The sequence below is a fragment of the Paenibacillus tritici genome (genome assembly GCF_013204885.1).
Classification (GTDB): domain Bacteria; phylum Bacillota; class Bacilli; order Paenibacillales; family Paenibacillaceae; genus Paenibacillus_AQ; species Paenibacillus_AQ tritici.
The window spans coordinates 1-57671 of sequence record NZ_JABMKX010000028.1 but is presented as its reverse complement, the minus strand read 5'-3'; the positions used below and the strand labels follow the sequence as shown (position 1 = coordinate 57671).

Genomic DNA, 57671 nt, shown 5'->3' with positions numbered 1-57671 from the left:
CACCCCGGCCGGATATGCTTTTTCTATCTGGTCCCTGATCTATCTGCTGCTGGCCGGGTTCATTATTTATCAGTTCCGCAGCGATACCGGAGGCAGGGACTCTGTACAGCGGATAGGCATCTGGTTCATGCTGAGCTGTATTTTCAATATGGGCTGGCTGCTGCTCTGGCATTACCTGTATATCGAGCTGTCCCTGGTCGTCATGCTGCTTTTGCTGATCTCCCTGATTGTCATCTACCGCCGCACCCGCAGTATTGCAGATCCAACTACAGGCGAGACATGGCTGGTTAAGCTGCCCTTCAGCATTTACCTCGGCTGGATCTCTGTAGCCACCATCGTCAATGTCAGCGTCGTGCTGGTGAAGAACAACTGGGACGGCTTCGGACTCAGCGCCTCGCTATGGGCTGTCATCATGCTCTGCGTCGGCACCGTACTGGCAGTTCTGGTCAGCTATCCGTACCGGGACAGCATCTATCCGCTCGTCTTCGTCTGGGCGTATATCGCCATTGCGCTCGAACACAAGGATACAGAATCTATATTCTTCACCGGGCTGATTGCCGCCGGACTTCTCCTGCTCTACAGCATCTGGCTGCTGCTCACCCCGCGCCGTACCAGAAGCAGTTACTAATCTTGAGCATTTATCAAGCAGAAACGGCTTCGCCGTCCTCTTAAAGGACGGCGTTCGTTTCAGCGAGAAATAGAAGGATAAGTTATCGTGTGCAACATATAATTTCTTATAGTTGAATATTTGAACAAAAAATCCCCCGCACTCGAACTTCAGGTGCGGGGGATTTCGCTATGCCGGATGAATCCGGCCTGAATCTTATTTCTTGCGTGCTACCGCTTCGATCTCAACGAGCGCATCCTTGGGCAGACGGGCAACCTCGACGGCACTGCGGGCCGGGTAAGGCTCTTTAAAGAAGGTGCTGTACACCTCGTTGACCGCCGCGAAGTCGTTCATGTCCTTCAGATACACAGTGGTCTTGACCACATGATCAAGCGTGGCTCCAGCCTCTTCCAGAATAGCCTTCACATTGCTGAGTGACTGGCGTGCCTGCTCCTGCACACTGCCGGGCAGCACCGCTGTCTCCGGGTCCATTCCGAGCTGGCCTGAGGTGTAGACCCAGTTGCCGGCAATAATTGCCTGGCTGTAGGGGCCGATTGCCCCCGGGGCTTTGTTTGTAGCTACCTGTTTTTTACTCATATCTGACTCCTCCTGCCTGCTGTACGCGGCCTGTGGACCGCATGTACATTCTAATGGTATGTCTAATTGTAAGTCCTGAGGTCTGTGTATTGCAAACCCTGGTTGTCACCTTAATGCTTGCCGATCACATGAATGACTTCATTGGTATAGATATGAACGCCGCCTGTATCGGCGAGAGCAATATTCATCATCGCCCGGGCGACCCTGGCAGCCGGAATCGCCCGGTACTTCGCCGCTTGGCCGACCATGGCGAAATCCAGCCCCTTCATCAGCACGGCAGCCACACGTTCACCCAGCCGGAATTCCTCCCGGTCACCGAGCAGCAGGGAGGGCCGGAACAGATGCAGACCGTGGAATCCGGCGGCAATCAGGCCTTCCTCGATCCGCCCCTTGGTGCGGCTGTAGAAGCTTCTCGATTTGGTGCTGGCGCCCATAGAGGACACCGCGAGGAACTGCTTCACATTCTGGGCTCTGGCCAGCGCCGCAGCGGCAAGCGGATACTCCAGATCCACCCGCTCGAACTGCTTCTGTGAGCCTGCCTGCTTAATTGTCGTCCCCAGACAGCAGAACACTGCATAGACGCCAGAGAATTGCCCGCTATATTGCTCCAGCCGGTCCCAATCGACCTGGATTTGTCTCAGCTTAGGGTGCGTAAGCGCAAGCGGGCGGCGGACCAGTACACGAACCTCATCCCATTTCCCCTCGCTTAGCAGATCCTCTGTCAGCGCACGGCCAACCAGACCAGTAGCTCCCAGTACCAGCGCAATTCTTGTCACCGGATCGCCTCCTTATATTCCTCCCGCAATTCTATTCATCCCGCAGAATACGGCGTCCCAGCAGCAAGGCCAAGGTAATCATAAGCATACCTACTACAAGCTGCATACCGTAGATCTGCATCCAGCCGGGCCAATCCTTAATCCATTCGTAGATACGGCCCCCCAGCAGCGGACCGAAGAAGGCCGCAAGACCGGTGAGCGCCGCATACATAGCCATATACATCGGCCGTTCCCGCTTCGGCGTATCCCCGATAATGAAGTTGAAGGCGAGCTGGTTGAAGCCGCCCACACCCACGCCAAAAACAATATGAGCCGCGAACAATACCGGCAGCATCGGCAGCACGGACAACAGACCCCACATCAGGGAAGAGACCGCGATAATCGGCAATGTCCAGAGCAGCAGCTTCTTGTTGCTGTGCCTTGCATTCAGGTTCCCCCATATATAGAAGCTGCCCATCATGAACACCGTCTGCGAGACATTCAGCAAAGACAGCTTCTCGTAATTGATATGCAGGAGCTGCAGCATGACATAGGAATACAGCGGCACGGTCAGATTCTGCAGCAGCAGCCACGCGGACAGGAACAGCGTAGACTTCATGAACAGCCTGTCCTGAAGCGGCTTCCTGAGCATCGGCAGGAAGTCTTTCTCTTCAGATTTCTCGAACGGCACATCAGGGTAGAAGAAGAACACCACGATATTAGAGACGGAGAAAATCCATACGACAATATATAAAATAAGGAACCCGTGTCCGCCCGGATAACGGTCCAGAATAATCCCGCCCCCGTACATCACCAGGCTTCCCAGCGCGTTCAGAAACGTATTGCGGATGCCGAAATAACGGCCTCTGACCCGTGCAGGCACCAGATCACTGATGACCGAGTTCCACAGCACACCGCCAGCGGTGTTGGCAATGAAGGCAATGGTATACATAACGATGAAGGCGGTAACCCAGTGCTCTTGCGGAAAAACAAACGGGACCAGCCCCGTAGACCCCCAGAGCAGTCTATGCAGGCCGATGAAAGTAACCATCGCCCACTTGCGGCTCGGCAGCTTCTGGATCAGGAACGCTACACCAATCTGTGCGACATTCACCAGCGTAGTGAGCGCCAGAACGAACCCGATCTGACTGGAGCTGGCACCCAGGTATAACAGAAAGCCTGTAAGAAACTGGCCTTGCAGCAGCACCTGGAATATAGTGGACGGTATCCCCTCAAAGGTTGCGATCTGCAGATTCTTGCGGTGTACAGAGGCCTTGCGCAGATCCTTGGGACGGTTCCGCAGCGGCCTGCTTCTCATGATGTTCATGGGGTGGTGACTCTCCTTTGATGCGGCTTTTGCTTCATTCTACTCCGCACCAGATTCCTGTCAATACACCGAAATCACAAATAAAGTTGGAGCCGCCGGTTTATACCGAAACCCCTGAATCCAGCGGCAAATGTAGGGCAAATACACTTCCCTGGCCTTCCCGGCTATGCAAGGTGATGAAGCCCCCGAGCAGCCTGGCCAGATCGTTGCTGATGGATAAGCCCAGCCCCGTACCGCCGTACTTGCGGCTGACATTCGTATCCGCCTGTTCAAAGGCTTCAAAGATCAGATCATGCTTCTCCGGAGGAATACCAATCCCGGTATCCTGCACCTCAAAGGCAATCCACCTCCGTGAAGCAGGCCCCTCCTGCCGTTCCACCACGCAGATATTCATGGAGACGCTGCCGGCCATTGTGAACTTGAAGGCATTCGAGAGCAGATTGCGGAGGATTTGCTGTACCCGCTGGGGATCTGTGTGTATCACCGCCGGGACCTCTTCATCCATGGAGACGCTGAAGGTAAGCTGCTTCTGTTTGGCTACTACGCTGAAGTGCTGAAGGAGCAGATCCGGCACCTCGCTGACATTCAAGTCCTCCATAATGACATCCAGCTTCCCGGCCTCCACCTTGGACAGATCCAGAATATCGTTGATCAGCGACAGCAGGTCTTCACCCGAGCGGTGAATAATCCCGCCGTATTCGGACAGCTCCTCCACACTCCGTGATTCATCGCTTTCTTCAATTAATTGGGACAGGTTGATGATGCTGTTCAGCGGCGTTCTTAATTCATGAGACATATTAGCCAGGAATTCGGACTTGAACTGGGAGGCGAGCATCAGCTGCTTGGCTCTCTCCTCCAGCACGATTTTATTCTTATGCAGCTCCTCCGTCTGTTCAGATAACAGCTCATTGGCTCTTACAATCTGTCCGGTACGCATCAGATCCAGATGGAAGTCGCGGATGATCAGCGCAAACAGGGCACTTAGAACCAGGCCTGCGGGAAAGGTAACCGGCATAATTTTCATTATGTATTCCTGTGCGGGAATGACCCCAAATACAGCGATGTTCAGCACATTCACTACATTTACAACCAGGATCGTAATCAGTCCCTTATACATCATCGAGGCAGCCGAACGCTGTACCCAGAGGCTCAGACCGGCACATATGAAGCCCAGGATTGATAAGTTCAGCACTCCTACCAGCGCCGCTTCAGTAACTCCGAAGGTCAGCCTGGTCAGCCCGGTCAAGACACCGATAATAATCAGAACCAGCGGCTGCGGGTAGGCCAGTGTCGAGATAATCAGCGGCACAAACCGCAGGTCAAAAATCACATGCTCATCCAGCCGGTAGCCGAAAAAGGTGCTGATCCAACCGGCGAAGATCGCAAGCAGGACCCAGCTCACTTTTTTCACAGGCTCAGAAGCATAGGTTACGGTATATTTGTATATTAAATTTGCCAGATAGGACAGTGTGATCAGTAAGGCGGTATTCACAAAAAAGATTTTGACATATTCCATGGCTTCACTCCTGCAGCGAAAATAAGATAACACCGATATCATTTATAGTATCATATATAGAGGAATGAAAACATGAAGCCACGGAGCTATTGCATATGTATATGTTATGTATATGTATGGGATAGTCTTCGACATGCCGGCAGACAGAAGAAGAGCGCAAATCACTGGGATTTACGCTCTTCCTGTAGGGCAGGAGTCCGGGGTGTCCGGCCCTGCCACGCCTTTTGCTTCTCTTCTATTTAGCTGCGGTGGGACTGCTCCCATTTATGGTATTCCGCTTCGGCTTCATCCTTGGAATGGCCGTAACGTTCCTGCAGTTTGCCTACCAGCTTGTCTTTTTCACCGTCAATAACATCCAGATCGTCGTCCGTCAGCTTGCCCCATTGCTTCTTGGCCTCACCTTTGAACTGCAGCCACTTGCCTTTGATTACATTGTTATCCATTACAAGATCATCTCCTTAGTTGTCTGATTATAGTCTGGCAGATGCTTATAATTCTTAGTGAACTATTACCCTCATGACTTTTCCCTGAATCGTGTGACCGGGAGCAGGCCTTCCGATAGCCAGACCCCTATCCCGAGCAACGGATGCACAAAAAGTCATACTTTGTCACATAATAGTCTTTTAAAACAGCTATTCAACTCTTTTCAAATTTGATATAATTCAGAGGTAAATTTATTTATCATTTAAGTGATTATTTTCACATGTGTATTGCCCGGCTTGTGCTAAAATGCCATCGAACAACAAACGTGATGATTAAATTTTTTCTTATTGTCTGCCGATATATGTCGTATGCCTGCTACAATAAGGGACTTAAGACCGAGTTGAGTGTGACATTCATCATTTATAAAGTGATTTTTATCACTTCCATAGCTATTAAAATGTTTTACATTTTAATATATATATTTTAAACTATTTTCTTGGAGGTCATATCAAAATGAAAAAAGCTTCTGTAATCTTGTCGAGCGCCCTGGTACTTGGCACCTTGCTTGCAGGCTGCGGCAACAACAACTCGGGCAATGCTGCTCCAACTACCGCACCTGCTGCTGCAACCACTGCTCCTGCCGCTGAGGCAACTGCTGCTCCTGCAGCTGAGACAGGCAAATACCAGGACGGAACTTACTACGGAACAGTGGATGCTGACCCGGAAACCGGCTGGCAGACATTCACATTGTTGACTGTAGAAGGCGGCAAAATCACCAAAGCTGACTGGAATGCTTTCAATGTAAAAAAAGCTGGCGATTTGAAGAAAAAAGTGTCCGAAGACGGCAACTACGGTTTGGTTAAAATCGGCGGTGCGAAGTCCGAATGGCATGAACAGGCAGCTAAAGCTGAAGCTTTCCTGATTGAAAAACAAGATCCTGCAGCCCTTACAGTAGATGCTGAAGGCAAAACAGATGCGATCTCCGGCGTATCCGTACACGTTAGTGATTTCGTTGGCGCTGCACAGGCTGCACTTGCTGCCGGTCCTGCTGAAGCTGGTCAATACAAAGACGGCGGATATACTGCAGAAGGCGAAATGGATGCGAAATCCGGCTGGAAGTCCACTGTAGCTCTTACTGTGGCTAACGGTAATGTTGTCGCTGTTAATTTCAGCGGTGTGAATGCTGCAGGCGATGATAAGAAACAATATTCTGTAGACGGCAAATACGGAATGAAAGCCGGCGGTGCTGCTGCTGAATGGCACGAAGAAATTGCACTGGCCGAGAAGTATTTCCTTGAGAATAAAGGCGTAGCTCCTACCCTGGATGCTGAAGGCAAAACAGATGCTATCTCCGGCGTATCTATCCACGTTGGTGAATATTTCACACTTGCACAAAAAGCGCTCGAAGGCGCGAAATAATTATTCGCTACCTTTTGCAGCTAATCAGATGAATGAGGTGAGTTTCTCTTGAAGAAAATAGTCATTTTGGGCGGCGGCTACGGCGGCGTACTCACGGCTAAGAAACTGGCAAAGAAATTTAAGAACGACAAAGATGTAGAAATTAAACTGATCGACCGAAATCCATACCACACTCTTTTGACTGAGCTGCATGAGGTTTCTGCGAATCGCGCACCAGAGGATTCGATCAAAATTGACTTGAAGAAAATTTTTGCCGGCCTGAAGGTAGATGTTGTTCTGGACGAAATCAGCAACATTGATTTCAAGAACAAGAAGCTGAAGTCCGACAAAGCCACCTATGCTTACGATTACCTGGTAATCGGCACAGGAAGCAAGCCAACCTTCTTCGGAATCCCGGGAGCTGAAGAGAACACCTTCTCCTTCTGGTCTTATGATGATGCAGTGGCCCTGAAGCGTCAGATCCGCGACATGTACACCAAAGCTGCGAAGGAAAAGAATGCGGCAGTCCGCCGTTCCATGCTGACCTTCGTAATCATCGGTGCCGGCTTCACCGGCGTCGAGCTCGTAGGTGAAATGGCTGAGCAACGCGAGGAGCTGTGCAAGGAATTCTTCATTGATCCTTCTGAAGTAAGACTGATTGTGGCTGATATGGCGCCGAAGATTCTGCCGATCCTTCCGGAGAAGCTGATCCAGAAAGCCGAAGCCCGCCTGCGCAAGATGAATGTAGAAATTGTTACAGGCGCCAAAATCACCGAAGTAGGCACAGGTTCTGTAGCCCTCGGCGAGAAAAACATCGTGGATGCTCAGACGATCGTCTGGACAGCCGGTGTTGAAGGCTCCGAAATCGTTGGCAGTCTTGATGTTCAACAGCAAGGCCGCAAACGTATTGTTACCAATGAACACCTTGAGAGTGTTGACCATAAGAACGTATACGTTGTAGGGGATAACATCTTCTTCATCCCTGAAGGCGAAGAGCGTCCTGTTCCACAAATGGTTGAGAATGCTGAACAGGCGGCTCCGGTTATCGCGGGCAATATTACTGCCGATATCAAAGGTACGCCCAAAAAAGCATACAAACCAGGATTCCACGGCACCATGGTTTCGATCGGCAGCCGCTACGGTGTAGCGAACGTTGGTCTTCCGGGCAAGTTCTTCATGCTGACCGGCTTCATGGCTATGTTGTCCAAACATTTCATCAATATGTTCTATCTGTCCCAGGTTGTAGGCTTCAACAAAGTCTGGACTTACATGATGCACGAGTTCTTCCATGTTGAGAACCGCAAGAGCTTCGTGGGCGGATACTTCTCCAAGCGCTCGCCGAACTTCTGGCTCGTCCCTCTCCGTATGCTTCTGGGGGGAATGTGGTTATATGAAGGTATAGAAAAGATCCGCAAGATCTGGGTCGATCCGAATAAGATTTTCCTGATTCCTGCTGCTCCTTATGCAGACGCCACTTCAGCTGCCAGTGTAGCTGTTGATGCCGTCAAAACAACCGTAGATGCCCAATCTGCCGCTTCCGCAGTATCCACTGCCAAAGAAGCTGTATCGGCTCTCCCGGTTCCAGGCTTCATTTACGATATTTCCAACTGGTTCATGGATCTTATGTTCTACAACCCGGATGGTTCTTACACCTTCCTGGCGAAATGGTTCCAAATCGGCATGGTATGTGCCGAAATTCTCTTCGGTGTTATGCTGATCGTTGGTTTGTTCACAGCAATCTCTGCCCTGGCTACTATAGGAATGGCAGTCATGATCTGGACTACCAAGATGGCAGCAACAGAAATGCTCTGGTATGTTGCGGCAGCTATTGCCTGCATCGGCGGCTCCGGCAGCGTGTTCGGTCTGGACTACTATGTTCTTCCTTGGCTCAAGAAGCAGTGGAAGAAGATCCCACTCGTCCGGCGCTGGTATCTGTATACCGACTGAGGAAACGGGTATCTTGTGTATAAGAAGTAACTTTATTAATAACAGCGGCGTATGCTCATGCTGCGCTGCTGCAAGCTGAATAGGATATTCTTAAGAGTAATGTGTCCCTAGGACACATTACTCTCCTTGTTTAACAAGGTGAAAGTACAGTTGTGTGCGGATTTTCAACAAAATGGTTTTGTAGGGATAATCAGGGCTATGGTTGCTTCCGGCAAAACCGACAGAAGGAGAGAAGCTTGTGAACCAAAAACTCATGGAAGATACGTTCCGGTTGCTTCAGGCTGAAATGTCCCAGATCGCCGGAATTCAGTTGTCTCTCTCTCCGGCAGAATGCGAGCAGTTGCTCTCGGTAGTGGAACGCCATGATCTGGAATATGACCGCAAAGTCCATTTGCTAGGTATTTATACCATTCTTACCGTGGCCGCACAGCGCCATATGGAATGTGTCCCACATCATCCTGACCTGACCCGCAACATTTTGGATGGAGATTATCTATACAGCTTCTATTTGCAGTTTGCAGTGAAATGCCGGGAGCTGGATCTGGTGGCGTATATGGCACCCTCGATCAAAAAAATGCAGATAGCACGTTCAAATGGAGAGTTCACGGAACATAATCCGGCCCGGGAGTTTGATGAATTCCTCATTCAGGAGCGCAGACAACGAAGCCGTACCAGCAAAGCCATTTGACAGGTGGGAACACAAACGATGAAGCTGCATGAATCCTTGAATATTGACCTGAATGAAATTAACCATGAAATTAAGAATCTGGTGACCCGCGATAAGGATGTGCCCAAGAAATCGCAGCTGGCGCAGAGTATTCTCGAGCTGACAGGCTCCGGCGGCAAGCGCCTTCGCCCGCTGATGGTCATTGTAGGGAGCCGCTTCGGGCGTAAGCCTGCCGGGCGCAGAACACTGCAATTATCGGCTGCGGCTGAATTTATCCACGTTGCCTCATTGATTCATGATGATATTATTGACAACGCCGAGCTGCGGCGGGGCGAGCCTGCACTGCACACCAAGACCGGCATTCAATCTGCTGTGCATATCGGCAATTATATGTCCGCCCGCGTAATTGAGCTGCTTAGCAAGTATTCGGGGGATAAGGACCGTTATGTTCACGACCTGTCCTCTGTGGCCACGGCCCAGCTATGCCTGGGTGAATATCAGCAAATGGAGCATGTCTTCGACTATGACCTTACGCTGGAGCAATATCTGGAGAAGTCCCGTAACAAAACAGCTCTGCTCATGGCTACCTGTCTGAAGGTAGGCGCTCTATCGGCAGAGAGCACCGATGAGATCGCCCAGCTCCTCTACGATTTCGGTGAGGCGCTGGGGATGTCATTCCAGATTCAGGATGACATTCTTGACTTCACTCAATCGGCGGATGTGTTGGGCAAGCCGGCTGGCAGTGATCTGCGCCAGGGGCAGGTTACCTTGCCTGTACTTATTGCTCTGAAGGACGCCGAGCTTGCTCCGGTCATCCGCAGGATAGGCCCAGCCTCTTCTGCTGGGGATGTAGCGCATGTGTTGGAGCTGATCAAAGGCAGCGATGCCCTGGCCCGCTCTGAGGCCGTCAGCCAGGACTATCTGGCCCAGGCTGATGCCATCGTGCAGCAGCTCTCCAGCTTCCCGGCGCACGCCGATCTGGAGACCCTGCTGCGATACTTCGCCGGCCGCGACCACTGAGCCGCCGGGCTGAGGGGGTTACGGGCAGCGATACTACGGCCAGAGATAATAGGCCAGCGATACACTGCCCTGCGCTGAGGCCGTCAGTGGGGCTGCCTGGCTCAGTCTGCTGCTGCCGCCATCGTGAAGCCATTCTCCAGCTTCCGTGCAAAGGTCTGTGCAGCTTCATTGGTTCAGTTAACTAACCCTGCTGTATCATGATGCTGCACGCATGACGCTGCTGTATTAGTGCATACAGGTACGCTCCACACTGCTGTATTAGCGCATACGGTACACTCCATCCTCCACGTTATATGTATTCACACATTTTAAGTAAACGAGCCTGAGTAGGGCTCGTTTTTTTGTTCCCTGAACTTATTTACCTCATTGGCCGACTAACTGTATTTCCTACAACTAAAGTCGTCCATAACTATGCAGCAATTGTTATAACTGCACTCTGTACACCTATTTAGGCTGGAATGCCCACAAAAGCTACTTTTCAGCATTTTTAGTTGTACAGAATGCATGTATCATACGAAATCTGCCTTCTGGCCGCCTTTTAGTTGTACGAAATACACTTATCCGCTCACATCGCCACTCATATCGCATCTACCCACTATATAAGCGAACGCAGCGCAGCGAACGTGAGTGAGTTTACAATAAAGTAGCTATTTTACTGAGTTTTTCCGTTCCTTGAATGTATTCTGTACATTAGAATTCGCATAATCTCGAGCTACAACCCATTCTATTGCATTTCATACAGTTGATTTCAGAACTTCGGCCCAAAATACCCTCTTCGAGCAAATTCTACTGCACAGAATACAATAGATGTGCTTTTCGGGGGAATTACACCAGCTTCTACTGCACAAAGTGAAATAGCTTAAACTTTAGTTGGTGGTAGCCCCGCTAAACAAGCGAACGTGAGTATGTTTAGCAATGGGGGGTCGGGATCAGGTCGCTCTGGGGTTGGGGTTGGGGTTGGGGTTGGGGTTGGGGTTGGGGTTGGGGTTGGGGTTGGGGTTGGGGTTGGGGTTGGGGGTTGCTCGTAGTTTGCATTTGCCCCGCTTTTGGGTTTGCTTTTGGGTTTGCTTTTGGATTTACTCTTGAGGAGTCGCCCTTTAGGGGCGCTCTTAAGGTCTGCCCTTGCTCGAAGCCATGAAGAAAAGCGCGAAGCCTAAGCTTATCGCGCTTTTTGCCGCCCGCCCCGCTGGGCAGGCCTGTTGTCTTTTTTTGAAGTTAATCTTGCCTGGGGGGGGGTTAGGACGGAACGGAGAGGAATTTTGGAACTGGAGGAGCGTCAGCGTTCGCCTTTAACTTCGGATTCCTACCGCGGCCTGCGGTTCTAATCAGGGAATCCGAAGTTAACAGCGACCGGAAGTCCAAACATTCCGCGCAGTGCAGCTTCCCAACCTCCTTCCCCCCACCACCTAATTAACGTAAAAATAATCAATCAGCGTACACAGCAATATCACCATACTGATCACCTGATTCAAATTATAAGAAGCCACCTTCATCATCTTGCGGTTAGCAGGCTTAATAATCTTGTGTTCCGTCATGAGCAGGACGGTGGCCAGCCCGATGCCGACCAGATACATCCAGCCCAGATCACGCCAGAGGTACAGGAACAGCAGCAGCATAATCATAATGAAATGCAGCCCCTTGGAGATCCGTAGCGCATTCTCCAGACCGAAGAAGCTCGGAATGGACCATAGACCGTTTTTCCGGTCAAACTCAATGTCCTGGGTCCCGTAGATGATGTCGAAGCCGGCAATCCAGAGCATCACCACGGTTCCGATCACGAATGGGGTGAAGGCGATGTTCCCCGTGACTGCAAACCAGGCGCCGATAGGGGCCGAAGCAATCACAAACCCCAGGTACAGATGGCTGAGGAAGGTGAAGCGCTTCGTATAGGAGTAGGATGAGATCAGGACGATAGCTACCGGCGACAGCAGCAGGCAGAGCAGGTTCAGCATCCCGGAAGCCACAATAAACAGCGCATAGTTAATGATGATGAACAGGATGACTTCCTTCTCGGCGAGCAGACGCTGCGGCAGATGCCGGTGGGCGGTACGCGGATTGTTGCCGTCAAAGGTGCGGTCCACCAGACGGTTGAAGGCATTGGCTCCGTTGCGTGCACCGATGAGTGCAATCAGTCCCCATAACATCATATGGCCCGAAGGCCAGCCTCCTGCCGCCCACACCATCGAGATGATGGCAAAAGGGAGCGAAAAAAGCGTATGGGAGAACATCACAAGCTCGCTGAACATTTTCAATTTAAGTGCCGTATGCTTAAAAGCATTAATGAGTACCATAATGTTATGCCTCTTTCTTCAGTGGATCGCTTGCAGCACTTCGTTCAGGGCAGCAAGCATGGCGTCGATATTCTCAGCAGTCACAACGAGCGGCGGCTGGAAGGCGAGCACGTTGCGGCCTATGCCGTTTTTGCCGATCAGGTATCCGCGGTCCTTCATCTCTTCCAGCACATGGTCTGTCCGCACAGCAGCATCCTCTGTCTCTGAGCCGGCCAGCTCGGCACCCAGCATGAATCCGGTTCCCCGTACATCGGTGATCACAGCCGGATAACGCTCATGAAGCAGCAGCAGACCCGCCTTCAGCCGTCCGCCCAGCTCAGCCGCACGCTCCGGCAGCCGCTCATCACGGATATAATCCAGCACAGCCAGCGCCGTAGCCGCAGAGACAGGGTTCCCTCCGAACGTCGAGGCCGAAGGCTTATTAAGCGAAGCCGCAATCTCATCCGTAGTGGAAAATGCAGCGACAGGCACTCCGTTACCCAGCGCTTTCGCCATGCTGATAATGTCCGGAACTATGCCATAATGCTCCATCGCAAACATAGCTCCGGTACGGCCATAGCCGGTCTGAATCTCATCGTCGATCAGCAGGATGCCATACGGCTCAAGCAGCGCCTTCACCTCACGGAAATAAGACAGTGCAGGCATAATCATCCCGCCATTCCCCTGAATCGGCTCCACGATCATCGCGGCGATGGTATCCCCCTTCTCGGCGAGAACAGCCTTCAGACTCTCGATCGACTGCGCAGCGGCCTCCTCCAGCGTCATCTCCGGATGATACGGGCGCTGAATGAACGTCACATCTTCATCCAGATAGGCATCGGTTCTCCACATTTGCAGACCGGTCACGCTCATGGTGAGATTGGTCCGGCCATGCAGGCCCGCTTCCAGGGCAATGAAGCCTTTGCGTCCGGTGTGCATCCGGGCCAGCAGCAACGCCCCTTCATTCGCCTCCGAGCCGCTGTTGACGAAGAACGTCCGGCGCAGAGCGCCCGGCAGCAGACCCTCCAGGCGTTCCGCCAGCTCTACATTCGGCTGAGTCAGATAGACCGTTGAGGTGTGCTGCAGCTGTTGTAGCTGCTCTATCGTGCGGGAAGTAATCGCCGGATTACAGTGACCGCAGGCGACAACCGATACCCCGGCGAAGAAATCCGTATATTCTTTACCGTTCTCGTCGTAGACGTATTGCATACTGCCGCGTACCAATTGCGGAGCATCCCGGTAAAAATGTGCGGTACACGGGTAGAAGTACTGCTTTCTTTTGGCGGCTACCGCTTCTCTTCCAATGATATTGCTCTGTTCCATGAAGGTTCCCTCGCTTTCCATTGCCGGTCATCCAAGATGCGAATCCACAAATCGGATACTCTCTACTAATTAATTCATAGGTTTGTGAAAAAAATAACTTATAATTGCACAATATGACCTTATTATAACCTGTCACCGCATTATTTTAAAATTGAATTATGTTCAGTTAAATTGCAGTGAGCCCAGGGTGTATCCCGCATATAACGGCTTCAGTCCGCCCAGCAGATCATCCTCCAGCTTCGTTCCGTGAATCGCCGCCTGGTAAGCAGCAATGATCGTACGCAGCTCTTCCGTGCTGTATGTGGCCCCTTCAATACGGAAGCTGGCAATACCCAGTCCCATCATCTCCCCAAGCATCGGCAGATAACACAGCTCTTTGGCAAACAGCAGGTGGCAGCGGCCGTATTGGTCACGGTAGACCGGGTTCTCGCCCTTATCCGTTTTGAGCACCAGCACACTATTGCGGACAAACTGGTTGTCTTCTTCCCCGATCGGCTCCATCACCTCGGTGTTCTCATACAGATCATGCTCCATATACATCAGCGCCGGCGTTCCGTGCACCACAACCTCCAGCGGCAGCTCACTGCGCGAGGTGAAGGAGGCGAAATGCTCCAGAGTCATCTCCGGTGAGACCGTAAGCTTCGTAAGTCCGAGTCCGGCATACAATCCGGCAGACAAGTGGTTGTACACATTCAAGCTGGCATCGCCAATCATCGGATAACCGGTTCCGCGGTAGCGGCGGATCGCGCCCAGGTTGGTAATCATCAGGCCGTCAATCGGCAGCCTCTCCCCGTTCAGCAAATGATCATATTGGTCAAAATGCAGCTCCGTCATCATGCGCGGCATGCCCAGATACAGCTTGGTCAGGCCTTTTATTGCTCCAAGCTCCTTAATATCCTGCTTCGTAAAAGGACGGTCCGGCTCAAACACATCACCCGGCAGATACAAGCTATCTACCCCCATCTCCAGGACGAGACGCGCCTGCTGCATATTATTCACGCGCACGGCCAGCTCAGGCTTGATCTGCTTACTGCGCTTATCTTCAGCCAGACGCTTGCGCAGCTCCATTACCCGTTCCCCGGACAGCTCACGTTCTGCAGTCGGCGTACTGAACACTTTGCCGGTGCTATAGAACTTGCCTGTCCCTTCATAGCGGCGGTTAATATTGGTCAACCCCGGTCTGCCAAAAGCATAAGCGGTCGAGAAATCACGTTTGCGGTTGTTGTACAGCTCTTTGGAATCCAAGGTACGGTCAAAGCCCAGCGGATCATCAATATAACGGTCAATCGCATCGCCGTAGCTGTTGGACAGCATCACCATGAATTCTTTATCGCGCATCCGGCCTTCGATTTTGAAGGAGGTAATGCCCGATTCGATCAGCTCCGGAAGATGCTCATACATGAACATATCCTTCACCGCCAGCGGATATTCCGCAGGGAAGATGTAGCCGTCACGCTTGATCCGGTAATCCCAGCGGCAAGGCTTCATGCATTTGCCCCGGTTGCTGCTCATCCCGAACACCTGGGAGCTGAAATAGCAGTTCGCCCCGTGCACCGAACACATATCACCATGGATGAAATATTCCAGCTCCATTCCGCTCTGGCGTCCAAGCAGCTTCGCTGTCTGCAGATCCATCTCACGCGAGGTAACGACCCGGCTGACGCCAAGCTCCTTCAGTGCGTGGATCATCTCCAGATTATGCACATTCATCATAACCGAAGCGTGAACCGGAACACTCAGCTCCATCCCGCGGATCAGCTCCAGCACCGCCATATCCTGCACGATCAGCGCATCCGGACGGGCGCCGTCCAGAAACTGCAGGTACTCTCTGGCCTCTTCCACATCTTCTTCGCTGAACAGATTGTTTACGGTAACGTATACTTTTTTATCCAGCTTGTGGGCGATAGATACAGCCTCGATAATCTCCTCATGACTCAGGTTGTAGCCCTTGCGCATCATTCTCATATTCAGCACCGGACCGCCGAAATACACCGCATCACACTTCGATTCTATAACCGCCTTGAAGATCTCGAAGGTTCCCGCAGGCGCCAATAATTCAACCTCTTTACCATTAAAATAACGTGCCATTTCCGTATCCTCCTAAATGTCTTACAATAATGCTACTGCAATTCCGAGAGCAATGAACATAGCAACAAAAAGCGTATCCGCCGCGCCCCACCTGAGGCGGTGATACCGGCTGCGCGGCGCATCCATGCGGAAGCCCCGGGCTTCCATGGAATACACAAGGTCCTGGGCCCGCCGGAAAGCGCTGGCGATGACCGGAACCAGCAGCGAGACAAGCATCCGCGCCTTCTCCTTCAGGGGCAGTTCCTTCAGATCGGCGCCCCGCGAGGCCTGCGCCTTCAGGATAATCTGCGCCTCATCCAGGATCGTCGGGATGAATCTCAGCGCAATGCTGATCATCAGCGTGATCCGGTCCGGGGACAGCCCCAGCTTCTTGAACGGAGCGAGTACCCCTTCGAGTCCCTGGTTCAGCTTGCCCGGGGTCGTGGTGAAGGTCAGCAGAGCCGTGAAGGTCAGCAGGAACAACATGCGGATCACCGAAAATGCCCCGAGCCGCAAGCCCCCCTCATACAGTGAGAAGGAGCCCAGCGACCACAGCACATCCCCGCTCTTCACGGACAGTGCTTGGACGATGAAGATGAATAACATCAGATAACGCAGAGGCTTCGCAGCCTTAATGAAATATTTAAGCGGGATGCGGGTCGTCGCCATCACAAGGAGGGAGAACACTGCGAGCAGCCCCATCGCCATCCAGGAAGTAGATAGCAGGATGATAGCTACGTAGAGCAGCATCCCGGTGATTTTGGACCGGGGGTCCAGCTTATGGACCCAGGAGCCCGTATCAATGCTGCGTCCCAGCAGCAGACGCTCATTCATGGCCACTCCCCATTTCTTCCGTTCCGGCGGCATTCTTACGCTCTTCGAGCACGGCAGCGATCCGTTCCGCAAGGGCCTCTGCCGTCAGGAGCGGCTTCTCTGTGCCCAGGCCGAAGCGCGTCGAGACGGCCTGCCAGTACCGGAGAGACTGCGGAATGGTCAGTCCGCAGCGCTCCAGAATCGCCGGATCAGCGGCCAGCTCTTGGCCGCTGCCCTGGAAGGCGAGCTCGCCTCCCTTGAGCAGGGCCCAGCTGTCGGCATACGGCAGCAGCTCATCCATCCGGTGCGTCACGATGATGATCGTCCGGCCCTGCTCGCGGCACAGCCGCTCCAGCAGCGCGATCAGCTCCGCGCGGCTGACCGGGTCCAGCGTCGCTGTGGGCTCATCCAGCACAACGATGTCCGGGTCCATCGCCAGCACCGAAGCAATGGCGGCCTTGCGCATCTGCCCTCCGCTAAGGCGGAAGGGATTCCGCTCCAGCAGGGCAAGATCCAGCCCCATGTCGGTCATCGCTTTCCGTGCCCGCTCCTTGGCCTCCTCCAGCGTGAAGCCGAAGTTAAGCGGCCCGAAGCAGATATCCTTCTCCACCGTATCCTCGAACATCTGCTGCTCCGGGAATTGGAAGACCAGGCCCACCCTCCGGCGCAGCGGAAGCAGCTTCGGGGATTTCTCCCCTGCTGTTATGGTTACATCCAGCACCTGCACCGTGCCTTCCGTCGGCTTGAGGATGCCGTTGAACAGCTGGAGCAGGGTAGATTTGCCGGAGCCCGTTGCTCCGGCAATCCCCGTCAGCGACCCCTTGGCAATATTCAGATTAATCCCGTGCAGCGCCGTCTGCCTCCACATGCTGCGGTCGGCATACGTGTAGCTTACTTGCTGTAGTTGTATGGCCATAGTGTGTCTATAAGCTCCTTTTCGCTGGCGGGTACGTCCACCGTAATTCCCCGGCTCTGCAGTTCGCGGGCAAGACGCCAGGTGTAGGGCTCCCGCAAATGGCATCGTTCCAGCAGCTCAGCATCCCGGAACAGCTCCGCAGGCGATACATCCGCCGCTATGCTTCCGCCATGCAGGGCCAGCACACGGTCCGATGCCAGAATCTCATCGGCATCATGGGTAATCAGCAGAATCGTATAGCTTCCCTCTGCCTGCATATCCCGCAGAATACCCATAAGCTCGTCGCGGCTGCCTTCGTCCAACATGGAAGAGGCCTCGTCGAAGATGACGATGCCTGGCTTCATAGCAAGGATCGAGGCGATGGCTACACGCTGCTTCTGTCCGCCCGACAGCTCCCCGGGATGCTTGGACAGCAGATGGTCGATGCCGAGCTTCCCGGTATAGTAATCCAGCCGCTCCTTCATCTCTTCATAGGGCAGGCACAGGCCTTCCAGGCCGAAGAGGATGTCTTCCTCTACCGTCTGCCCGATGAACTGGTTATCGGGATTCTGAAATACCATCCCGATGCATTGCCGGATGGACTGGATTGTCTCTTCCTGCAGTGTATGTCCGCAGACAGAGATGAGGCCGGCACTCTTCGGGAGCAGCGCATTCAGAAGCTTAACCAGTGTCGATTTCCCGCAGCCGTTGGGCCCTACAATACTCAACCACTGGCCCTGCGGGATAGACACGTTGATATCATGGAGAATCGGATGCTCCGGATCATAGCCGAAGGATACTCCCTCAAGTACAATCACTGCCGGTTCCGTACCGGACTTTGTCTCTATGTTCGCTTGATTCATGTTACTCATCCTTCCGCAGCTAATGACCCGGTCCGTTCAGGAACTCTTCAAACAAGGAGATTTTGGATAACGAGTCTACCACGTACCGGACAGCGAAGCCGACAGCAATCCCCGTAACAATCCCGGTAATCAGCAGAATCGGCAGATAATAGAAGATACTGGTTGAATTGAACACGAATGAGGCCGCCAGCAGCTGGCCCGTATTGTGGGCCAGGCCGCCGGCAATGCTGACGCCGATGACACTGAATTTTTTGCGGCCCAGCTTCACCAGCGCGTACATAACGATGAAGCTGAACAGTGAGCCGAACAGGCTGAACAGCAGGCTGGACAGCGTCCCGAGCAGGAAGGCGGTCAGCAGCGTCTTCAGGATAACCAGTACAAACACATCGCGTGCGCGCAAAAAGTAAATGCAGGTCAAAATCATAATATTGGCAAAGCCCAGCTTCGCCCCGGGCATCAGTCCCACTCCTGCGAGCGGGATCTGCGCCTCCACAATACTCAGCACCACGGCAACCGCGGCAAATATGGCAATAATGACGGTCCGCTTCAGCGCTGTGGCCGATTCACTACTGGACATAGGCATCTACTTCATCCTCCCCGGCCGCACTTGCGATCTCCACTAACACCCGGTGCGGAAGGCAGACAATGGTCTGCTTGGGCAGAGTGATGAATCCGAAGCCAAGGCACACCTTATCGGGGCAATCCGCATCGAACATCTCAACCCCGTAATCATACACCTTCAGAATGTTATAGCCCCGCTCCGTACGGACTTCAATAGTCTGCTCTTCTTTGGTAAGTGTTATCGTTTTGAATAACTTTCCATCTACTGTTATATTGGCCGTGAGTTCCTTGCCCGGCCCACCCTTATCTGCATCATTAGACAGCCATCTCGGCACCAGAAAAGCGAGCGCAGCAATCAGAACAATAGAAATCAGCAGCACATCTGCGCGTTTCATAGAAATCTCCCTTATTTTTTAATTAAAATCCAGACTTAATAATTATAACGGTCCGTCTTCAATCCTTCAATGAATGTGGTCGTTAATTGTCGTATTTCAACGGCAGTTCACAAAATAGGCACGGGAAAGCGAAGCGAACCTCCATAAACTGGATAGCGGCCGCTTTGCTGACAACCCATTTATTAAGATTACCGCTGTCCCGGCACCTTTATCCTATTTAAGCGGGATAACCGTCTTTGCGGGATTCCGGCTTCCGTCCGAAGTAAGCAAGGAATAATCCGGCGAATTCAGGGTCCCATTGACTGCCCCTGCCCTGCTCCAGTATGCTCAGCGCCCGTTCATGATCCATCCCTTTACGGTAAGGCCGGTCGGACGTCATCGCATCATATGCATCCGCCACAGCGATAATCCGGCCGTGCAACGGAATATTCGTACCGGCAAGACCGTCCGGGTAGCCCCGGCCGTCATAACGCTCATGGTGAGAGCGGACCCCGCCCAGATAGGGTGCCATCTTCTCTGCCGGTTCAATCTGCCGCAGAATATTCTCCCCCAGCATAGTATGACTCTGAATCTGGAGGAATTCCTCATCCGTAAGGGCTTCTTCCTTGAACAGGATACTGTCTCTCACCCCGATCTTGCCAATATCATGCAGCAGGGCAGACTTCCGCAGATCATCAAGTTCCTGACCCCTCAGTCCGGCCAGCTGTCCAATAATAACCGAATACTCAGCTACCCGGAGCGAGTGTCCGGCCGTATAAGAGTCCCGGGCATCCAGTGCCACTGCGAGGGTGGAGAAGTAGCTGTCCAGCAGCTGCCGGCTCTGTTGCTCCCGGGCCTGCAGCCCGCGGACCATCATATTGAAGCCTGCTACCAGCTTGGAGAATTCATCAGAATACTCATCCTGCACCTGAACAAGGTGTCCGTCCTTCACCTGGTTCATCGCTTGATACAGCTCATTAATCGGATGCTGAACACTTTTGGTGAGCAGCCATGCCGCGATGGAGGAGAACAACGTACCGATCAGCAGCACCATCCCCGCCCAGGCCCAGTAGCTCTGAAGTCCGACTACGACTATAGAATCCCCATCGCCGTTCAGGCGGATGTGTGTGGCCATAATAAACAGAAACAGCGGGAAGGTGCCGATCAGCATACAGCTGACCAGAAATTTGGGACGAATGGGCACAAACACATGGCCCTCCAGGGAAAAATCCACGCCATACCGCTCCAGTGCAAGGTTTCTGAATTCTTTGATCAGCGGAATAATGGCGGTGCAGGTCAGGAAGAATTCAATCAGCGCGTGCATACATGCTACAAGCACCGCACAACAGGTAGCCAGCACCAGATAGACATACGGGAACGTAACCCAGCCATTGTAAATCATCCAGAACGTCAGGAGGAGCGCCGGCAGAGATAATCCGAGCAGATGCGGCCCCATAATCCGCTGAATGGCCCGTTTGGGCAGCTGGTGCGTATGCAGATAGGCTTCTTCGAGCATGGATAGTGTAATGTTCTCTTCATACAATGCGGTCCTTATGGGCCTGATCTGTTTAAGAAAGACAGTAATCTCTATAGCTGCCATGATCATAAAGGAAACAACAAGCACAAGCAGCAGTCGCAAAAACTCCACGCGGCTGATCTCCAGGGAAGATAACATAAGCAAACTCCCTACTGCCAGCACAGCTACTGTAGAGCCGAATATATAGTTCCGGATCTGATTCCTCAAAAAGCTTCTGTATAGTCTCATCTGTCCCCTCATTTCCGTCCCGGTCTCAGCCCAATATTCATTTGCATTTATATAAAGTCCATGCTATAATAAAATAATATTTGTTTTCGAGTATGTTTATCCCCATCAAGAAGATGTCAGGCCGATGAATCACTTGTCTATATTATCGGCGGTTTGGACACAATATCTTACGTTTTCTTGCAGTACTTATCCCTTTTATGAGATTAAATTCGAACATAGCATTCCGATTCACACTGGCGCGGCCACGGAGCCGCAAGGACAAAAGAGAGGTAGGGCTTTTGTCGTATTGGAAGGATTATTCTCGCCACACGGCTGCTGGAAATAACAAGGAATAACGACACCCGTCTTGCTCACAGACGGCGGGGGATTAATATACCGATAAGACATGGCGTGCTGCTTCCCTGTTCTGGGGAAAGGCTCCATGTGTGGAACATAATTAGCGCCCGATAACCGTTACTTACGGATATCGGGCGCGTCTACGTTCTGGGGCTTGTATCAGATGAATTCAGCCGCTACCGGGCTGTGTACATAACGTTCCACGAATTCGCCTACTGTGCGGATGTATGTGCTTTTATCCGTATCATAGGCAAGACCATGCCCCGCTCCATGCACCACCAGCTTCTCCTTCGGGCTCTGGCAGGCCTCATACAGCTCATTCATCATAGCAAAAGGCACAAAGGTATCCGCATCTCCGTGGATGAACAGAATCGGCACCCGGGCCTTGCGTACCTGATTCAGCGCAGACGCTTCACCGAAGGAATAACCGGCCTTCATCCGGGTCACCAGACTGGCACTCGGCACAAACGGGAAGCTTGGCAGATGATACATCCGCCGCAATTGGTAGGACAACTGTGCCTCAACCGAGGTATAACCACAATCGGCGACAACGGCCTTGACCTGCGGAGGAAGCTCCTCACCGGCAGTCATCAGCACCGTGGCTCCACCCATAGATACGCCATGCAGCACAATCTGCGCGGCCGGACCGGTCTCCTGCAGGACAAATTCAATCCACTTCAGATAATCACGGCGCTCCGGCCACCCGAAGCCGATGTAATCCCCTTCACTATCCCCATGTCCCCTGGCATCAGGCAGCAGTACGTTGTATCCCAGATTGTCATAATAGTTTTTGGCGGAGGCCCCCATGTCCTTGGCTTTACCGGAATATCCATGGGCTATAATTACAGTCCGGCCTGCTGCCCGCTCAGATCCGAGGTAATATCCCCGCAGCTTCAGGCCATCCTCCGAAACCAGCTCCACCGTGCGGAAGCTCTGCCGTGACACCCACTCCGCCCCTTCACCCCACGAAGCACCGGCTACCGGCGGATCGACCTTCAGATCGGGAGTCTTCGCCAGGAATTCCTTGGGCGCGCGCTTAATGGCTACTCCATAAAAATAATAACCGGCATATCCCACGCCTCCGGCAGCCACAATCAGCACCGCGAGCAGGTAAAGCATCCACATAAACGTTCCCCCTTCAGTAAGCAAACACTCCATTTCAGGAATGTGATCTCTTGCTTATGATTAATTTGAGCCTAGTATAGCACGGGATGAAGTTAACTAAAAATACAGCCCGCAGCCCCCGTAAGCCTTCCCTCTCCGCATACTCAGCAAATCCCCCTTACTCTATAAGGCTCCTCAAGGCTCTTCAAGACTCTTCACGACTCTTCAAAGCTCTTCCGACAAGCAAGTGGACAAACGTACTTTAATTCATCCATTTCTGACGGTTACAGGCAAGCAAGTGGAAAAACAGCATCTGCTGTTGTTAGTTTGGCCCATTTTTACTGACTTGAGATGATTTAAGTGCTGTTTATCCATCTGCTGTCCCGCCGGGATTAATTTATTCATCAGCAGTTGGACAAAATCCACCTATTAGCTGCTGGCCGCTCCCTATAGCAGGCTGGCTTTTCTCTGTATCCTATTGGATTCGGTTTTTCACATACATTTGCCTACTCACCTTCTCGCCAGCATGTTGTGTTCGGTTTTTCTGTGAAAATACGTCTGGCACTGCGATAAACGCACGGCCTAGGCAGCGCTACCAGTCCAATTGTGTTCGGTTTTTCGATTACATTCGGCTTACTTGGCGCTCACAGTCCAATTGTATTCGGTTTTTCGATTACATTCGGCCTACGCGGCGCTCACAGTCCAATTGTGTTCGGTTTTCCGATTACATTCGGCCTACGCGGCGTATCCAATCCAATTGTGTTCGGTTTTCCGTTAAAATTTGTTAAATAGATGAACAGACGACGTTCTGTTTTTAGGCGCGCTGCACATTTTCATGCTGGAGTTGTGCCTTGAAACATGTTTGTTTTCGCACACAGACGAAAATTAAAATCTCCTAAACAACAGCAAAGAGCTGCTTCCAGGAGAACGTCCTCTCCGAAAGCAGCTCTTGTCAAAATACTGGGTCATTGCTTTGTATTAATCTCAGTTCGGGTCACTCACTTGCGTTTGCCGTTTCTGGCAGTTCTTCTAAGAATCAAGCCCAGACCAGCAAGAGCTAAACCGGCAAAATAATATGGCGCAGGGCTGGATTCACCCGTCTTCGGCAGAACTCCATCCGCAGGCACACCGCCTAGAGGAACTTCCTCATCAACAATGATTACATCCGTCGGTACCGCTGAAGGAGTTGGCTCCGGTGTCGCGGCTACTGGAGCAACCGCTACAGCCGGTGTCGGCGCTGGTGTTGGTGCCAGCGTTGCTGCTGGAGTTGCTACAGGTCCTAGCGGCAGCGGATCTTCATCAATAGCCACCTCATCAATAGCCACATCATTGCTTACGATGAATCCGATAATCGGAGTCGGCGTTGGCACTGGAGGGAAACTAAATGGCGGCGATGTAGGTACTGGTGTCGATGCCGGTGTTGGATCTGGTGTCGGCGTTGGCGTCGATGTTGGATCTGGTGTCGGCGTTGGTGTCGATGTTGGATCTGGTGTCGGCGTTGGCGTCGACGTTGGATCTGGTGTCGGCGTTGGCGTCGACGTTGGATCTGGTGTCGGCGTTGGCGTCGATGTTGGATCTGGTGTCGGCGTTGGCGTCGACGTTGGATCTGGTGTCGGCGTTGGCGTCGATGTTGGATCTGGTGTCGGCGTTGGCGTCGATGTTGGATCTGGTGTCGGCGTTGGCGTCGATGTTGGATCTGGTGTCGGCGTTGGCGTCGATGTTGGATCTGGTGTCGGCGTTGGCGTCGACGTTGGGTCTGGTGTCGGCGTTGGCGTCGATGTTGGATCTGGTGTCGGCGTTGGCTCTGTCGTTGGCGTCGGTGTTGGCTCTACCGTCGGTGTTGGTGTCGGTACTGCCGTCGGCGTTGGCTCTACCGTTGGCGTTGGTGTTGGTACTGCCGTTGGCGTCGGTGTTGGCTCTGCCGTTGGTGTTGGCTCTACCGTCGGCGTTGGTGTCGGTGCTGCCGTCGGTGTTGGTGTCGGCTCTGGTGTCGGTGCTGCCGTTGGTGTTGGTGTCGGCTCTGCCGTCGGCGTCGGTGTCGGTGCTGCCGTTGGCGTTGGTGTCGGCTCTGCCGTCGGCGTCGGTGTTGGTGTCGGCGCTGCCGTCGACGTCGGTGTTGGCTCTGCCGTCGGTGTTGGCGTTGGTGCTGCCGTCGGCGTTGGTGTTGGCTCTACCGTCGGCGTTGGTGTCGGCTCTGGTGTTGGTACTGCCGTCGGCGTCGGTGTCGGTGCTGCAGTTGGTGTCGGTGTTGGCTCTACCGTCGGTGTTGGTGTCGGCGTTAGTGTTGGCTCTGCCGTTGGCGTTGGTGTTGGTACTGCCGTCGGTGTTGGTGTCGGTACTGCCGTTGGCGTCGGTGTCGGCTCGGCAGTCGGCGTTGGTGTTGGCTCTACCGTCGGCGTTGGCGTCGGCTCTGGTGTTGGTACTGCCGTCGGCGTCGGTGTTGGTACTGCCGTTGGTGTTGGTGTTGACACTGCCGTCGGTGTCGGTGTTGGCTCTACCGTCGGTGTCGGTGTCGGCTCTACCGTTGGTGTTGGCGTTGGTGTCGGCTCTGCCGTCGGCGTCGGTGTCGGTACTGCCGTCGGCGTTGGTGTTGGCTCTTCCGTCGGCGTTGGCGTCGGCGTCGGTGTTGGTACTGCCGTCGGCGTCGGTGTCGGCGCTTCCGTTGGTGTCGGTGTTGGCTCTACCGTCGGTGTTGGTGTCGGCTCGGCAGTTGGCGTTGGTGTTGGTACTGCCGTCGGTGTTGGTGTCGGTACTGCCGTTGGCGTTGGTGTTGGTACTGCCGTCGGTGTTGGTGTCGGTACTGCCGTTGGCGTAGGTGTTGGTACTGCCGTCGGTGTTGGCGTCGGCTTCACCGTCGGTGTTGGCGTTGGCTTCACCGTCGGTGTTGGCGTCGGCTTCACTGTTGGTGTTGGCGTTGGCTTCACTGTCGGTGTTGGTGTTGGGGTGCACTTAGGTGTCGGTGACGGTTTTACCGTCGGCGTAGGCTTCACTGTTGGTGTCGGTGTTACCGTCGGCGTAGGCTTCACTGTTGGTGTCGGTGTTACCGTCGGCGTAGGTTTCACTGTTGGTGTCGGTTTTACCGTCGGCGTAGGCTTCACTGTCGGTGTCGGTGTTACCGTCGGCGTAGGTTTCACTGTTGGTGTCGGTGTTACCGTCGGTGTCGGCTTCACTGTCGGTGTTGGTGTTACCGTCGGTGTTGGGCTAGGCGTTGGCGTTACTGTCGGCGTTGGACTAGGCGGTGGTCCCTCTCCCTGGTACATTCCAAGGTGCATCTCTACTCCGCCGCTAAAAGATTGTGCAATTAGAGTCCCGTACAGCTCCGCTCCGGAATAATGGACATCCGCGTTAGGCGCGAGTATCGTCCCGAAAAAGGATGTATACGCGATATTCACCTTAGTCGCTTCGTAGAAATTGAACAATACCTGGCTTGCTCTGCCGTTATTCATTGCAAAGCTTGGTACATTGACTGTAGATCCGCTTATATTAATAATCAATGTGGCATTCCCGGCAATGTTAAATTGAATATGATTTGTAGTTGCCAGCGTAGCAGCATCCAGATGAACCACATTGAAGCGGTCCGGTGCAATGATGGTAAGTCCTCCGTAATGGTTATTACCAACCTCATTGGTACTGGACAATGCCCCGTATTCTGCGGAACGCGAGATCAGATACTGCCTCTCTGCTGCAAAATCAATCGGGCTGCCCTGCTTCTTCGTGCCCTTGATGTTAACGCTAGGCTCATTGGCTGAAATGCTGTCCCCATAGACCACGTTCCCGTAGATTTCTCCACTGCCCGAATGTATAAATTTCCTGCCGGCGACGAGAACATCCGTAGGTGTTGAATTCCTGTATGCCCTGGCCACTCCGTACCCACCGGAGAGAGTAATATCCCCCGCTGCTGCTAGGCGGCCTTCAATCTGATCATTACCTTGTGCGAAATCTCCGAATAGAAAAGCATTAAAATTGCCTGCAACTCCCAAAACCGCTGTAGGGTTATAAGGCACACCCGAAGCTGCCCTTACCTCTGTCCCCCAAGAAAAGGCGCTAGATAAGGTCATGATACCCGCCAGAAAGACAGCGGCTGTTCTCCGCACTCTAGTTCTCAATAGTCCACACCTCCTATTTAACTATTAACTATTCTATGAATCTGCCGCATAACTATAACAAAAAAAGACCGCCAAGAAGGGTTAGCTTCACGGCGGCCGGACGACCTTAGCCTCAACTTAAGGGGCGGTAGATTCCTGACTTTGCGTCCCGCTCTTTCGATACGGTTTGCGTTTGTACATGATTTCGATATGAAATTGAGAGTTGCTTATGTATTATCGTTGTTGAGTCTATGACATTTGTTACTTTTGTACTAATTTCAGTTTATCCGGTCTCCAGTCCTATTGTCAATCCTTTTCCAATATATTTTTTAGCTACTCCCTCGAAAATAATTCTCTACAACCCCTTGTCCCCCAAGGGTTAAGGCCTCACTACCCTTTTCTGAGCCTGCCGAAAAAATCCAAGAAATCAAACCCTAACCGCTGCACTTTCAGCTTATCCTCTATAATTATATTAATTTTTATTATTAAAATTTGATACATATGTCCTATTTATCATTCTATTTGTATATTTAATTACAGTCTATTCCTTTCGGTATGTAATATTACCTATTTATGGATTACTATAAACCAAAAAAACAGGTGTCACCCAATTATGGACAACACTCGTTTAAGCAACCCCCAGCAGCTGAACCCAGCCAATGATCGACACCCAGAGCGGAACACTTAGAATGAACCCGAATACCAAACCGCGGCGGAGACTTCCTTCATGACTCATGGCCATTCTCCTTTGAACTGATTTTTTTTAATCTTTATTATTTCAATTTTAATATAAAATAATTCTGTATATTTTATTGTGAATTATATCACATAATTAGCCTGAGTTTATAAATTTCGTTGATTATTCTTTGCACTTTGAGTTACAATGCGAATATATGTTCTTGCCAAGGGGTTGAGAGGGATGCAGAGAGCAGAGAGCCAGGACAACCTGCTGGTCAAATCCTATATTTTGCTGCCGCTTATTATATCCGCCTTTGAACGTGATGCTTCCGTGATGTCATCGGAGCTGCGCACGCCCGCGCCTTATCTGTTGGTGATTCAGAGTGCCGTCCATGCTGCAACTGCCGATCTGCGGGAGGTCCGTGCCGGGATGCGGGCCCGTGGTCTGAGGGTCTATGAACAGCAGCGGCTGGAGATTGGGGTGGAAGCCAAATTCGTCTGCAGGGGTTATCATGAGCGGATGCTGCTGCTGGATGATGTGATTGCCGCCCAAGCCACCCTGCATATGCGCAGCTACCTGGGGATGGAGAAGAGGATTGCAATTTGGTAACCAAAGAAGTCCTGCCGCAAGCGGCAGGACTTTTGAATCGAGCGAACCCCGGATGCCAATTACATTAACACCGTCCAGTAACCTAACGTACCACAAATAACCGCAAAAGCTACAGGATACAGAATCCTACGACTTACCTGATCCTTAAACACAATAAACAAACAAAGCATACAAAGCCATGCAATAAGAAGGCTACCCATCTATTATGCATACGCTCCTTCCCGGCATTTCTGCTCCGGCTTCAGCGGCTTACCGCCACAGAGCCCGCTATCCTTATATATAGGAAGATTTCCCGCCGAATATCCCAATTATACCAGCTAACCACGGATTTTGATGAAAATTATTATTCCCTGTGACACGGGGCGGAGTCAATCCTCCTCTTCAAGAACAGGATACTCCCAGAACCCTAAGCGTCCTTTGGCAGGTATAGGATGTACCAGCGGAACAACCTCCTCCAGCTTCCAGGCGAACCTGCCTTCTGTATAATTGCCGAATATATATTCATTTCCGCCCGGCCAGCCCTGCTGTACCTGCTGAAGCGTAACCTCACAGCAATCCGCAAGACGGCTGGTCGCCACAATTCTTCCAACCGGCAGGTTGTCGGCAGTGAACCCGTGACGGGCGAGCAAGGACTGATAAGGCTCTGTCCTGCAAATGGCCTTATTCACCTGCATCCCGGCATGAATGGCCAATGTCCCCCGGTAGGACGTCCGCCAGGAGCGGGTTTCAATTTGCTTTTCACCCAGCGCAATCAGGGTTGCCCACGGCTGTCGAATGGTCAGACATTTCATAATATAGCTTGCCTCCTCTGATGCATTACTATAGCCTCCCAAGGAAAGAATAAGGGTTATGAAGGAGGACTGATGAAGGATGGGTAACGGGTTCAATCGTGGTTACGGCGTATTAAAATGCAAACTATCCAATGAAGAAACTATATATAAGCTAGGTGACAAAAACAATCATATTGAGGTACTGGCTGAAGATGACTTCATCCAAAAGTATAGATTAGCGATCAACATCCAATCCAGCGAGAAAGCAAAGCATTTACCGGAAGACACAGCCAATCAGGTGCTTTATTATGTAGGGGAAGATTTCAAGTCAGATGAAACGGCGCGTTGGCTCACACTTGAATCCGGCTTCACGGAGATAACCAGGGACAACCGGAATCTTGCCCTTGATTATATCCGGGGGAACCTGGTGATCCCTAACAAGATGGTAGCTCTGCCTAATACGAACCCGAATGAAACCGAAGACAGCGACCCCCACAACAATCTGTATGACAAAATCACCTCTTATCTCAAGGAGGCACAGGAACAGGATGCAACCCTGTACGTATTCGGCGAGCCTTGGGGGCCGGAAGAGGAGAAGCCCGATAAGTATTTCGGCTTCACTCCCGGACGCGGAGTTCATAATATTCATATGAATCAAGGCAACGCCGGCGGGTACGCTAGAGAAAATGGCGCATGGCAAGACGGCGGCGTCCTCATTCATTTTGAGAATGAACGCAGATGGGTCGCTATCTTCTTGGCCTTCCAGTCTCAGTCCTGGTGTACTAACGACCAGGGCGATGCGACCAAGCCAGTCAGTGAATGTAATCATACGAATGTTTTGTCATGAGCCAGCACCATCGCGTTAACCGCTGATACGATATCCTTGGCATCCAGCTGTTCATCCAGCTTCAAATGAATTGGTAAGGTAGAGACTGGTGAATGGTTAGCAGAGATGATGAGCTCAACCACATGAGATGAAAGCACCGTCGCTTGCAGGATTTGCAGCCAAGGGATAAGATCCGGTAACGCTTTATCCTCCGAAGGACCGGTCTCCATGCCATCCACCCCAATAGGGGAATGCCCAGCGAAATACTCAATCCTGAGCACAGCATCAGAAGGGGGACTGTTCCTCTTCAAGGTCCCAGCCGCTTCGAGCTGATGACGGGAGGTTTGTTTACGACCGTTAATTATATTCCACCAAACGATACACAGAGAGGGGATGAAGAAGCAGAGCACCGCCAACCAACCACTGGAGGTCTTGATATAGACGGTAAAAAAGAGGGCTGCGGATAGAATCGCAAGCAACCAGATGTAGAGCTCCTGCCGCCATTTGGACTGGCGCTTCCCGGATGCCGGAGGAACGGACTGTGCTGGCTGAATATCCGCAGCTTGCTCCGGTTGAGCTGCCGCACGTTCTCTCCATGGCAAATGCTCCCCATTCAGCATATAGAAGTTATCGGCTGCTCCCTGCCAGACCTTCTCCTGCGAGGGATGCGGCGACTGCCAGAGGGTAACGTACTCTTGAATGTCTCTCAGATACAGGGCGGGATCGCCCGTGAACGAGAAATATTGCGAAAGCTCCAGATGAATAACGGCAGATGAATAACGCTGTACATGGGTCGATAAGGTCTCCAGCCACTCCTGTACAGGAGTGGCAAGCGAGGGGAAACGGGCCAGCGTGCCGGGTACACTCAGGCGTAACTGCTCCGCAGCATCCGCCCATGGAATCTGCCATTGGAAGGCCTCGGAGAACTGCTTCCACTCCGGCAAATCCTCCACATCCGGTTGGTCCATATGGGGTTGAATCTTGCTCCAAGCTTGCATAAGCTGCCTGCTATAGCGCTGGAACTGGTCTTGGCTGACCAGACAAAACCATACTGGAGCGAGAAAATTATTCGTCTCGAAAGCTGTATTCTCATAATCAATCCAATCTGTATCGGCACTGGTAACACTCAGGAATGTCCGGTTTCCCATATAAGACTCTCGCCTCCTAGCATCCAACCATATGCTTAACACTATACTATATTGGAATGTTTGTTATAAAGTTTGAAGAATATTAGACTTTGTTGCCTGTATAGAAAAAAAAGGCGCAGTTCCAAAAAACCGGAACCTGCGCCACTATCGGCTTTAAAAGAATGCTGGTGAAGGGAATTGAACCCCCGGCCTACGCATTACGAGTGCGTTGCTCTACCCCTGAGCTACACCAGCTTACAGACATTTGCATCTGCCAAACAAAAAATATTATAACTCTTCCAGCGGAAAACGCAAGCCCTTTTCCGCTGAAAGCTGTTGCATTATATTAACCCTTCATCAGCCCCAGCCCGCGGAAATAATCCAGCGCGAGCTTAGCGCTTGCAAGTGAAGATACCTCGTAGGCCTCCTGCTCTACAATATAGTAGAGAATTCCGCTCTGCTCCGCGATCTCGAAGACGCTCTGGAAATCAACCTGGCCTTTGCCGAGATCTGTCTCCTCATGGTCTGCTCCGAAGTCCTTAATATGGACCAGCTGAACACGTCCGGCGTACCGTGAGACATAATCAACAGGCCGGGCTCCGCCTCTGTATACCCACCCCAGATCAAACTCTGCCAGCATATGCTCCGCAGGAATCTGCTCCAGCCAGATATCAATGACTGCCTTGCCGTCTACCTCTGCGAATTCATAATCATGGTTGTGATAGCCGTATTGCATTCCTGCTGCCCGGACCATCTCGGAGGCCTTCTCCAGGAATGGAATGACCCTCGTTACATCCTCCATAGTAGGGTTCGGAGGAAGCGGTGCCGACGGGGTGATTATATATTGCAGTCCAAGCTCAACCGCATATTCAATCTCTTTGGCTAAGGCCTGTTCCATCTTATCCAGACTGCTGAAGTCCAGGCCTACATGCGCCGAAGGGGCGGCCAGGCCAAGTTCATCCAGCTTACGGCGCAGTTCCGCTGCAGATACACCGAAATAACCGGCGAATTCCACGGCCTGGTACCCCATCTCTGCAACCTTGGCCAGTGTGCCGAGGAAATCGTGCTCCGTCTGGTCGCGCAGTGTATACATTTGAATTCCGATCTGCTGTGCTGCTTCTGTCATGAAGAATCCGCTCCTTATCGGTGATTCTGATTAGATACTATATGGGTTACTCTCCTTGCAGCTTGCGTTCCACCGCTTCCAGCTTGCTGCGGCTCGTGGAAGGCTTGTCACGGCGGTCATCCATCTTAAGGGATGTGGAGACTCTCTGTGCTCCTGAGGTAAAGGGCGATTCATGCAGCGCTTCTACCGCAGCCAGAATCCGCCCGACCGGCCCTTCAATAATCGTCCCCATGGAAGTAAGCTCATAGGTAATTCCCTCCACCGTCTGCAGCACACGCTGCATGTCGGCCACATAGCTGCTGAGACTGGTGCTGCCTGTGCCGATTGGAATAACGGTCACTTCGCCAATTGCCATTGTGACATCCCTCCTGAATATGTGGTATGCCTAACCTGATCATCGCATGCTGGCCTTCCCTCCTATTGTACCCCTTCACCGGCCCGCCCACAAATCGCCAATCCCCCTTTCTTCTATTCTATCTTTCCAGACGAATTGCGAGGATTAGACGCACTCTATTTATGGATTCTTTGTGGCGTATTTTCGGAGATTTTATGAATCATTTCGGCCGAATTAATAGGAAAGTTGTGGATTACCTGTGGACTAACTGTGGATCAGCTGTGAGTAAAAGCGCGGAACCCGCTCCCCGTGCGGGATTACAAAAAAACATTTACAAACACAATATATTGAGTTACGTTTATTAAACAGTAACAAAATATAGTAGAAACAGGTGTTTCACTCTCTCAATGGAGAGGAGACTTAATAGGGAAACGCGGTGCAAAACCGCTGCGGTCCCGCCACTGTAACCGGCTGCTCCAAGGTGCCCTGCGCTCCTGGAGCTACACCCTCCGGCCAACTGCCACTAAGGAGCGGAATATGCTCCCCGGGAAGGCGCCTGAGGCTATGCCGGAAGCCAGGAGACCTGCCTGTTTCGGTGGCACCGCTACGACTCCTGCGAGGAACAGGCGAGGTGTCCGTATGCGGCCAAGCACGGGCAGAGTTAGCCTCCCGTTATCCGGGCCAGAGGCTGCCGATACCTGAGGACGATACGTTTATCGTCTTCAGGTATCGGCTCTGCGTTACGCATTCGGGCATTTCCCGCCTTTCCGGCCGGAGATGCTTTTTTTACTGACGTCCTGACAGACTACAGATAGAGATTGACGCTTACAATACGAGAGGAGAGAGCTATATAATGACGCTGCTGGAGAAACGTTATAACGAAGGACAAGCTGCACAGGAGGTTCTTTTGGAAGAGGTCATTCATCTGGGACGGGATATTATCGACAGCCGGGATCTGGATCTGCTGCGCGAGAACGCCAATTTGAACGGGGAGAGCTTCTCCGGCAAAATGAGCAAATTCGGCAGTGAATATTCCAAGTGGTATGCCCGCAACTTCACCATGCCGCCGCAGCTCGTGCAGGCTTCTCTTGATAATGTCGTTTATGTACACGACCTGGATCAATATGCCATCGGAACCACGAACTGCATCTTCATTCCGTTCGAACGGCTTCTGCGCGAAGGCTTCAATACCGGCAACGGCAGCGTGCGTCCTCCCAACTCGATTATGACGGCGATGTCGCTGGTGGCGATTATTTTCCAGTCCCAGCAGAATGCCCAGTACGGCGGCGTATCTGCCAACAAGCTGGACTATGACCTGGCCCCTTATGTCACCAAGTCCTTCGCGAAGCTGTTCCGCAAGGGCGTGGAATATTTCGAGGAAAAGGCAGTAGTAGCGGAGCTTGGCGAGATCACAATGAGCCGCACCGATCTGGCAGAGCAGTATCCGCGCGCCTTCCGTTTCGCCCTGAAGGAGACGGAGAGCGAGACACTCCAGGCAGCAGAGAGTATGGTACATAACCTGAATACAATGTCCAGCCGCTCCGGCGGCCAGATTCCATTCACCAGCATCAACTACGGGACCTGCACCTCACCGGAGGGCCAGCTTGTGATCAGCTCCCTGCTGACGGCCACGATGAACGGACTTGGCAGCGGGGAGACGCCGGTGTTCCCGATTCAGATTTTCAAATGTAAGCAAGGCGTCAACCAGCAGCCGGGCGATCCCAACTATGAGCTGTTCCTGAAGGCCGCAGAGTGCTCTGCACGCAGATTGTATCCGAACTTCGCCAATCTGGACGCTCCGCTGAACATGCAATACTATGATCCGGCGGACCCGGATACCGAATTTGCTACAATGGGCTGCCGGACCCGCGTTCTCGGCGACCGCTTCGGACGCAACCATTGCTCCGGCAAAGGTAATCTGTCCTTCAATACGATCAACCTTGTGCGCCTGGGTCTTACTTACGGAACCGTGACCGGCCGGCGCCTGGCCGCTGATGAAGAAGGATTTATCGGAGACCTGAATCACTATATGGATGTGGCGCTGGAAGGCCTGCTGCACCGTTTCCGTATTCAGGCTGCGCAGAAGGCCAAAGCCTCCGATTTCATGATGCGCGAAGGCGTCTGGGAAGGCGGCGAGCAGCTTGCCCCCGATGACAGTGTCGGTGAACTGCTGAAGCATGGCAGCCTGTCGCTGGGCTTCATCGGGATGGCGGAATGCATGAAGGCCATGTACGGCAAGCATCATGGCGAAGATATGGAGATCCATGCCAAGGCTGTAGCCATCGTCCGCCACATGCGTGAATATTGCGACCGCAAGAGCGAGGAGCTTAATCTGAACATTACCTTGTTCGCCACCCCGGCCGAAGGGCTCTCCGGCAAGTTCACCAAGATTGACCGCAAGGTTCTTGGCTCGATCCCGGGTGTAACCAACCGTGAATACTATACGAACTCTTTTCATATCCCGGTCTATCATGAACTGAGCGCAGCCAAGAAGATTAGCCTGGAAGCCCCTTTCCATGAATATTGCAACGCCGGAGCGATCTCTTATGTAGAGCTGAACGGTAATGCCCGGAGCAACCCTGCAGCCTTCGTCAAAATCATCAAATACGCGCTGGAGCAGGACATCAGCTACTTCAGCATCAACCACCCGATCGACCGCTGCTCCGGCTGCGGCTATGAAGGTGTAATCGGTACGAATTGCCCTACCTGCAATGCGCATGAGGATACTACACATATCCGCCGTCTGCGCCGGGTAACCGGATATTTGACCGGCGACTATCAGACCCGCTTCAACGCTGCCAAGCAAGCCGAAGTCCGGGACCGCGTTAAGCATCTATGAACATCTGCGGATATTACCCGGAGTCGATCAATGAGGGGGAAGGCCTGCGGGCCGTCCTCTTCTTCAGCGGGTGCCGCCACCGCTGCCCAGGCTGCTTCAATCCGAAGACCTGGAACTTTAACTACGGAGAGGTCTTCACCCCGGAGCGGCAGCAGGAGATTATAGAAGAGATCGCGGGCAATCCGCTGCTGGACGGGTTGACGCTCGCGGGCGGGGACCCTTTTTTCTCGGCAGAGGAAGCGGCAGCGTTCATTCACGAGCTGCGGGCCAAGCTGCCGGGCTTCCCGGTCTGGATCTACACCGGCTATACGTACGAGGAGCTTACCGCTTCCCCCGGTTCAGCGGAATGGAAGCTGCTGGCCTTATGCCAGGTGGTGATCGACGGCCGGTTTGTCGAAGAACTCAAAGACCTCACCCTCTCCTACCGGGGAAGCAGCAACCAGCGGATTATTGATATTCCGGCGAGCCTGGCGGGCGATATGGTTGTACTGTGGGAGCCGGAGCTGTGCTTTCAAGGGGTATAACATTCACATACAAAAAGGCACTACACTCCCGCATTCGGGTAGTGTAGTGCCTTTTGATTGTACCGGGCAGATGGAGGCAGCAGCCTAACGTTATTCTACGGCTGTTGATTGCCCTGCCTTACGTGCCACCTTATGCTCGGTCTCTTCCGCCAGCTCCTCCAGCACGCTGTTCAGGCGCAGCTTAAGTTCTTCCGCCAGCTCGACCACTCCCTGGTCGTTACGGACAGCCTGGGAGTCTACCGCATAGACTCCGCCAAGAATATAGCGGGCGCCCAGCACGGATAGTACCGGCTTCAGCGCATAGTCAATGGCGAGCAGATGCGCGAGGCTTCCGCCCATGAAGAGCGGCAGAACGATTTTGCCGGCCAGCCCTTTTTGCGGAACCAGATCCAGGAAGGTCTTCAGCACTCCGGTATAGGACGCTTTGTACACCGGACTGACTACGATTACCGCATCGGCTTCGGCTACGAGACCGTTCGCCTTGACGATGGCTTCGCTCTCAAATTTGGTGTGGATCAGATCCTCCGCCGGAAGCTCCGCTACATTAATACGCTCCACTTCAAACCCGCGCTCCCGCAGACCATTCTCTGCATATTCAATCACGGCATTGATCCGGGACACCAGGGATGGCGTTCCGTTGATTACTACTATTTTGGCCATTTCCGCACCTCTTCCGTCCGCTATTATAGGATATGCCGGGCTGCTGCACCGGACACTGATACTTCAAATTAGTAATAATCCTAGCAGAGTACAAGGAATTTTGTCAAACCTCAATTATACTTGCAACCCGGCGCTGCTCTGGTTATAATAAACGGCAAACCTATATCCCGACCAGGCCAATGAACGGCATCCAACCGCGAGGCGTCTGCGACCGGAGCAGCTCCCTGTTCCCTAAGTTTACCGGGTTTCGCCCGTTACCGCGAAGACCAAAGAGGGCCTTATTCCGTGCATTAGAGTTGCTTAACGTGAATGAGGTCAACCTGGGTGGCACCGCGAGCTGACGCTCCTCGTCCCATGGATGAGGGCGTTTTTTGCATTTTTTTAACCCCAAGAAGGAGCGGATGCGGCATGCTGGACATGAATTGGATCAGGGAGAATGAGGACATTGTACGGAAGACGGCAGAGTGGAAAAGGCTGGAGTTCCCGCTTGCGGAGCTGCTGGCATGGGATGACCGGCGGCGGCTGGCCCGCCGGGAGACCGAACAGCGCCGGGCGGAGCGGAACGCGCTGACCAAAGAGGTCGAGCGGCGGCTGCGCCAGGGCGACGCCGAAGGCGGAGAACAGGCCAAGGCGCAGGTGCGGACGCTTAATGGCGAGTTGACGAAGCTTGAGGCCGAGCTGCTGGAGGCGGAGCGCCGCTGCGGGGAGCTGCTGCTGCTCGCGCCGAATCCTGTATCGGCCGATACGCCGATCGGGCCGGATGATAGCGCGAACGTGGAGCTGCGGCGGTACGGCACGCCGCCGGTATTCGGCTTCCGCGCGCGGGACCATGTCGAGCTCGGAGAGCTGCACGACATCCTCGACCTTCCGCGCGGCGTCAAGGCCGGCGGCCCCCGCAGCTATGTGCTGAAGGGAGCCGGTCTGCTGCTGCACCTCGCTGTGCAGCGGCTGGCCCTGGATGTGCTGATGCAGCGCGGCTTCACCGTCATGGATGTGCCGGTGATCGTCCGGCCGGAGGCCTTGGAGCGGACCGGATTCTTCCCCGGCGGCATGGATCAGACCTACGAGCTGACGGGAGAGAAGCGCTGGCTGGCCGGCACCTCGGAGGTGTCGCTGGTCTCGCTCTACAGCGATGAGACGCTGGAGCTTGAGCAGCCGCTGCGGCTGGCCGGGATGTCGGCTTGCTTCCGCCGCGAGGTAGGCTCGGCCGGCCGCGATGTGCGCGGGCTGTACCGGGTACACCAGTTCTCGAAGATTGAACAGGTGGTAATGTGCCGCAACGACCCCGCTGAGTCGGAGCAGATGCTCCAGGAGATTCTCGGCAATGCAGAGCATATTCTGCAGCTGCTGGAGCTGCCTTACCGGGTAGTCGCTGTCTGTAGCGGCGACATGGCGATGAAGACCCATAAGCAGTATGACATCGAGACCTGGATGCCCAGCAGAGAAGCTTATGGGGAGACGCATTCGGCTTCCAACCTGCTCGACTTCCAGGCCCGCCGCTCAGGCATCCGTTACCGCGATGAAGACGGGCGGCTGCAATATTGCCATACCCTTAACAACACTGCGGTGGCCACTCCCCGCATTCTGATTCCGCTGCTGGAGAACCACCAGCAGGAGGACGGAACGCTCTATATCCCGCAGGCGCTGCGGCCTTATATGGGCGGGGCTGAGTGGATCGAACACAAGTAATCTCACCTTAACACCACCGGCTACTCATCCGCCCACTTTTGGGGCACCAGGCGAATTAAGGGGCATTAGTGCCCCTTTTGTTCACTTCGGGCTTCATCCAGCCCACACACCTTCCCGCCTCCACAACACCCAATGTGTTCGGTTTTTCACCTACATTTTCGTTCACGTGCCTCCACACCACCCAATGTGTTCGGTTTTTCGCCTACACTTCACTCACGTGCCTCCACACCACCCAATGCTCATTTTCATGCGGGAGTTGTGCCTTCAAAAACATGTTTGCGCATACAATTCAGGCTCGTCAATCCGGTGATTCAAAGACTGCCGCTTAACCTCAACTCTATGCGCAAACAACAAATAAGCGGCCCAGCCCCCAATTAGGAGGGGAAGCGCCGTTTATTAGCATATAAATAACATGTAGTTTACATGTTTTTCAGAAAACATAATAAATTTCGTGTAAAACATATTAAACATTTATATATTTCATTACTTTTCACTATTTTTTTATGCGCACTTAACAAATTTTTCCGAAAAATTGCGCTAGATTCATATTATCTCTATTATAATAGAGTACGAATGATATTTTATGGGGAGGTATACTCACATGAAACTTTCTTCACAATGCAGGAAGCCGCTCAGTCTATTCTTGGCGGCAGCATTGCTATTATCCGGGATATTCCCGGGATTATCAGCAGGCTCAGGCCTGGCCTCGGCAGAGCCGGTTATAGCAGCAGACACCGCGATCACTCAGGCACCCCCGGTTACCGCGTCGCCTGCTTCGGGCACCAAGATCGGCACAGGATCTACTATTACTTTAAGTACCCCCGTAACGGCAAGCGTATACTACAGCGTCTACGCCAACAAGAGCACTAGCGCAGAAGTGACAGACCAATTATATAATACCCCCATTACTGTGAATTCCGGTTATACCTCTCTTACTATTACAGCCTACTCCTCATTACCCGGTTTGGAGAAAGGTCCAACATCCACTTTTGAATACAGTGTTGTCCCTGCACAGACAGGTCTGAAGATTAATCAGATTCAGGGTGCAGGACACACCTCACCTTACGTTGACACTATGGTCGTGAATGTCAAAGGTATTGTTACCTATATCAAGGATGCGGACAGCTTCTATATACAATCCGCAGCTGCTGATATGGATACGGATATCAAGACCTCCGAAGCTATCCAAATCTATCACAAAGGAAGAAGCCGCGCCGTTAAACCAGGCGATGCGGTCACGATAGACGGTGTAGTGAAGGAATTCGGCCGCTCCGGGCAATTGTCCACCACTCAGATTACTGCCAGCCAAACCACGGTTGTCAGCAGCGGTAATCCGCTTCCGGCTCCCACCCTGCTCGGCACCGGGGGACGCCTCATTCCAACGGCTGTGATTGACGATGATGGTATGAATCCGGCCAAGTTCGAGCCGGCCTCCGATGCCATCGACTTCTATGAGAGTCTGGAAGGCATGCGGCTGGAGATTGCTAAGCCGACAACCGTTGGCCCTGCAGTCTACTATGCTTCCAGCAGTACCTTTGAGATTCCGGTAGTAACCGTCAATGGTACAGGCAACGCGACTGAAGTGAGTTCCGCTGCCGGCGGACTGGTACTGACGGGTGCTGACTTTAACCCGCAGCGCCTGATTCTCTCGGTGAAGACTGCTCCGGTACTCACTACAGGCCAGCAGTTCACCGGCAATATCACCGGTATTCTGACCTATGATTTCGGCAAATTCCTTGTTTCTACAGAAACAGGCGGCCTGCCGGATGTCTCCCCAAGCAAGCTGAAGAGGGAAGTCACCTCCCTTTCTTCCGGAGAACCGGACAAGCTGAACATTGCTTCTTTTAACATTGAGAACTTCTCCCAGCATAATGATTCTGCCAAAATCGCCAACGTAGCCAAGGACATTGTGGTCAATCTCAAGACACCGGACATTATTGGCCTGACGGAAGTACAGGATAATGATGGAACCGGCAAAGGCGGAACGGATGCCAGCGAGAACTACAACGTGCTGATTGCTGCCATTAGGGCTATTGACGGCGGTGCATCTGACTATGCTTACACGGACATCGCACCGCAGAACAATCAGGACGGCGGCGTTCCAGACGGCAATATCCGCTCGGGCTTCCTGTACAACAAGAACCGTGTCTCACTGAAGCCAGGCACACCCGGTACAGCCACGGATTCTGTAAGCTATAGTCCCGGTTCCGGCCTCAGCCTGAACCCTGGGCGCATTGATCCGGGAAATGAAGCCTTCAAGGAGTCGCGCAAGCCGCTGGCTGCCGAATTCATCTTCGAGGGTAAAGAGATTATCGTCATTGCCAATCACTTCAATTCCAAGAGCAGCGACAACTATCTGTTCGGTTCCGTTCAGCCTCCGGCCTTCACCACTGAAGTGCAGCGGGCCAAGATCGCCCAGGTAGTTGGCAGCTTCGCTAAGGATGTGCTCCAGAAGAATCCGGATGCTAATCTGGTCGTACTCGGCGATCTGAATGACTTCCAGTTCTCAGACACGCTGAATATCCTTAAGGGCAGTGCGCTTACGAATCTCGTAAATACCCTGCCGCTGAATGAACGTTACTCCTATGTATTCCAGGGCAACTCCCAGACGCTGGATCACATCCTCGTTAACCACAAGCTGGCCACTGCCAGCAAGCTCGATATCGTGCATATTAACGCCGATTTCGCAGATCCGGGAGATTATCCGAAGGATACAGTATTTGATCCAGAAGGTATCCGCATAAGTGACCATGATCCGCTGCTCGCTCAAATTGACTTCGGTACTACAGATTTCAATCTGCGGGTCCTGCATACCAATGATACACACAGCCATCTGGAGAATGTAACCAAGCGGACCTCGGCTATCAGCAGCGAGCGGACAGGCAATACGGTGCTGCTGGATGCTGGTGACGTCTTCTCCGGCACCCTGTATTTCAACCAGTTCAAGGGTCAGGCAGACATCAAGTTCATGAATAACATCGGTTATGACGCCATGACCTTCGGCAACCATGAGTTCGACATGAATAAGGAGAATCCGGAGATTCTGCGGAATTTCGTTACGGCTGCCAAATTCCCGTTCGCCAGCTCCAATATCGACTTCACTACGAAGAATAGCGAGCTTGCCGATCTCTATCATGAGATGACCGGTATCCTTGAGACAGATGAGTCCAAGAGTACAGCCAAGGACGGCAATATTTATCCTTCGGTCATTAAGGACGTATATGGCGAGAAGATCGGGATTTTCGGCTTAACTACTGAAGATACCGTCGGTCTCGCGTCACCGGGCGACAAAATTATTTTCAAAGATCATGTAGAAAGCGCGAAGCGGACAGTTGAGGCACTGGAAGCCCAGGGCATTAACAAGATTATCGCCGTCACCCATCTGGGCTACACTGTGGATCAGGAGCTGGCCAAGGCCGTTCCGGGTATCGACATTATTGTCGGCGGACATTCCCATACGAAGGTGGACAACCCGCCAACCCCAATTGTAAATGCGGGTACAGACAAGAAGGTCCTGATTGTGCAGACTGGTGAATACAGCCAGTTTCTGGGTGAGCTTGACGTTACCTTCGACAAGAATGGTGAGATTAAGACATACCAGGGAAAATTGCTGGATGTGAACCTGTTCGGTGAAGATGCCGCAGCCAAAAAAATCCTGGCCCCGATTGATGCCGAACTGGCAACGGTCCGGAATACGGTTGTAGGCTACTCTAATGTGGATCTCTACACTCACCTTAACTCGCAGCGTGTGGTCCGTAAGCAGGAAACACCGATCGGTAATATGATTGCCGACAGTATCGCGGAGAAAGTCACGGAGCTGATGCCAGGCTTTGTCTCCGCCTCTGACCTTGCTTCTATCAAGGGCGTTGTTGCCATCCAGAACGGCGGCGGTATCCGCGAAGCCATCAATGTAGGCGACATCACCATGGGTGAAGTGCTGACCACACTGCCGTTCGGCAACGGACTTGCAGCACTTAAAGTCACAGGTGCGGAGATTATCTCTTCCCTGGAGAACTCGGTCAGCGGCCTTGCCTCCGACCAGGGCCGGTTCGCCCATGTCTCCGGGATGAAATATACCTATGACTCTACCAAAAAGCCGGAGGTTATTGATTCATTAACCGGTAAGGTCACTCAGACCGGGGAACGGATTATCTCCGTAGAGATCAAACAGCCTGACGGTTCCTACCTACCAATTGATCCTAAGGCCTATTACCTCCTGTCCACGAACTCCTTCATGGCAGGCGGCGGGGACTTCTACCGCGCACTGGCCTCGGCCAAGGCAGACGGGCGTTATTATGAGCTGGGGCTGCCCGATTTTGAAGTCCTGCTGGCCTATCTGAAAAAGCATAAGCCGGTGACTTCCAGCATCGAGGGCCGGATTACCGATCTGAAGGGTGCAACGCCAACGCCAACGCCGACTCCAACGCCGGCACCAAGCGCTGATCCGGGTGGAAATCCGGGAACAACGCTGCCATCGGGAACCGCAGCACCGACGGCGGTCCCGACAGCTACCGCACCAGCGGGTCCGCTGGTAACGACGATTACTGCAGCCGATCTGACTGCACGGCTCGCCGCAATGCCTGCTGGCACCAGTGAGCTGATTATTCCGCTTACAGCTTCAGCAGGCGGTGCCCAGGTTGTGCTGCCAGGCAGCGTACTGGTTCAGCAGACTGCAGCCAACCGGAACACAGTAATTACGTTCACCTCTACCGGCGGAGCATCATACTCGCTCCCGCTGAGCCTGATTAACGGAACTGCGCTGGCTGCACAGCTAGGCACCAGCGACTTCACCGTTACCGTATCGCTGCTTCAAGCAGATACCGCTACACTGGATGGTCTGAAGAAGGCTATTGCAGCACTGAACGGTACTGTCACAATAGCCGCACCTGTCATTGAGTTCAGCATCACCGCCCAGGCGGGCGGCAAGAGTGTACCGCTGAACCACTTCGGCAGCACCTATGTGAAGCGCACGCTAACTGCAACCGGGGCGCTGAATTCCCAAAGTGCAACGGGTATATCCTATGACCCGGCCACCGGCAAGCTATCCTTCGTACCTTCTGTCTTCGGGGTCCCGGCAGACGGAAATACGGTAGTAACGCTTAAGCGCAACAGCAACAGCTATTACACGGTGGTACAATCCGCTAAGAGCTTCAGTGACACCACGGGACACTGGGCACAATCTTCCATTAACCTGCTGGCCTCCAAGCTGATTATTACCGGCACCAGCAACACCGCGTTCTCGCCTGCGCAGTCGATTACCCGGGCAGAATTCGCAGCGCTGATGACCCGCTCGCTTGGGCTTGCCCCGGCAAGCAGCGGAACCACCTTCAGTGATGTGAAGGCAGGCGCATGGTATGCTGATGCTGTTCAGACGGCAGCCGCAGCAGGCCTAATAACCGGATATACAGACGGCAGCTTCAAGCCAGGCAGCCCGATCACCCGCCAGGAGATGGCGGCGGTACTGTCCAAAGCCATGAAGTTCACCGGCCAGACCCTGACGGCCGATCCGGCCGTACTGGCTAAATTCCGCGATGCCTCAAGCATCCCGGCCTGGTCCAGGGCAGCGGTAGCAGAAATAGCCTCCGCAGGCATCATTCAGGGAACCCCTGACGGTGCGTTTGCTCCGGCGAAGCTGGCTACCCGTGCGGAAGCAGCTACGATGCTGGAGAAGACCCTGAAGTCTCTTCAATTCATTAACTAACATTTCATTAACAAACATTGCAGCGTTATAGAATGAGCAAGTTTCATCTTCAATGAAAAGGCGGTTCCCACGGCGCGTAATGCGCTGCGGGAACCGCCTTTTTTTGCGAATATTAGATCAGAATCATAGGACTTCGCACGATAACTTCCGCAATAAGACCGGCTTCCTCACTTCTTCGGCATTGGCACTGGAAGTGACACCGATACAGGCACTACTACTGCAAATTCGGGGACATACTCCTTCTCCCTGTTTCCCTCCTGGTCAATAGACAAGGTCCGGAAGGGCTTGACCGTAATATGGCTGCTCTGATGCTCCAGCGGTTCAAACAGGGCCGCCGCAACCATGATATTTCCCCCTGCTGCATTCCAGCCGGTTCCTCCGTTGATCTCCCGCAATACGTTGCCCTGATCATCCACAAGATCATAGCCCAAGTAATCCTTACCGGATTGGACAGGCTGATCCGCAGGATTTTCAACCCGGGTGGTGATCCGCGTCGTAATCGGCGTAAGCTCCAGGGTCTCCAGCGAGAAGGTCATACCTGAGCTGCTGCGGATGATCGGCTCTGCGATAATATTATGGTAGGTCTTCTTGACCACAGGCAGCTTCATCACAAAAGGCTCCCGTATCCCCTGTACACCTACAGTCAGCGTAAGCTCAAAAGCATCCGGGAAGGCCCGTCCCCCCTGATTCTGCAAATCCGTAAATTGAATGATTCGGGAATCCGTATCCTTGCCGCGCAGTATGAACGGGCCGAATGAACCGCCCCCGCCGCTGCCAAGCGGACCATAGCTATTGATGTCTTCACCGTTAATCGACAGCTTTATATCTGTCATGAGATCACTAATATCTCCTTGCCGGAACTTCTCCACACCCGTATGGCGCTCAATCCCCAGGGATACACGAATTCCGTCATACAGCACTTCAGGCACAGTGAGCGTCAGCCCGTCATGGGTATCGCTTAGCTCAGGTACTGCCGCCAGTCCCTGCTCGCCCGCATTCCGCAGCCCCAAATCCCCGGCAAGTCTGAAGATGGAATCCATCCCCGGAATCTGCTTAATGGAAGCCGCCAGCGTAGGCGAAATCCATTCTGTACTCGTAATCAGCAGGAACAGCAGCAGCACAGCCGCCGCAATACCCGTGCTTTTCCGCAGCACCCTGCCTGTTCTGGTTAGTCTTGGAGCTTCTGCCTTTGTTCCTGACGGTTGCCCGCCATTCGCCAAGCTCATGATGCGTTCTTCCAAATCTACCCGAACCGGGGTCTCCCGGATCATCCGGCCGATCCGCTCCAATTCAGCTTCCTCCTGCTTAGTTTGGTTCATGGGCGATTATCCCTCCATTGTTTTGGCGGCGTCCGAGCTTTTTGCGCAGCCGTTCATATTTTTTGCGGACGGTCCCGGTATTCATATCCATAATGATCCCTATCTCCTCAAAGCTATGCTCCTCCAGCGCCCGCAACAGCAGAATCTGCCGCTCCTCCATGCTCAGCCTCTCCAGCAGGCCGTGAACAACCTCTGTATATCGTGAACCTTCGGCCGGCTCCGCCTGCTGCTGATGCTTCCGGTAGATGGAGAGCAGCCTGAAGCCCTTACTCCTGAGTTTGATCTGGTCCATACAATGGTTGCGTGCGATGGTGTACAGCCAAGCTGAGAATGAGACTTTTGCCGAATACTGCTCCAGCCGCTCCAGTGCCCTGATGAAAATATCCTGCGCCGCATCCTCCGCTTCCTCCCGGTTGCCCAGCAGGTAATAGCAGTACAGATAGATCGGCCGCTGAAAATGTCTGATGATTACGGTGTATGCCTGCACATCACCCTGCTGGACCTGCAAGACCGTCTGCTCCACCGCCAGCTCCTTCGCCTGTTCTGATTCGGGGCGGGTATTCATCCGGCTGACTTCTGCTTTATCCACAGCTTCCTCTCCTCTCTCTGCTTGGTATAACTGAAAAATGCTGTGTTTTGTGACAGGCCCATCAAAAAATAGTGGAGTCAAGAATCTTCGCTATTGATAATGCAATTTAGTTCGTTTATTATAAAACATATATTAAGTTCTATAACTATAGAACAAAAATCATTTTCTTCAGAAAGCAGGAAACCCTATGGATTACAAAGTGACCTTAGACTTCGCGCCAATCTATGAGTGCCTCACCAGCCTAAATGCTTTTATCGGCAAGCAGAACCATAATGCCATGGACGCCGGGACTCCCTGGGTCCGCCAGGTGCAGACCCGGTTCGCCCCTGTAATGCTCCAGCGAATGAAAGAAGTCTTGAAGCTCACTGATAATTTCAGTCTGTCTCCTTACATCTGGAGTTGTCCCGGAGACCGCACGGCAGGGGGATTCCTGAACTGGTTCGAGTCGCTGTCTGCGGGAGAGCTGTATGACATTTCCGGCCGTTTCGGACAGAGCGTTCCCTCGAATCTTGCCGGGCTGCGGGACTCCGCCGCTGAAGTGATCCGGGCATGGAATGACGGGTATTTCAGCAGCATAGACCCGGCTATTATAGAAGGGCTGGAGCAGGAGGCCAAGGGAAGAGCGGCGCTGCTGGATGGCACGAATGATATGGAGATTTATGAGCAAGCCACCGAAGGGATGCGGCTCTATCCGTCGGAGACCCTGAAGCAGGTCATTCTTACGCCTCAGTATCATGCACGCCCTTTGGTTATTTCGTCTCTCTATAATGAATTCATGTTCACCAGCTATTCCTGCGATGCGCTTCCTCCGGAAGAAGGACGGCCTGCTGCTGCGCTGCTGCGGCTAACCCGGGCGTTATCGGACGAGACCCGGTTGTTCATTCTCCGGCAGCTTACCGGCAGCCAGCTCAATTTCACGGAGATTGTGAAGGCGGTAGGCTTGTCCAAAAGCACCATCCACTACCATCTGATCGCGCTGCGGGCAGCGGGTCTGGTCATCGTTCATAGCAGCGGCAAAAGCACCTCCTACAGTCTGCGCCTGGAGGCACTGAATGCTTTGCCGGGACAAATTGGAGACTACCTGAAGGGGTGAGGGTCATGCATAAACGCAGCTATTACGGATTGTTGTCTACCGTTTCACTGAGCGCTTTCGGCGATGCTTTTGGGCTGCTGGCGATGGAATGGCTGGTCTATGAGCTGACCGGCTCCAAGCTGGCGATGGGCGCTCTTGCCCTCAGCTCCATGCTTCCTGAGCAGGTGCTTCGCCTCCTCGGCTCCCCGCTGTCTGACCGGCTGCCCCGTGTGCGGTTCATGGCCTGCCTGGCAGCCCTGCGTCTGCTCGCCCTCCTGCTGCCGCTGGGTATGGGCCTCGCCGGTCACTTGCAGCTCTGGCAATTATTCGCCGCCGCCAGTCTGAGCGGGGCCTGCTCCGCACTGTTCATGCCAACGGCAATGGCCGTCATTCCCGGCGTTGCCGGCACCGGCAAGCTGATGCGCGCCTTCGCCATCATCGACGGCTGCAAAGGTGCCGCCGCGCTGCTGGGTCCGGCGCTTGCGGGCATACTGACCGCAGCCAGCGGAGCCTTGCCGGCCCTCGGGGTCAACGTGGTCTGTTATACGGCTGCGATTGCAATGCTGCTGTGGCTGCCCCGGATGGGCAAGCAAGCGGCGGCAGGCCCCGCTGCTGCCTTCTCGGTCTCCAGCTATCTCCGGGAGGTAGCCGAAGGCTTCTCGTTCTACCGGCAGTTCCCCGCCATGCTGACGATCATGATGATGGCCGCAGTCAGCAATCTCAGCTCCATGGCCATCTGGACCATGATGGTCCCTTATGTCCGTGAAGTGCTGCACCGCGATGCGGCAGCTGTGGGCACACTGTCCACAGCTTCTGCGCTCGGATACCTCACCGGGCTTGGTACAATCTCCCTCATGGGTGAGATCCGGAAGCGGCGCGCTGTGATGCTCGGAAGCCTGGGGCTATCGGGCATCATCACGATGCTGTGGGGCTTCATCCCCAGCTATTCCTTCGCCTTGTTCGCCGTATTTGCCGCCGGACTAATGGGGCCCTTCTTCAGCTCCTTAAGCTCCTCCCTGCACGGGCGGCTGGTCCCCGGCCATCTCCAGGGACGGGTGAATTCGGTCCGCTTCCTGATTGGCGGGAGCCTGTCGCCGCTCGGTGCCTTGGCAGGCGGTGCGGTGGCTGAGCTGTACGGGATCTCTGTTCTTTTGCTTGCCGCAGGCATTCTTCCGGCTCTGTACGCCGGAGTGGCCCTGCGCCTGCCCGGCCTGAAGACGCTGGACGGCGACCTGTCTGTGCTGGAGGAGACCACCCGGCTGCGCAGGGATGCTACTCTAACGGGCAATATATCTGTATAGACAAGACACACTTAGACTATAAGTCAGTTGGGACTAGTTACGACTGGTTCCGGTTGGTTCCGGTTGGCCTGAGCCACATTGTTGCACTTTGGGCAGGATTTCGCCCGTGTACCACTCGTCAGAGCTTCGAACCTCTATTACTGCTAGCCACTATTCACGGGCGTACCGCAATAAGACGGTGTGCATGACACACCGAACAGGCGATGCCCGCCTTGCACATCGCCTTGTTGCCGTTGCTTATCACCCGTCACCTACTGCACATCGCCTACAACCCTGTTCCCTATCACCTATCGCCTTATCACCTATCACTCGCCTATCACACTAGTCATTCCTAAGCATCACACCCTATGAAGCCAAGAATTCCGACCGCTCAGGCTCAGGATTCCATCCCGTTCTCACTGGTCTCATAATGACTGGTGTCGCCATGCAGCACAATCTCGGGGACACCGTCCGTAATATCAATCCTGCATAGACAGGTGGGATAGATGTAGGGCAGATCCCACAGCTTATTCATCGCCCGGTCTTCAAAATAAGCCATCAACACCTTAATCACTACCGTATGCGTCACAATGAGTACCGTGCCGCCTGCGTGGAGATCTATAATCTCCCGCAGCTTGCGGAGCGCACGTTCCTGCACCGCAGCGAAGGTCTCGCTGCCCTCGACACTGAACTGCTCCGGGTCGCCCCAGAAGAACAGGTGCTGCTCCGGATACTGAAGCTCCAGCTCCGCGGAATCCCGGCCCTCCCAGACGCCCATGCCGATCTCTTTGAATTCATCGCAGGCGGTTAGCAGCAGCGTCCGCTCTCCCCGGATTATCTCTGCAGTCCGCAGCGCCCGGGTACTGGAGCTGGCATATACCGCGTCCAGATGAACACCCTGCAGGCCCCGGCTCAGCCACTCTGCCTGCTGCACCCCAAGCGGCGTAAGCTCCGAATCCTGATGGCCCTGCATCCGCTTCTGCACATTCCATTCGGTCTGCCCGTGCCGGGTAATGTATATTGTTGTTGTAGTCATGAAACCCTTCTCCCCTCAAGACGATCTCTCTCTTTGCTCTATCCATCATAACTCATGATGCCGTAAGTCTCATGTGCGTCTGCGTTCCAGCCACTTCACCGCATAATCTACAATCTCCCGCTGCGGGATCAGCTGTGCCCTTGAACCAGCCACCAGGCCCGTGGCAATAAGCCCGGTCTCCTTGCCGAAGTCCAGACCAAGCTCCGCAAAATCATCCGAGTTCCAGTTGTAGTCACTGAATTCCACCCATTGCCTGATACCATCTACCATCATCGGCGCGGCTGCCATGACCTCCTGCTTCCCGTCATAGTCCGCCCGGTATTCCGCCAGATGCAGCGAGGTGTTATTCAGATGGTCTACACCCAGCAGCAGCACGCTTCCCCCCAGCTCATAGATCCGGGCCAGCGGAGACTGCTCACCGAAGGCATACTCCAGACCATGCCCGTCAATGATGAGATCCCGGTGCTTCCCCCAGGCGGCAAAAGAATCAATCGGATGTCCGCTGCGCCGGACGCCCTGCTGCTTGCGGAAGCAATCCGGAATAATCCCCATGCCTCTCAGCGGGGTCAGGTCCGGGTCGTACGCAGGCATATACTCGCGGATGTCCGGCCACCAGGCCTCCGGCACCGGCGGATTGCTCCAGCCTGACGGATCGGTCAGATCCGCGGATTGCGTCGGCATCACCAGTGTGCCTACTTTCCCCAGCACCTGCTCCAGCGCCAGGATCACAGCAACCGGTCCCCCCGCTACCCACTGCCCCAGGGATTTGAAGGAAGAATGCAGCAGCACCGTCATTCCTTCCTGCACGCCCAGTCTCCGGAAATCTTCGGCAAGTGTCTCTACTGTAATCAGTGTTCCTTGTACTTCTTCCATGTTCCTACCTCCAGACCTTCCATTCAACCTAAATAAGACTCACTACCTAATATAAGACGCACCTAAGTGTGGAACTTGAAGCTTCATCGTCACTGCGGTGAACATTTGGACTTTCGGCCGCTGCCGGTCCCTAAGACTCTTTATCCTCGGCCTGGCCGGGATATCGACCCATCAGCAGCTTCGCCCGGAACTCGCCGGGAGAGATGCCCTCCAGCTCCCGGAATACCCGCGCGAATTGCTTGCTGTTCTCAAAGCCGACAGCCTCCGAGACACCGGCCAGCTTGACCCGGTTATCGGCCAGCAGCTCTTTGGCGTGGCGAATGCGGACTTTTTTGAGATACAGCACGAAGCTCTCTCCGGTATAAGCCTTGAACGCTTCACTGAAATAAGAATAGTTCAGGGAGACATAATTACTGACCATAGCCATGTTCAGCGGACGGGTATAATTCGCTTCGATATAAGCCAGCGCTTCCTCCATGTCGGCATGTTCGGTATGGGCAGACTTGATTCCTATAATATAATCGTTCACGCTCAGGAGCAAATGCTCCAGCGCACGGTAATAGTCGTGGAAATGGCGGAAGTTGTGCAGATTGCCCACCAGGCGGTAGAGCTTCAAGACTTCCACCGAAGCCTCACCATGCACACGGAATACCTCATCGAGCACGCGTTCATTGATACTCCGCCCTACGTTCTCCAGGTAAGCCAGATCCAGATTAAGCAGATGCTCAGTCTGAAAAATAACGCCAAGCAGCGCCTTAATCTCCTTCTCCCGCCCGGTCCCCAGCATATTAAGCAGCTTGCGCAGCTCCTCTTCCGGGGTAGGGAAGCTCAGGCGCCCGGCCTGAATATCCGAATAGTCCACGAAGCTGGCCTGAGGGGACAGGAACGTATACTGCAGCGCCCGGCAGGCTTCGAGGTAACCTGTACGGAACTGCTCCGCACTGCGGCTCTCACTGCTGATTCCGAGCAGCAGCCGCTTAAGCTCCTTCGCTTCGGCCTTCCTTGCCAGCTCCAGGAAGCTCTCTCCGCTGCCAACCAGCACCAGCTTCCCGTCTCCATCCGTCAGGATCTCTGTGAATTTCTGCTCCAGTGGTCCTATGAGCTGCTCCAGCAGCCCCTGCACATCCCCGGCCTTCATCCGTACGCCGTCGCTGTGATAATAGCTCAATACGCCTATGGTAAAAGGCACCGCAAGCCCCGCAAGCTCCTCCTGCTGTGCAGCCGATACTTCCGCCTCCTGCTGCATCAGAAGTCCCCGCAGGCGGGCAGCCCGCAGCTCACGGCGGTAGCCCTCTGCTTCCTGCTTCTGCTTGTGGCTGCTGGACTCCCGGTCCGCCTCCTCCCTGGCAATCCGTTCAAGAATCTCGAACAGCTCCTCGCGGCGGATCGGCTTCAGCAGATAATCCTTGACGCGGTAGCGGATCGCGCTTTTGGCATATTCAAAGTCATCATGTCCGCTGAGGATAATGACAGCCGGCGCCTCTCCCGGTCCTGCCTCCGCAGACAGCCGTTCCAGCAGCGTAATTCCGTCCATGATCGGCATCCGGATATCGGTTATAATCACATCTTGCCGCTGCTGCCTGTACTGCTCCAGTGCTTCGGCACCGTTTCCTGCCATTGATATACTGTAGAGAGCCGGATATTCCCGTTCGATCATCACCTTCAGGCCTTGGCGGATCATCTTTTCATCATCTACAATCATCAGATTCGTCATCGCTGGTTATCCCCCGTTAATAGAACTTTGGGCAGAGACATGTACACAGCGGTCCATTTCCCTGCTTCGCTCTGCACTTCCAGTCCATAGGCCTCACCGTAGAATAGCTGCAGGCGCTGATGCACATTACGCAGCCCGACGCCTCCCGCCTTATATCCGCCTCTGCTGGTCCCGGAAGGGTCCGCCCCCGGTTCCTCCTTCGCATAAATCCCTTCATGCAGCTGGGTCAGCCGCTCCGGGGTCAGCCCCAGACCATTATCGCGGACGACAATGAAGATATCACCTTCGGCCTCCGTAAGATCAATTCGTACAATCCGGTCCGTGAGCTCCACCCCTTCTGCGTTCCAGGCATGCTTCACGCTGTTCTCAACAATCGGCTGCAGTGACATCTTAAGCACCTCCACTTCCAGATAAGTGCTGTCAATATTAAGCTCCAACTGAATCGTGTGTTCGAACCTTATATTCATTACCTCTACGTAATTCTGAATGTGACGGATCTCGTCTCTCAGCTTCACATATTCACCGGTCCACTTGAAATTATACCGCATCATACCGCCGAGCCGGGTCAGAGCATCTGAGATCGTCCGCTGATTCTCAATTTCCGCCAGCATTTTGATATTCTCCAGCGTATTATAGAGGAAATGGGCGTCAATCTGATTATGCAGGGTCCGCAGCTCCGCTTCCTTGGACAACGCCTGCTTATGCACCGCCTGCGCGACCAGCGTATTGATGGTGTTCATCAGCTTGGAGAAATGATGTGCCAGCTCACCGACCTCACCGCCCCCGCTAACCCGGATACTGCCATACGGCTCGCCCCGGCGCACTTTTTTCATCGTTTCGGTCAGGCGGCGGAGATTCTTCAGAATAAATGCGTTCAGCACATAAGCAATGGCCGTCACCAGGAAAATAAAGCCGATGTTCACCCCGATTATCAGATTCCGCGTCCGCGAAATATCCATCATTAAGCCCTTCATCGAGACCACCGTGACCAGCGAGGCGTCAATCTGCTCCAGCGGCGCCTGAATTAACATGAAGGAATTCCCGTTCTCCTTATATTCCATCTCCCATTCACCAGTCTTGCGGAATACCGCCAGCCTGTCTTTGATGGCCGCAGCCAATCCCGCATTCTCCGGCAAGACAGAGTGGTCCGTCCGGGTAAACAGATTCAGCTCCGCATCAGCGAGCATCATCTGGGATTCATTATCCTGTACAGACGTATACGCCTTGGGCACGAACTTGCTCAGCAGCATATCCACCTGAACCATTCCGACATGGTGGCCTTTAGGAATGCTGATCTCTTTCAGCAGGGAGACCTTGGCGGGGCCAGGCTCCACTTCCCCGGAATAGCGCCTCATGAGGTCGGGATCGGTCTTTTGAAAGGACCAGAAGTGCTCCCCCTCCCGCTGCAGTGCCTTTTGAAACCACGGCTCCATGGATACCCGGTCCTCACGGAAGATCACCGGCCACAGCTCATGCACATTCCTGCTGGCGGAAAAAAGCCGCAAATGCTCTATATTCGGATTATTGAACTGCATCTGGCTCAAGCTCACATAGGTGGTTGTATTGAAATCAATCAGTTCCCCAAGTGTGGGATCGTCTTCACTGACGAGATAGCTCTCCACCCCTTTATCCGAAGATGCCATCTGGGCTACCCGTGCCATCGCTTCAATCTGGTTGAGCACATAGAGCTTCTCCATCTGCAGCAGATAGCTGTTCTTCTCGATGGAATCCCGCATATAGGTATTGTTGATTGCCTTATACGAATAGAAGGACACCAGCAGGCTGGGGCCCAGAATAATGAAGATATAGGCCGCAATCAGCCGGCTTTGCAGTGACCTCCGCCCCCACCAATAGCGGAAAGAATTCCATAATGCTCCTGTACGCTCGCGCATGCTCACCTCTCCGTTACCTTTCTGCCGCCCAACTTTAAAATAACCCAAAAGCCCGCGGACGGCGGGCAATTGGGTCCGGTATAGAAAGCTACATTCCTAGCTTTTTCTTGTTTTCTTCATATTTCGTCTGACGGTAAGCATCGAAGGTCGCTTGGCCTTCTTTTTCTTTTTTGGTCAGATATTCGCTCCAGATCTTATCAAATTCCGCATCGGAATCTGCCATAAGCAGCTTCGGCATCGTTTTGCCGCGCAGCTGTTTCAGCTTGGTGGCGACAATGCCTTCCGGCGAGTTGCCGGTAGGGTCGATCAGCTGGAATTCGGAAGTATTAATCGACTTGCCTTTGGTCCAGTCTTCCAGTTGTTTGTAAGGCTCAACCGATTCCGGTTTCCATTGGTCCGTAATATTCGTATTCTGCATCATCCAGAACGTGAACGAGGAGCCGAATTGCTTATCAAATGCTGCACGGTCCGTGTTCATCAGCTTAAGCGCTTCGGGAAGGAACTGGTCCTTGCCGTCAATTGTATCATAGCTGACACCCTTTTCGCCCAGATAAAGATCCTTGTTGCCTTCCTCACTGTTCAGATAGCTGAGGAATTTAATCGCACGTGCTTTATCCTTAACATCCTTGGAGATCAGCGTTACCGTCCAGCCGGAGATCCCAGGGCCGTTCAGTTCAGGCGGGTCCATCTTAGTGTTGGCCGGTCCGTCTACAGCAATATAGACCTGATCGGGATTCTTCTGCGAAATCGTTCCGAGCTGGGAAGCAAAGTCAGTCCGCTGGTACAGCATAGCGAAGTAGCGGCCCTGCACGATCTTTTCTTCCATTTGTGCACGTTTGTCAATGAAGATGTCCTTCGCCAAGAGTCCGTCCTGATTCGCCTGACGGAGAGTCTTCATCCAGCGTACATATTCAGGATCTGTCTCGCGGTCATACACCTTGCCGTCTTTTTCCCAAGGAATTGCCAGGAAGTTCTGAATGTAGCCTTCCAGCGAGTCATTGCCGTTCTCAGTGAACTCATGCAGACCCAGCGGAATCAGCGGCTGGCCGTTGACCTGAGGGAATTTCTCCTGTGCCGCCTTCAGCGCAGCGAGGAATCCTTCAGGCGTACGCATATCCGGGCTGCCGATTGCTTCATAGATATCCTTGCGGACTACGAAGGTCTGGTTCGATACATAGGTATCGCCGTATTTCTCGTAATCTGCAGGAGAAGAGGAGGAGTTAGGATAGCCGTATACATTGCCGTCCGGCTGGGTGTACCAGCCCAGTTTGTCTTTATCGGACACTTTGAAGAAATACGGGTCGTATTCTTCAGCCAGCTTGTTCAGCGGAAGCACCAGCTCGCCTTCGACCATTTTCTTAATGGCATCTTCCCAATAGCCGAGTGTGATGAAGTCCGGCAGCTTGCCGGAAGCAATCAGCGTGTTCAGCTTCTCATTCTCATTACCTGCCGGAACGATAAAGTTAAGATTAACGCCGGTCTTCTTGGTAATATATTGCGAAGTCGGGTCTACACCCCATTTATTCGGGAACCAGGCAAAGTTCAGATACCAGTCAAACGTAATCGGTGAAGTGTCGCTTTTCCAGCCCGGTTCATCAGCTGAAGCTGCCGGTGCTGTTGTGGCTGTGGTGTCAGTCGCCGGTGCCGTAGTAGCTTCGGTGTTGGCCGGCTTGTCATTCCCCTTATTTCCGCTTGCGGCATTATTATTGCTGGAACAGCCCGCTGCAGAGAAGGTCAGCATTAGTCCCAAGAGCAGCAGGACCATTTTCTTTGGCTTATGTTTCATGCCCATTTGTTTACCCCTTTTCTAGAGAAAATTAATTATAAGCTCAACCCCGTAGCCCTTAAGACACCCGGGCGCTGGAGGAGTTACCTGTGGTTTGGCTGTTTAGCCTTTGATCGAGCCGATCATCATGCCTTTGACGAAGTAACGCTGCAGGAATGGATAGACGAACACGATAGGCAGCGTTGTCACTACCATTGTTGCCAGCTTGATAGACTGCGAAGTGACCGTTCTCGTTGCTGCGCTGCCTTGAACAGCGGTCATCATGGTATTGGAACTGGACTGGGCCACGACCCGGAACAGATAGGTCTGAATCGGCTGCAGATCCACATTGTTGACATAGATGATACCGGCAAAATAATCATTCCACTGATATACGCCATGGAACAGCGCAATGGTCGCAATAACCGGCATGGATACCGGAAGCACGATCCGCAGGAGGATGGACCAGTCGTTGGCTCCGTCTATCCGCGCCGCCTCATCCAGACCGTCGGGAATTTCCCGGAAAAAGGTCATGAAGATGATGAGATCGAAGAAACTGAACATGACAGGAATGATATAGACCAGGAAGTTATCGAGCAGATGAAGATCGCGGTTCAGCAGGAAGGTCGGAATCAGACCGCCGTTGAAGAACAGGGTAATCGTACCGATTAGAATGTAAATTTTGCCGCCGACCAGATCCCTGCGGGATAACGCATAAGCTACCATCGCGGTGAAGAAGACATGGACAGCCACACCGATGACCGTCTTGGCAACCGTAATCCCCATCGCCAGCATAATCCCCGGACTTGCGAAGACTGCTTCAAAATTCTTCAGGGTGATCATCCGCGGCCACCAGTAGATTCCGCCCAGCATGGCATCATTGCCGTCATTGAAGGCGTTGACCAGCACATACCAGATCGGATACAGCGTCAGGAAGCACACGCAGAGCATCACCAGGTTGTTGACAATATCGAAGATAGCCTCGCCTTTGGTTTTACGTTTGAGAGCAAACATATATAGGTCCTCCTTGTCCTAGAACAGCGACGTGTCGTTGATTTTTTTGGATACCTGATTGGCAATCAGCAGCAGAATCAGTGCAATGACCGCTTTGACCAGGGTGACCGCCGCAGAATAGGAGAAGCGGTTAGAGATAATACCTGTCTGATAGATGTAGTAATCAATTACGTTAGAAGTACTGTCGTTCAGTGAATTGCGCAGGACCAGAATCTGGTCGAAGTTGGAGTTCAGTACACCGCTGACTGCCAGCACGAACAGAATGCTGATCGTTGCCCGGATTGCTGGAAGTGTGACAAACCACATTTTCTGAAAACGTCCCGCCCCGTCAATCGTAGCCGCCTCATACATTTCGGGAGAGACACCTGCGATCGCCGCGAGATAGATAATCGCTGACCAGCCAAGCTCCTTCCAAATGTCCGAGGTAATGATGATGGTCCAGAAGTAACTAGGTTCCGCCAGGTAAGTGATCGGCTGGTCGATCAGATTCAGGGCAAGCAGAATATTGTTAATAATCCCTACATCGGCCAGCCAGGTGGCCAGGATGCCGCCAAGCACGACCCAGGACAGGAAATGCGGCAGATAAGAGATCGTCTGAATCGCTTTCTTATACCGGATGGAACGGACCTCATTGAGAAACAGTGCGAATATAATCGGCAGCGGGAACCCGATAAGCAGCTTGATCAAGCTGATGCCGAGCGTATTGCGGATGACATTCGGCAGATCATCGTCAGCGAACAGCTCCCGGAAATGCTCCAGACCGACCCACGGGGCTTCGGCAATCGACTTGACGATGTTATATTCCTTGAAGGAAATAATCAAGCCATAGATTGGAATGTAGTTAAAGATGACCATCCAGGCTACGCCGAGCAGGGCCATCGTCTGCAGATGACGCTGGGCTACAAACCTTTTCCACAGTGAATTCTTGCGACCTGAACCGGTTTCGATTGTGGCCGGAATAAGCGGTCCGATTCCCGGACCAGGCTTGGTGCTTCGTTTGTTCTCCATCGTATGGACCTCCAGAATACCTATCTTTATTGTGAAGCGTTTTCATCTCTGTGTACTTATTGTATGCGTTTTAGTCCCTCCGTGATAGGTCCCAGATTTCGTATTTAGGGGCTCATATTTCGGCTTGGCACATCCTTTCATATACCTGGCTGCTTCCGGCATATTGGTGGGGCGGGTTGCGCGGTGGGCGGGTAGCGCGGTGGGGCGGGTAGCGCGGTAGGGCGGGTAGCGCGGTAGGGCGGGTAGCGCGGTGGGACGGGTAGCACGTTGGGCAGGGGGCGCGGTGGGGTGGGGCCAGGGCGTGCCAAGGTGCATTTATGCACCTTATTTCACCCACCCAACTCTCTCCGGCAAATTAAAGAGCACTTATACACCTCATTTCACCCACCAGGGTAGCGTCAAGAAGTTTGTGTAAGAGAGTAGAAGTACCTCCCCGGGTTACGGGTTGGGGGTGCAGGTGTTTCTGGGGGAGGGGGAACCCCGACTCCCAGAAACTGGATTCATCCGCTATT

The 57671-nt window shown here is 53.3% G+C and carries 43 protein-coding genes, 1 tRNA gene and 2 riboswitches (1 of these 46 running past the window's edge); of the genes, 13 read left to right on the top strand and 31 right to left on the bottom strand.

What is annotated here, in order from left to right; translation table 11 throughout:
- On the top strand, window positions 1-628 hold the 3' portion of the coding sequence (locus HQN87_RS30515; RefSeq protein ID WP_173140847.1) for a TspO-related membrane protein. 137 nt of this gene lie to the left of the window's left edge; 628 of the gene's 765 nt are visible here — the last part of the coding sequence; the start codon falls outside the window, past its left edge; the stop codon is at window positions 626-628.
- Between the two features lie 195 nt (window positions 629-823).
- Here the strand turns inward: HQN87_RS30515 and HQN87_RS30510 are convergent, their stop codons facing one another.
- The 5 genes from HQN87_RS30510 to HQN87_RS30490 form a co-directional block, all read right to left on the bottom strand.
- Window positions 824-1204 (bottom strand): RidA family protein, encoded by a 381-nt coding sequence (locus HQN87_RS30510; RefSeq protein ID WP_173140845.1) that lies wholly within the window; start codon window positions 1202-1204, stop codon window positions 824-826.
- A gap of 110 nt (window positions 1205-1314) precedes the next feature.
- Window positions 1315-1980 carry an oxidoreductase gene (locus tag HQN87_RS30505; protein ID WP_173140843.1) on the bottom strand — a complete coding sequence of 222 codons (666 nt, stop codon included), beginning with the start codon at window positions 1978-1980 and terminating at the stop codon, window positions 1315-1317.
- A gap of 31 nt (window positions 1981-2011) precedes the next feature.
- The gene (locus HQN87_RS30500; RefSeq protein ID WP_173140841.1) at window positions 2012-3286 is read right to left on the bottom strand and encodes an MFS transporter; all 1275 of its coding nucleotides are present in this window, start codon (window positions 3284-3286) and stop codon (window positions 2012-2014) included.
- A 100-nt stretch (window positions 3287-3386) separates the two neighbouring features.
- Window positions 3387-4802: an ATP-binding protein gene (locus HQN87_RS30495; protein WP_173140839.1), complete on the bottom strand. Its 1416-nt coding sequence runs from the start codon at window positions 4800-4802 to the stop codon at window positions 3387-3389.
- Window positions 4803-5041: 239 nt separating this feature from the next.
- Entirely contained in the window at window positions 5042-5245 is a 204-nt protein-coding gene (locus HQN87_RS30490; RefSeq protein WP_173140837.1) for a CsbD family protein, read from the bottom strand.
- 493 nt (window positions 5246-5738) lie between these two features.
- Here HQN87_RS30490 and HQN87_RS30485 point away from each other — a divergent pair, with 493 nt between their 5' ends.
- The 4 genes from HQN87_RS30485 (at window position 5739) to HQN87_RS30470 (ending at window position 10257) form a co-directional block, all read left to right on the top strand.
- A complete protein-coding gene (locus HQN87_RS30485) occupies window positions 5739-6644 on the top strand; it encodes an FMN-binding protein (protein ID WP_173140835.1) in 906 nt (301 codons plus the stop codon).
- Between the two features lie 48 nt (window positions 6645-6692).
- A complete protein-coding gene (locus tag HQN87_RS30480; RefSeq protein ID WP_173140833.1) occupies window positions 6693-8570 on the top strand; it encodes an FAD-dependent oxidoreductase in 1878 nt (625 codons plus the stop codon).
- Between the two features lie 238 nt (window positions 8571-8808).
- Window positions 8809-9258, top strand: a complete 450-nt coding sequence (locus tag HQN87_RS30475; RefSeq protein WP_173140831.1) for a hypothetical protein — start codon at window positions 8809-8811, stop codon at window positions 9256-9258.
- Window positions 9259-9276: 18 nt separating this feature from the next.
- Window positions 9277-10257 (top strand): polyprenyl synthetase family protein, encoded by a 981-nt coding sequence (locus HQN87_RS30470; protein ID WP_173140829.1) that lies wholly within the window; start codon window positions 9277-9279, stop codon window positions 10255-10257.
- A gap of 1406 nt (window positions 10258-11663) precedes the next feature.
- Here the strand turns inward: HQN87_RS30470 and HQN87_RS30465 are convergent.
- From HQN87_RS30465 to HQN87_RS32180, 11 genes are all read right to left on the bottom strand, one after another.
- The gene (locus tag HQN87_RS30465) at window positions 11664-12548 is read right to left on the bottom strand and encodes a UbiA-like polyprenyltransferase (RefSeq protein ID WP_173140827.1); all 885 of its coding nucleotides are present in this window, start codon (window positions 12546-12548) and stop codon (window positions 11664-11666) included.
- 18 nt (window positions 12549-12566) lie between these two features.
- Window positions 12567-13871 carry an aspartate aminotransferase family protein gene (locus HQN87_RS30460; RefSeq protein WP_436836499.1) on the bottom strand — a complete coding sequence of 435 codons (1305 nt, stop codon included), beginning with the start codon at window positions 13869-13871 and terminating at the stop codon, window positions 12567-12569.
- Between the two features lie 141 nt (window positions 13872-14012).
- Window positions 14013-15938: a peptidase U32 family protein gene (locus HQN87_RS30455; protein WP_173140825.1), complete on the bottom strand. Its 1926-nt coding sequence runs from the start codon at window positions 15936-15938 to the stop codon at window positions 14013-14015.
- Window positions 15939-15959: 21 nt separating this feature from the next.
- The gene (locus tag HQN87_RS30450; RefSeq protein WP_367272839.1) at window positions 15960-16784 is read right to left on the bottom strand and encodes an energy-coupling factor transporter transmembrane component T family protein; all 825 of its coding nucleotides are present in this window, start codon (window positions 16782-16784) and stop codon (window positions 15960-15962) included.
- A complete protein-coding gene (locus HQN87_RS30445) occupies window positions 16744-17646 on the bottom strand; it encodes an energy-coupling factor transporter ATPase (protein ID WP_173140823.1) in 903 nt (300 codons plus the stop codon). Before HQN87_RS30445 ends, HQN87_RS30450 begins: the two co-directional genes overlap by 41 nt.
- On the bottom strand, window positions 17622-18488 hold the full coding sequence (locus HQN87_RS30440) for an ATP-binding cassette domain-containing protein (RefSeq protein WP_173140821.1): 867 nt from the start codon (window positions 18486-18488) through the stop codon (window positions 17622-17624). The genes HQN87_RS30445 and HQN87_RS30440 overlap by 25 nt, the downstream gene beginning before the upstream one ends.
- A gap of 19 nt (window positions 18489-18507) precedes the next feature.
- The gene (locus tag HQN87_RS30435; protein WP_173140819.1) at window positions 18508-19071 is read right to left on the bottom strand and encodes a Gx transporter family protein; all 564 of its coding nucleotides are present in this window, start codon (window positions 19069-19071) and stop codon (window positions 18508-18510) included.
- Window positions 19055-19444 (bottom strand): NusG domain II-containing protein, encoded by a 390-nt coding sequence (locus HQN87_RS30430; RefSeq protein WP_173140817.1) that lies wholly within the window; start codon window positions 19442-19444, stop codon window positions 19055-19057. The genes HQN87_RS30435 and HQN87_RS30430 overlap by 17 nt, the downstream gene beginning before the upstream one ends.
- 217 nt (window positions 19445-19661) lie before the next feature.
- Window positions 19662-21188, bottom strand: coding sequence for an HD-GYP domain-containing protein (locus HQN87_RS30425; protein ID WP_173140815.1), 1527 nt, complete (start codon window positions 21186-21188; stop codon window positions 19662-19664).
- Window positions 21189-21683: 495 nt separating this feature from the next.
- Entirely contained in the window at window positions 21684-22643 is a 960-nt protein-coding gene (locus HQN87_RS30420; protein WP_173140855.1) for an alpha/beta hydrolase, read from the bottom strand.
- A gap of 983 nt (window positions 22644-23626) precedes the next feature.
- Window positions 23627-26734, bottom strand: coding sequence for a choice-of-anchor A family protein (locus HQN87_RS32180; protein ID WP_216857513.1), 3108 nt, complete (start codon window positions 26732-26734; stop codon window positions 23627-23629).
- Window positions 26735-26822: 88 nt separating this feature from the next.
- Window positions 26823-26915: riboswitch (cyclic di-GMP riboswitch) on the bottom strand.
- Between the two features lie 717 nt (window positions 26916-27632).
- Here HQN87_RS32180 and HQN87_RS30395 point away from each other — a divergent pair.
- The gene (locus tag HQN87_RS30395; RefSeq protein ID WP_173140813.1) at window positions 27633-28001 is read left to right on the top strand and encodes a YhjD family protein; all 369 of its coding nucleotides are present in this window, start codon (window positions 27633-27635) and stop codon (window positions 27999-28001) included.
- A gap of 368 nt (window positions 28002-28369) precedes the next feature.
- On the opposite strand, the gene HQN87_RS30390 is transcribed toward HQN87_RS30395, so the two are convergent.
- The gene (locus tag HQN87_RS30390) at window positions 28370-28792 is read right to left on the bottom strand and encodes an ASCH domain-containing protein (protein ID WP_173140811.1); all 423 of its coding nucleotides are present in this window, start codon (window positions 28790-28792) and stop codon (window positions 28370-28372) included.
- 79 nt (window positions 28793-28871) lie between these two features.
- Between HQN87_RS30390 and HQN87_RS30385 the strand changes: the two genes are divergently transcribed.
- A complete protein-coding gene (locus HQN87_RS30385) occupies window positions 28872-29618 on the top strand; it encodes a YukJ family protein (RefSeq protein ID WP_173140809.1) in 747 nt (248 codons plus the stop codon).
- Here HQN87_RS30385 and HQN87_RS30380 read toward each other — a convergent pair.
- The 4 genes from HQN87_RS30380 to HQN87_RS30365 all read right to left on the bottom strand — a co-directional run bounded on the left by HQN87_RS30380 (window position 29597) and on the right by HQN87_RS30365 (window position 32205).
- On the bottom strand, window positions 29597-30745 hold the full coding sequence (locus HQN87_RS30380) for a hypothetical protein (protein WP_173140807.1): 1149 nt from the start codon (window positions 30743-30745) through the stop codon (window positions 29597-29599). The two genes, HQN87_RS30385 and HQN87_RS30380, sit on opposite strands and share 22 nt — an antisense overlap.
- A 162-nt stretch (window positions 30746-30907) precedes the next feature.
- Window positions 30908-30979: transfer RNA gene (locus tag HQN87_RS30375), tRNA-Thr, on the bottom strand.
- Window positions 30980-31070: 91 nt separating this feature from the next.
- A complete protein-coding gene (locus HQN87_RS30370; RefSeq protein WP_173140805.1) occupies window positions 31071-31850 on the bottom strand; it encodes a sugar phosphate isomerase/epimerase family protein in 780 nt (259 codons plus the stop codon).
- 46 nt (window positions 31851-31896) lie between these two features.
- Complete coding sequence (locus tag HQN87_RS30365; RefSeq protein ID WP_173140803.1) at window positions 31897-32205, bottom strand: MTH1187 family thiamine-binding protein; 309 nt, start codon at window positions 32203-32205, stop codon at window positions 31897-31899.
- A 351-nt stretch (window positions 32206-32556) separates the two neighbouring features.
- Window positions 32557-32789, top strand: a riboswitch (cobalamin riboswitch).
- Between the two features lie 248 nt (window positions 32790-33037).
- On the opposite strand from HQN87_RS30365, the gene HQN87_RS30360 reads away from it, so the two are divergent.
- Window positions 33038-35023 carry an anaerobic ribonucleoside triphosphate reductase gene (locus HQN87_RS30360; RefSeq protein ID WP_173140801.1) on the top strand — a complete coding sequence of 662 codons (1986 nt, stop codon included), beginning with the start codon at window positions 33038-33040 and terminating at the stop codon, window positions 35021-35023.
- Window positions 35020-35547 (top strand): anaerobic ribonucleoside-triphosphate reductase activating protein, encoded by a 528-nt coding sequence (gene nrdG, locus HQN87_RS30355; RefSeq protein WP_173140799.1) that lies wholly within the window; start codon window positions 35020-35022, stop codon window positions 35545-35547. Before HQN87_RS30360 ends, nrdG begins: the two co-directional genes overlap by 4 nt.
- A 90-nt stretch (window positions 35548-35637) precedes the next feature.
- Here the strand turns inward: nrdG and ssuE are convergent, their stop codons facing one another.
- Window positions 35638-36207, bottom strand: a complete 570-nt coding sequence (gene ssuE, locus HQN87_RS30350; protein ID WP_173140797.1) for an NADPH-dependent FMN reductase — start codon at window positions 36205-36207, stop codon at window positions 35638-35640.
- 408 nt (window positions 36208-36615) lie between these two features.
- On the opposite strand from ssuE, the gene serS reads away from it, so the two are divergent.
- Both serS and HQN87_RS30340 read left to right on the top strand, forming a co-directional pair.
- Window positions 36616-37896 (top strand): serine--tRNA ligase, encoded by a 1281-nt coding sequence (gene serS, locus HQN87_RS30345; RefSeq protein WP_173140795.1) that lies wholly within the window; start codon window positions 36616-36618, stop codon window positions 37894-37896.
- Window positions 37897-38497: 601 nt separating this feature from the next.
- On the top strand, window positions 38498-43597 hold the full coding sequence (locus HQN87_RS30340) for an S-layer homology domain-containing protein (RefSeq protein WP_173140792.1): 5100 nt from the start codon (window positions 38498-38500) through the stop codon (window positions 43595-43597).
- Window positions 43598-43764: 167 nt separating this feature from the next.
- Here HQN87_RS30340 and HQN87_RS30335 read toward each other — a convergent pair whose 3' ends face one another.
- Both HQN87_RS30335 and HQN87_RS30330 read right to left on the bottom strand, forming a co-directional pair.
- On the bottom strand, window positions 43765-44916 hold the full coding sequence (locus HQN87_RS30335; RefSeq protein ID WP_173140790.1) for a DUF4179 domain-containing protein: 1152 nt from the start codon (window positions 44914-44916) through the stop codon (window positions 43765-43767).
- Window positions 44903-45505, bottom strand: a complete 603-nt coding sequence (locus HQN87_RS30330) for an RNA polymerase sigma factor (RefSeq protein WP_436836498.1) — start codon at window positions 45503-45505, stop codon at window positions 44903-44905. The genes HQN87_RS30335 and HQN87_RS30330 overlap by 14 nt, the downstream gene beginning before the upstream one ends.
- Window positions 45506-45692: 187 nt before the next feature.
- On the opposite strand from HQN87_RS30330, the gene HQN87_RS30325 reads away from it, so the two are divergent.
- The gene (locus HQN87_RS30325; RefSeq protein ID WP_173140788.1) at window positions 45693-46598 is read left to right on the top strand and encodes an ArsR/SmtB family transcription factor; all 906 of its coding nucleotides are present in this window, start codon (window positions 45693-45695) and stop codon (window positions 46596-46598) included.
- A 5-nt stretch (window positions 46599-46603) separates the two neighbouring features.
- Window positions 46604-47878, top strand: a complete 1275-nt coding sequence (locus tag HQN87_RS30320; RefSeq protein ID WP_173140786.1) for an MFS transporter — start codon at window positions 46604-46606, stop codon at window positions 47876-47878.
- A gap of 376 nt (window positions 47879-48254) precedes the next feature.
- Here HQN87_RS30320 and HQN87_RS30315 read toward each other — a convergent pair whose 3' ends face one another.
- The 7 genes from HQN87_RS30315 to HQN87_RS30285 all read right to left on the bottom strand — a co-directional run bounded on the left by HQN87_RS30315 (window position 48255) and on the right by HQN87_RS30285 (window position 57159).
- Window positions 48255-48893, bottom strand: a complete 639-nt coding sequence (locus HQN87_RS30315) for a histidine phosphatase family protein (RefSeq protein WP_173140784.1) — start codon at window positions 48891-48893, stop codon at window positions 48255-48257.
- A 69-nt stretch (window positions 48894-48962) separates the two neighbouring features.
- Entirely contained in the window at window positions 48963-49766 is an 804-nt protein-coding gene (locus HQN87_RS30310) for an AAC(3) family N-acetyltransferase (protein WP_173140782.1), read from the bottom strand.
- A gap of 130 nt (window positions 49767-49896) precedes the next feature.
- A complete protein-coding gene (locus HQN87_RS30305) occupies window positions 49897-51480 on the bottom strand; it encodes a response regulator (protein WP_173140780.1) in 1584 nt (527 codons plus the stop codon).
- The gene (locus HQN87_RS30300) at window positions 51477-53372 is read right to left on the bottom strand and encodes a sensor histidine kinase (protein ID WP_173140778.1); all 1896 of its coding nucleotides are present in this window, start codon (window positions 53370-53372) and stop codon (window positions 51477-51479) included. The genes HQN87_RS30305 and HQN87_RS30300 overlap by 4 nt, the downstream gene beginning before the upstream one ends.
- An 88-nt stretch (window positions 53373-53460) precedes the next feature.
- Window positions 53461-55164, bottom strand: a complete 1704-nt coding sequence (locus HQN87_RS30295) for a type 2 periplasmic-binding domain-containing protein (RefSeq protein ID WP_173140776.1) — start codon at window positions 55162-55164, stop codon at window positions 53461-53463.
- Window positions 55165-55260: 96 nt separating this feature from the next.
- Window positions 55261-56151 (bottom strand): carbohydrate ABC transporter permease, encoded by an 891-nt coding sequence (locus tag HQN87_RS30290; RefSeq protein WP_173140774.1) that lies wholly within the window; start codon window positions 56149-56151, stop codon window positions 55261-55263.
- Window positions 56152-56169: 18 nt separating this feature from the next.
- The gene (locus HQN87_RS30285; RefSeq protein WP_173140772.1) at window positions 56170-57159 is read right to left on the bottom strand and encodes an ABC transporter permease; all 990 of its coding nucleotides are present in this window, start codon (window positions 57157-57159) and stop codon (window positions 56170-56172) included.
- Window positions 57160-57671 lie beyond the last annotated feature (512 nt).

Bases quoted from the DNA above. Each gene is read 5' to 3' on its own strand.
- HQN87_RS30395 (WP_173140813.1), top strand. From the start codon at position 27,633: ATGCAGAGAGCAGAGAGCCAGGACAACCTGCTGGTCAAATCCTATATT.
- HQN87_RS30420 (WP_173140855.1), bottom strand. From the start codon at position 22,643: ATGCTTTACCTGCTCGCGGTGCTGATTGTGGCTGCCGGAGGCGTGGGA.
- HQN87_RS30290 (WP_173140774.1), bottom strand. From the start codon at position 56,151: ATGTTTGCTCTCAAACGTAAAACCAAAGGCGAGGCTATCTTCGATATT.
- nrdG (WP_173140799.1), top strand. From the start codon at position 35,020: ATGAACATCTGCGGATATTACCCGGAGTCGATCAATGAGGGGGAAGGC.
- HQN87_RS30455 (WP_173140825.1), bottom strand. From the start codon at position 15,938: ATGGCACGTTATTTTAATGGTAAAGAGGTTGAATTATTGGCGCCTGCG.
- HQN87_RS30510 (WP_173140845.1), bottom strand. From the start codon at position 1,204: ATGAGTAAAAAACAGGTAGCTACAAACAAAGCCCCGGGGGCAATCGGC.
- HQN87_RS30490 (WP_173140837.1), bottom strand. From the start codon at position 5,245: ATGGATAACAATGTAATCAAAGGCAAGTGGCTGCAGTTCAAAGGTGAG.
- serS (WP_173140795.1), top strand. From the start codon at position 36,616: ATGCTGGACATGAATTGGATCAGGGAGAATGAGGACATTGTACGGAAG.
- HQN87_RS30325 (WP_173140788.1), top strand. From the start codon at position 45,693: ATGGATTACAAAGTGACCTTAGACTTCGCGCCAATCTATGAGTGCCTC.
- HQN87_RS30380 (WP_173140807.1), bottom strand. From the start codon at position 30,745: ATGGGAAACCGGACATTCCTGAGTGTTACCAGTGCCGATACAGATTGG.
- HQN87_RS30470 (WP_173140829.1), top strand. From the start codon at position 9,277: ATGAAGCTGCATGAATCCTTGAATATTGACCTGAATGAAATTAACCAT.
- HQN87_RS30450 (WP_367272839.1), bottom strand. From the start codon at position 16,784: ATGCCGCCGGAACGGAAGAAATGGGGAGTGGCCATGAATGAGCGTCTG.
- HQN87_RS30285 (WP_173140772.1), bottom strand. From the start codon at position 57,159: ATGGAGAACAAACGAAGCACCAAGCCTGGTCCGGGAATCGGACCGCTT.
- HQN87_RS30465 (WP_173140827.1), bottom strand. From the start codon at position 12,548: ATGGTACTCATTAATGCTTTTAAGCATACGGCACTTAAATTGAAAATG.
- HQN87_RS30295 (WP_173140776.1), bottom strand. From the start codon at position 55,164: ATGGGCATGAAACATAAGCCAAAGAAAATGGTCCTGCTGCTCTTGGGA.
- HQN87_RS30500 (WP_173140841.1), bottom strand. From the start codon at position 3,286: ATGAACATCATGAGAAGCAGGCCGCTGCGGAACCGTCCCAAGGATCTG.
- HQN87_RS30390 (WP_173140811.1), bottom strand. From the start codon at position 28,792: ATGAAATGTCTGACCATTCGACAGCCGTGGGCAACCCTGATTGCGCTG.
- HQN87_RS30320 (WP_173140786.1), top strand. From the start codon at position 46,604: ATGCATAAACGCAGCTATTACGGATTGTTGTCTACCGTTTCACTGAGC.
- HQN87_RS30300 (WP_173140778.1), bottom strand. From the start codon at position 53,372: ATGCGCGAGCGTACAGGAGCATTATGGAATTCTTTCCGCTATTGGTGG.
- HQN87_RS30310 (WP_173140782.1), bottom strand. From the start codon at position 49,766: ATGGAAGAAGTACAAGGAACACTGATTACAGTAGAGACACTTGCCGAA.
- HQN87_RS30335 (WP_173140790.1), bottom strand. From the start codon at position 44,916: ATGAACCAAACTAAGCAGGAGGAAGCTGAATTGGAGCGGATCGGCCGG.
- HQN87_RS30305 (WP_173140780.1), bottom strand. From the start codon at position 51,480: ATGACGAATCTGATGATTGTAGATGATGAAAAGATGATCCGCCAAGGC.
- HQN87_RS30385 (WP_173140809.1), top strand. From the start codon at position 28,872: ATGGGTAACGGGTTCAATCGTGGTTACGGCGTATTAAAATGCAAACTA.
- ssuE (WP_173140797.1), bottom strand. From the start codon at position 36,207: ATGGCCAAAATAGTAGTAATCAACGGAACGCCATCCCTGGTGTCCCGG.
- HQN87_RS30425 (WP_173140815.1), bottom strand. From the start codon at position 21,188: ATGAGACTATACAGAAGCTTTTTGAGGAATCAGATCCGGAACTATATA.
- HQN87_RS30360 (WP_173140801.1), top strand. From the start codon at position 33,038: ATGACGCTGCTGGAGAAACGTTATAACGAAGGACAAGCTGCACAGGAG.
- HQN87_RS30340 (WP_173140792.1), top strand. From the start codon at position 38,498: ATGAAACTTTCTTCACAATGCAGGAAGCCGCTCAGTCTATTCTTGGCG.
- HQN87_RS30430 (WP_173140817.1), bottom strand. From the start codon at position 19,444: ATGAAACGCGCAGATGTGCTGCTGATTTCTATTGTTCTGATTGCTGCG.
- HQN87_RS30315 (WP_173140784.1), bottom strand. From the start codon at position 48,893: ATGACTACAACAACAATATACATTACCCGGCACGGGCAGACCGAATGG.
- HQN87_RS30485 (WP_173140835.1), top strand. From the start codon at position 5,739: ATGAAAAAAGCTTCTGTAATCTTGTCGAGCGCCCTGGTACTTGGCACC.
- HQN87_RS30440 (WP_173140821.1), bottom strand. From the start codon at position 18,488: ATGAATCAAGCGAACATAGAGACAAAGTCCGGTACGGAACCGGCAGTG.
- HQN87_RS30365 (WP_173140803.1), bottom strand. From the start codon at position 32,205: ATGGCAATTGGCGAAGTGACCGTTATTCCAATCGGCACAGGCAGCACC.
- HQN87_RS30435 (WP_173140819.1), bottom strand. From the start codon at position 19,071: ATGCCTATGTCCAGTAGTGAATCGGCCACAGCGCTGAAGCGGACCGTC.
- HQN87_RS30445 (WP_173140823.1), bottom strand. From the start codon at position 17,646: ATGGCCATACAACTACAGCAAGTAAGCTACACGTATGCCGACCGCAGC.
- HQN87_RS30460 (WP_436836499.1), bottom strand. From the start codon at position 13,871: ATGGAAAGCGAGGGAACCTTCATGGAACAGAGCAATATCATTGGAAGA.
- HQN87_RS30495 (WP_173140839.1), bottom strand. From the start codon at position 4,802: ATGGAATATGTCAAAATCTTTTTTGTGAATACCGCCTTACTGATCACA.
- HQN87_RS30370 (WP_173140805.1), bottom strand. From the start codon at position 31,850: ATGACAGAAGCAGCACAGCAGATCGGAATTCAAATGTATACACTGCGC.